Source organism: Andreesenia angusta, from assembly GCF_001855385.1.
GTDB lineage: Bacteria > Bacillota > Clostridia > Tissierellales > Gottschalkiaceae > Andreesenia > Andreesenia angusta.
Map to the genome: position 1 here is coordinate 285085 of NZ_MKIE01000002.1, position 57164 is coordinate 342248.

The 57164-nt window shown below is 45.6% G+C and carries 63 protein-coding genes and 1 other annotated feature (1 of these 64 running past the window's edge); of the genes, 1 reads left to right on the forward strand and 62 read right to left on the reverse strand.

Going from position 1 to position 57164, the window contains the following annotated elements; translation table 11 throughout:
- From EUAN_RS03640 to EUAN_RS03895, 52 genes are all read right to left on the reverse strand, one after another.
- On the reverse strand, positions 1-548 hold the 5' portion of the coding sequence (locus EUAN_RS03640) for a histidine phosphatase family protein (protein ID WP_071061825.1). It extends 61 nt beyond the left edge of the window; 548 of the gene's 609 nt are visible here — the first part of the coding sequence; the start codon lies at positions 546-548; its stop codon lies beyond the left edge, outside the window.
- An 11-nt stretch (positions 549-559) separates the two neighbouring features.
- Positions 560-883 (reverse strand): thioredoxin family protein, encoded by a 324-nt coding sequence (locus EUAN_RS03645; protein ID WP_071061827.1) that lies wholly within the window; start codon positions 881-883, stop codon positions 560-562.
- A gap of 126 nt (positions 884-1009) precedes the next feature.
- The gene (locus EUAN_RS03650; protein WP_071061829.1) at positions 1010-2185 is read right to left on the reverse strand and encodes a polysaccharide deacetylase family protein; all 1176 of its coding nucleotides are present in this window, start codon (positions 2183-2185) and stop codon (positions 1010-1012) included.
- Between the two features lie 94 nt (positions 2186-2279).
- Positions 2280-3152 carry a MurR/RpiR family transcriptional regulator gene (locus EUAN_RS03655; protein ID WP_071061832.1) on the reverse strand — a complete coding sequence of 291 codons (873 nt, stop codon included), beginning with the start codon at positions 3150-3152 and terminating at the stop codon, positions 2280-2282.
- A gap of 9 nt (positions 3153-3161) precedes the next feature.
- The gene (gene surE, locus EUAN_RS03660) at positions 3162-3923 is read right to left on the reverse strand and encodes a 5'/3'-nucleotidase SurE (protein ID WP_071061834.1); all 762 of its coding nucleotides are present in this window, start codon (positions 3921-3923) and stop codon (positions 3162-3164) included.
- Between the two features lie 20 nt (positions 3924-3943).
- Positions 3944-4648, reverse strand: coding sequence for a pseudouridine synthase (locus tag EUAN_RS03665; protein ID WP_097678051.1), 705 nt, complete (start codon positions 4646-4648; stop codon positions 3944-3946).
- 2 nt (positions 4649-4650) lie between these two features.
- Complete coding sequence (gene scpB, locus EUAN_RS03670; RefSeq protein ID WP_071061836.1) at positions 4651-5199, reverse strand: SMC-Scp complex subunit ScpB; 549 nt, start codon at positions 5197-5199, stop codon at positions 4651-4653.
- 1 nt (position 5200) lies between these two features.
- Positions 5201-5944 (reverse strand): segregation and condensation protein A, encoded by a 744-nt coding sequence (locus EUAN_RS03675; protein WP_071061838.1) that lies wholly within the window; start codon positions 5942-5944, stop codon positions 5201-5203.
- A gap of 9 nt (positions 5945-5953) precedes the next feature.
- Positions 5954-6592, reverse strand: coding sequence for a site-2 protease family protein (locus EUAN_RS03680; RefSeq protein WP_084655696.1), 639 nt, complete (start codon positions 6590-6592; stop codon positions 5954-5956).
- A 106-nt stretch (positions 6593-6698) separates the two neighbouring features.
- On the reverse strand, positions 6699-8024 hold the full coding sequence (locus EUAN_RS03685) for a pyrimidine-nucleoside phosphorylase (protein ID WP_071061841.1): 1326 nt from the start codon (positions 8022-8024) through the stop codon (positions 6699-6701).
- A gap of 12 nt (positions 8025-8036) precedes the next feature.
- A complete protein-coding gene (locus tag EUAN_RS03690) occupies positions 8037-8855 on the reverse strand; it encodes a purine-nucleoside phosphorylase (protein WP_071061843.1) in 819 nt (272 codons plus the stop codon).
- A gap of 90 nt (positions 8856-8945) precedes the next feature.
- Positions 8946-9827 carry a site-specific tyrosine recombinase/integron integrase gene (xerA, locus tag EUAN_RS03695; RefSeq protein ID WP_071061845.1) on the reverse strand — a complete coding sequence of 294 codons (882 nt, stop codon included), beginning with the start codon at positions 9825-9827 and terminating at the stop codon, positions 8946-8948.
- Positions 9817-10365, reverse strand: coding sequence for an NUDIX domain-containing protein (locus tag EUAN_RS03700; RefSeq protein WP_071061847.1), 549 nt, complete (start codon positions 10363-10365; stop codon positions 9817-9819). The genes xerA and EUAN_RS03700 overlap by 11 nt, the downstream gene beginning before the upstream one ends.
- Position 10366: 1 nt before the next feature.
- Positions 10367-11449: a DUF3866 family protein gene (locus EUAN_RS03705; protein WP_245674435.1), complete on the reverse strand. Its 1083-nt coding sequence runs from the start codon at positions 11447-11449 to the stop codon at positions 10367-10369.
- Positions 11450-12268 carry an MraY family glycosyltransferase gene (locus tag EUAN_RS03710; RefSeq protein ID WP_245674436.1) on the reverse strand — a complete coding sequence of 273 codons (819 nt, stop codon included), beginning with the start codon at positions 12266-12268 and terminating at the stop codon, positions 11450-11452. It abuts the gene before it with no gap.
- 12 nt (positions 12269-12280) lie between these two features.
- Positions 12281-12955 carry a glycosyltransferase family 2 protein gene (locus tag EUAN_RS03715; protein WP_071061849.1) on the reverse strand — a complete coding sequence of 225 codons (675 nt, stop codon included), beginning with the start codon at positions 12953-12955 and terminating at the stop codon, positions 12281-12283.
- Entirely contained in the window at positions 12955-13848 is an 894-nt protein-coding gene (locus EUAN_RS03720; protein WP_071061851.1) for a copper transporter, read from the reverse strand. Before EUAN_RS03720 ends, EUAN_RS03715 begins: the two co-directional genes overlap by 1 nt.
- A gap of 12 nt (positions 13849-13860) precedes the next feature.
- Positions 13861-14982 (reverse strand): putative cytokinetic ring protein SteA, encoded by a 1122-nt coding sequence (gene steA, locus EUAN_RS03725; protein WP_071061853.1) that lies wholly within the window; start codon positions 14980-14982, stop codon positions 13861-13863.
- Between the two features lie 163 nt (positions 14983-15145).
- Positions 15146-16834, reverse strand: a complete 1689-nt coding sequence (recN, locus tag EUAN_RS03730) for a DNA repair protein RecN (RefSeq protein ID WP_071061855.1) — start codon at positions 16832-16834, stop codon at positions 15146-15148.
- Positions 16835-16848: 14 nt separating this feature from the next.
- Complete coding sequence (locus tag EUAN_RS03735) at positions 16849-17301, reverse strand: arginine repressor (RefSeq protein ID WP_071061857.1); 453 nt, start codon at positions 17299-17301, stop codon at positions 16849-16851.
- Positions 17302-17375: 74 nt separating this feature from the next.
- Positions 17376-18179 (reverse strand): TlyA family RNA methyltransferase, encoded by an 804-nt coding sequence (locus EUAN_RS03740; RefSeq protein WP_071061859.1) that lies wholly within the window; start codon positions 18177-18179, stop codon positions 17376-17378.
- A 3-nt stretch (positions 18180-18182) separates the two neighbouring features.
- Positions 18183-20066 (reverse strand): 1-deoxy-D-xylulose-5-phosphate synthase, encoded by a 1884-nt coding sequence (dxs, locus tag EUAN_RS03745; protein ID WP_211266280.1) that lies wholly within the window; start codon positions 20064-20066, stop codon positions 18183-18185.
- Between the two features lie 8 nt (positions 20067-20074).
- The gene (locus EUAN_RS03750; protein ID WP_071061862.1) at positions 20075-20965 is read right to left on the reverse strand and encodes a polyprenyl synthetase family protein; all 891 of its coding nucleotides are present in this window, start codon (positions 20963-20965) and stop codon (positions 20075-20077) included.
- A gap of 11 nt (positions 20966-20976) precedes the next feature.
- Positions 20977-21201 carry an exodeoxyribonuclease VII small subunit gene (locus EUAN_RS03755; RefSeq protein WP_071061864.1) on the reverse strand — a complete coding sequence of 75 codons (225 nt, stop codon included), beginning with the start codon at positions 21199-21201 and terminating at the stop codon, positions 20977-20979.
- A gap of 10 nt (positions 21202-21211) precedes the next feature.
- On the reverse strand, positions 21212-22411 hold the full coding sequence (gene xseA / locus EUAN_RS03760; protein WP_071061867.1) for an exodeoxyribonuclease VII large subunit: 1200 nt from the start codon (positions 22409-22411) through the stop codon (positions 21212-21214).
- 1 nt (position 22412) lies between these two features.
- Positions 22413-23357: a tRNA (adenosine(37)-N6)-threonylcarbamoyltransferase complex transferase subunit TsaD gene (locus EUAN_RS03765; RefSeq protein ID WP_071061869.1), complete on the reverse strand. Its 945-nt coding sequence runs from the start codon at positions 23355-23357 to the stop codon at positions 22413-22415.
- Entirely contained in the window at positions 23350-23760 is a 411-nt protein-coding gene (gene nusB / locus EUAN_RS03770; protein WP_071061871.1) for a transcription antitermination factor NusB, read from the reverse strand. Before nusB ends, EUAN_RS03765 begins: the two co-directional genes overlap by 8 nt.
- 77 nt (positions 23761-23837) lie before the next feature.
- On the reverse strand, positions 23838-24230 hold the full coding sequence (locus EUAN_RS03775) for an Asp23/Gls24 family envelope stress response protein (protein WP_245674437.1): 393 nt from the start codon (positions 24228-24230) through the stop codon (positions 23838-23840).
- Positions 24231-24342: 112 nt separating this feature from the next.
- Positions 24343-24720: a CD1247 N-terminal domain-containing protein gene (locus EUAN_RS03780; RefSeq protein WP_071061873.1), complete on the reverse strand. Its 378-nt coding sequence runs from the start codon at positions 24718-24720 to the stop codon at positions 24343-24345.
- A 55-nt stretch (positions 24721-24775) separates the two neighbouring features.
- Complete coding sequence (gene efp, locus EUAN_RS03785) at positions 24776-25333, reverse strand: elongation factor P (RefSeq protein ID WP_071061875.1); 558 nt, start codon at positions 25331-25333, stop codon at positions 24776-24778.
- An 89-nt stretch (positions 25334-25422) separates the two neighbouring features.
- Positions 25423-25914: a type II secretion system protein gene (locus tag EUAN_RS03790; protein ID WP_071061877.1), complete on the reverse strand. Its 492-nt coding sequence runs from the start codon at positions 25912-25914 to the stop codon at positions 25423-25425.
- Entirely contained in the window at positions 25865-26431 is a 567-nt protein-coding gene (locus EUAN_RS03795; protein ID WP_071061879.1) for a PulJ/GspJ family protein, read from the reverse strand. The genes EUAN_RS03790 and EUAN_RS03795 overlap by 50 nt, the downstream gene beginning before the upstream one ends.
- 12 nt (positions 26432-26443) lie before the next feature.
- Positions 26444-27088, reverse strand: coding sequence for a hypothetical protein (locus EUAN_RS03800; RefSeq protein WP_071061881.1), 645 nt, complete (start codon positions 27086-27088; stop codon positions 26444-26446).
- The gene (locus EUAN_RS03805; protein ID WP_071061883.1) at positions 27078-27491 is read right to left on the reverse strand and encodes a pilus assembly FimT family protein; all 414 of its coding nucleotides are present in this window, start codon (positions 27489-27491) and stop codon (positions 27078-27080) included. The genes EUAN_RS03800 and EUAN_RS03805 overlap by 11 nt, the downstream gene beginning before the upstream one ends.
- A gap of 89 nt (positions 27492-27580) precedes the next feature.
- Positions 27581-28411, reverse strand: a complete 831-nt coding sequence (gene aroE / locus EUAN_RS03810) for a shikimate dehydrogenase (RefSeq protein WP_071061884.1) — start codon at positions 28409-28411, stop codon at positions 27581-27583.
- Complete coding sequence (locus EUAN_RS03815) at positions 28408-28932, reverse strand: FUSC family protein (protein ID WP_071061886.1); 525 nt, start codon at positions 28930-28932, stop codon at positions 28408-28410. The genes aroE and EUAN_RS03815 overlap by 4 nt, the downstream gene beginning before the upstream one ends.
- 37 nt (positions 28933-28969) lie before the next feature.
- A complete protein-coding gene (locus EUAN_RS03820; RefSeq protein ID WP_071061887.1) occupies positions 28970-29917 on the reverse strand; it encodes a 3'-5' exoribonuclease YhaM family protein in 948 nt (315 codons plus the stop codon).
- An 11-nt stretch (positions 29918-29928) separates the two neighbouring features.
- Positions 29929-31152, reverse strand: a complete 1224-nt coding sequence (locus EUAN_RS03825) for a peptidase U32 family protein (protein WP_071061889.1) — start codon at positions 31150-31152, stop codon at positions 29929-29931.
- Between the two features lie 3 nt (positions 31153-31155).
- The gene (locus EUAN_RS03830; protein WP_211266272.1) at positions 31156-31800 is read right to left on the reverse strand and encodes an O-methyltransferase; all 645 of its coding nucleotides are present in this window, start codon (positions 31798-31800) and stop codon (positions 31156-31158) included.
- A gap of 14 nt (positions 31801-31814) precedes the next feature.
- On the reverse strand, positions 31815-32840 hold the full coding sequence (gene mltG, locus EUAN_RS03835) for an endolytic transglycosylase MltG (protein WP_071061891.1): 1026 nt from the start codon (positions 32838-32840) through the stop codon (positions 31815-31817).
- Positions 32841-32894: 54 nt separating this feature from the next.
- Positions 32895-34559: a ribonuclease J gene (locus EUAN_RS03840; protein WP_071061892.1), complete on the reverse strand. Its 1665-nt coding sequence runs from the start codon at positions 34557-34559 to the stop codon at positions 32895-32897.
- A 60-nt stretch (positions 34560-34619) separates the two neighbouring features.
- Entirely contained in the window at positions 34620-35066 is a 447-nt protein-coding gene (locus EUAN_RS03845; protein ID WP_071061895.1) for a Fur family transcriptional regulator, read from the reverse strand.
- A 111-nt stretch (positions 35067-35177) separates the two neighbouring features.
- Positions 35178-35417 carry a DUF1292 domain-containing protein gene (locus EUAN_RS03850; RefSeq protein WP_084655698.1) on the reverse strand — a complete coding sequence of 80 codons (240 nt, stop codon included), beginning with the start codon at positions 35415-35417 and terminating at the stop codon, positions 35178-35180.
- Complete coding sequence (gene ruvX / locus EUAN_RS03855) at positions 35410-35871, reverse strand: Holliday junction resolvase RuvX (RefSeq protein ID WP_071061897.1); 462 nt, start codon at positions 35869-35871, stop codon at positions 35410-35412. The genes EUAN_RS03850 and ruvX overlap by 8 nt, the downstream gene beginning before the upstream one ends.
- Positions 35849-38044 (reverse strand): hypothetical protein, encoded by a 2196-nt coding sequence (locus EUAN_RS03860; RefSeq protein WP_071061899.1) that lies wholly within the window; start codon positions 38042-38044, stop codon positions 35849-35851. The genes ruvX and EUAN_RS03860 overlap by 23 nt, the downstream gene beginning before the upstream one ends.
- Positions 38045-38063: 19 nt before the next feature.
- A complete protein-coding gene (locus EUAN_RS03865; protein WP_071061901.1) occupies positions 38064-38315 on the reverse strand; it encodes an IreB family regulatory phosphoprotein in 252 nt (83 codons plus the stop codon).
- A gap of 71 nt (positions 38316-38386) precedes the next feature.
- Positions 38387-41023, reverse strand: a complete 2637-nt coding sequence (alaS, locus tag EUAN_RS03870; protein ID WP_071061903.1) for an alanine--tRNA ligase — start codon at positions 41021-41023, stop codon at positions 38387-38389.
- 140 nt (positions 41024-41163) lie between these two features.
- Positions 41164-42369, reverse strand: coding sequence for an AI-2E family transporter (locus EUAN_RS03875; protein ID WP_071061905.1), 1206 nt, complete (start codon positions 42367-42369; stop codon positions 41164-41166).
- A gap of 4 nt (positions 42370-42373) precedes the next feature.
- On the reverse strand, positions 42374-43468 hold the full coding sequence (gene mnmA / locus EUAN_RS03880) for a tRNA 2-thiouridine(34) synthase MnmA (RefSeq protein WP_071061906.1): 1095 nt from the start codon (positions 43466-43468) through the stop codon (positions 42374-42376).
- Between the two features lie 112 nt (positions 43469-43580).
- The gene (gene nifU / locus EUAN_RS03885) at positions 43581-44018 is read right to left on the reverse strand and encodes a Fe-S cluster assembly scaffold protein NifU (RefSeq protein WP_071061908.1); all 438 of its coding nucleotides are present in this window, start codon (positions 44016-44018) and stop codon (positions 43581-43583) included.
- Entirely contained in the window at positions 44019-45194 is a 1176-nt protein-coding gene (nifS, locus tag EUAN_RS03890) for a cysteine desulfurase NifS (protein ID WP_071061909.1), read from the reverse strand. It abuts the gene before it with no gap.
- Between the two features lie 18 nt (positions 45195-45212).
- Positions 45213-45662, reverse strand: coding sequence for an RrF2 family transcriptional regulator (locus EUAN_RS03895; RefSeq protein WP_071061911.1), 450 nt, complete (start codon positions 45660-45662; stop codon positions 45213-45215).
- 210 nt (positions 45663-45872) lie between these two features.
- On the opposite strand from EUAN_RS03895, the gene EUAN_RS03900 reads away from it, so the two are divergent.
- Positions 45873-46769, forward strand: coding sequence for a formate/nitrite transporter family protein (locus tag EUAN_RS03900; protein WP_071061912.1), 897 nt, complete (start codon positions 45873-45875; stop codon positions 46767-46769).
- Positions 46770-46798: 29 nt separating this feature from the next.
- Here EUAN_RS03900 and EUAN_RS03905 read toward each other — a convergent pair whose 3' ends face one another.
- The 10 genes from EUAN_RS03905 to ftsZ form a co-directional block, all read right to left on the reverse strand.
- A complete protein-coding gene (locus EUAN_RS03905) occupies positions 46799-48544 on the reverse strand; it encodes a Na+/H+ antiporter NhaC family protein (RefSeq protein WP_071062151.1) in 1746 nt (581 codons plus the stop codon).
- 57 nt (positions 48545-48601) lie between these two features.
- On the reverse strand, positions 48602-49096 hold the full coding sequence (locus EUAN_RS03910; protein WP_071061914.1) for an SEC-C metal-binding domain-containing protein: 495 nt from the start codon (positions 49094-49096) through the stop codon (positions 48602-48604).
- A 15-nt stretch (positions 49097-49111) separates the two neighbouring features.
- Complete coding sequence (gene asnS / locus EUAN_RS03915; protein WP_071061916.1) at positions 49112-50500, reverse strand: asparagine--tRNA ligase; 1389 nt, start codon at positions 50498-50500, stop codon at positions 49112-49114.
- Between the two features lie 43 nt (positions 50501-50543).
- Positions 50544-50773, reverse strand: a binding site (T-box leader).
- Positions 50774-50820: 47 nt separating this feature from the next.
- Positions 50821-52101: a replication-associated recombination protein A gene (locus tag EUAN_RS03920; protein WP_071061919.1), complete on the reverse strand. Its 1281-nt coding sequence runs from the start codon at positions 52099-52101 to the stop codon at positions 50821-50823.
- A gap of 10 nt (positions 52102-52111) precedes the next feature.
- Positions 52112-52444, reverse strand: coding sequence for a DUF4870 domain-containing protein (locus EUAN_RS03925; RefSeq protein ID WP_071061921.1), 333 nt, complete (start codon positions 52442-52444; stop codon positions 52112-52114).
- Between the two features lie 16 nt (positions 52445-52460).
- Complete coding sequence (pnpS, locus tag EUAN_RS03930) at positions 52461-53879, reverse strand: two-component system histidine kinase PnpS (protein WP_071062153.1); 1419 nt, start codon at positions 53877-53879, stop codon at positions 52461-52463.
- A gap of 8 nt (positions 53880-53887) precedes the next feature.
- A complete protein-coding gene (locus EUAN_RS03935) occupies positions 53888-54583 on the reverse strand; it encodes a response regulator (protein ID WP_071061923.1) in 696 nt (231 codons plus the stop codon).
- Between the two features lie 19 nt (positions 54584-54602).
- Positions 54603-55412, reverse strand: coding sequence for a peptidoglycan editing factor PgeF (gene pgeF, locus EUAN_RS03940; protein WP_169817333.1), 810 nt, complete (start codon positions 55410-55412; stop codon positions 54603-54605).
- Between the two features lie 12 nt (positions 55413-55424).
- Positions 55425-55880 (reverse strand): transcriptional regulator NrdR, encoded by a 456-nt coding sequence (gene nrdR, locus EUAN_RS03945; RefSeq protein WP_071061927.1) that lies wholly within the window; start codon positions 55878-55880, stop codon positions 55425-55427.
- A gap of 117 nt (positions 55881-55997) precedes the next feature.
- A complete protein-coding gene (ftsZ, locus tag EUAN_RS03950) occupies positions 55998-57110 on the reverse strand; it encodes a cell division protein FtsZ (RefSeq protein ID WP_071061929.1) in 1113 nt (370 codons plus the stop codon).
- Positions 57111-57164: the final 54 nt, after the last annotated feature.

The window sequence follows — 57164 nt, forward strand, 5'->3', positions numbered from 1 at the left end:
TCTATCATGGTTATGCCTGTGTTGCTTATGCTGAAGTTTCCGTACTTTGAAAGGTCTATGCCTAGAAGCCCGAGTATCATGGCCTTTATGGCCGTTCCATGTGACACAAGAAGCACGTTTTCAGAGCTGTCGCACTGCTTTATCCTGTCTATAGCTTTAAGCATCCTGTCCTGAACCTCTGAAAGCACCTCGGAGCCCTCTACCTTGAACTCATGAGGTCTTTTTTTCCAGAGCATATACTCTTCTCCGTTTTGCTCTGCCACTTCCGAAAGCAGCCTACCTTCCCAATGACCAAAGCACATCTCTTTGAAGTCTTCGTCCACTTTCGGACTAACTCCTAGCTCTGCTCCCACTACTTCTGCTGTAAGCTTAGCCCTCTTGAGTGGGCTTGCATATATGCTTCCTATTCTCTCGCCTTTAAGTCTGGCTCCGGCTAGTCTTGCCTGCTCAACGCCTTTTTCTGTAAGCTCTGAGTCTTTGCTTCCCTGCACCTTCCCCGTCAAGTTCCAGTCTGATTCTCCATGTCTAAGCAAGTAAAGTCTTCTCATCTTATCTCTCCTCATTCTAAAAATTCGCTGTATCTATCTAATTTCTGAACTATATCCTCTACAGATATAAACCTAGCTTCCCTTAAAAATTCCTTCCCGTCTATATAGCCTATTATGGCTGGGACAGTGTAGACTGAAAGCAGGCCCCTGAGCTCTGGGAATGCCGAATACTCTACCTTGAAAAACTCCAACTTGTCGTACTTAGCCATAACTTTCTCTATCTTGGGATAGAGGTCCACACATACAGAACAGGACTCTGCCCCTATATATATGACTCTGTTTGATTCGCTTTTTAAAAACTCGTCGAGTTCAACTTTTGAAACTATCTCTCTCAAATTGATCCCCTCTCTTTCAGTACAATTATACCATAGTTTTTTATAGTTTTTTTGTCTTTTATTATATCAATTATGATAAGATTTGTTTTGATATTTTATCGTAAAAAAAAGAAGCCCTGAGGCTTCCTATCTCTCCCACCAATTGTAGTTCCATGCGCTTGGCCCTATGGCCCTCGACTTGTAGCCGCTCTTTTTCAAGTAGTCCAGTATTCCCGGCAGCGCGTCTGCAGTCTGGCTTTTGTCGTGGAAGAGCACGACAGGCGCTATGCCCTGCCAAACCTTAGGGGCTATGTTTGGAACCACGTTTCTGTAGATTTGGCTGCTGCTGCTCTTGTAGTCCAAGCTGTCTATATGCCAGTCCCAGACCCTGTACCCTGCAGATCTGAGAGTCCAAAACTGCGAGGATGTCATAAGCGGCTTTGAGCCGTAAGGCACCCTTACAAGGTCTGTGGATACTCCGAATATGTTTTTAAGGTTGTTGTTTTGGGCGCTCATCTCGTTTAGAACGGAGTATGCGCTCCCTGTCAGGTAGAGCTTGTTCTTGTCGTGGCTTATGCTGTGAAGCCCCACGCTGTGGCCTTCCGATATTATCCTCCTGGTGTACTCAGGGTATCTCTTCATATTTCCGTCTAGCAGAAAGAAAGTCGCCTTCATATCGTACTTCTTGAGTATGTCGAGTATCCTGGGCGTGTTGGCGTTGGGCCCGTCATCGAAGGTAAGGTAAACAGTGGGGTATTTTGCCTCTTCGGCCTTTCTGGCTTCCTCTTCCTTGGCCTTCTTCTCCTCTAGGTATAGCTTGCGCTCGGCGTCTATAGTACCTTTTATCCTGTTGTAAAGCTCTTCCTCACTCTCTACAGCTTCATTTGAATTCGACACAAACCTGGCTATAGGCCCGTTCGCTATGTAGCTCACCTCGTAGTCGAAATGCTCCGCTATGGCCCTGAACTGCGCCATGGTCCTCTGGTTCTTGACGTAGACTTTGGCGGTGATTTCATCTCCGTTTGAGAACTTCAGCTTGTCGCTCCCCAGGTATATATCACACCATTTGCCGTCTTTCCTCAAGACCACCTTGTTCTCAGTTGCGTTCCACTCGACTTCCATGCCCATAAGCTCTGAAAGAGTCCGTACAGGCACAAAAGTCCTCCCCTCTATGACTTCTGGTTTTGCATCTGTGAAGTTAACATAGTCGTTGTCCTTTACAACCACTATAAAGTCGGGGTACGACGCTGAGAACGCGGTTCCTGACATAAACAGAGTCATCATAAAAAACATAGCCAAAACCATTCTGATTGATTTTCTCATCATAATCCTCCTCTAATTTCAGTATGAATTTATATACCCACAAAGTGAATCATTACCCGAGAAATCATCTAAAGTCTATGTTAGGTTTTGCTCCTTACCCTCTATATATATCGTCGTATACGTTGTACTCTTCCCATATTCCCTCTAGCTCCTTGAAGTACTCTGTTATCTCGGTCTTCATCTCCATGCCTATCCCGACTATAAGCGAGTTTATAAGGCTCATAGGCGCTACAAGCGAGTCCACAAAAGAGTGCATATTGCTGACAGCATAGAGTATATAGTCGGCCATGGCTGAAATAGGCGCCGTGTCGCTGTCTGTTATGGCCACTATCTTGGCTCCCTGTCCCTTGGCGTACCTCACGGCTTCAAGCGTCCGTTTCGAGTACCTCGGGTAGCTTATCCCTATCACCATATCGCCTTCCCCTATGCGGAGAAGCTGCTCGAATATGTCGCTTATGCCAAGGCTCACCACCTGCACGTCGTCTAGCATTACCCTGAGGTAGAAGCCTAGGTACTCCGCCAAGGCGTTTGAGCTTCTAAGCCCTATTATATACACCTTTCTGGCCTTCAGTATGCTGGCTACAGCCTGCTCGAACACCTCTACATCTATCTCGTCTATGGTGTTCCTTATATTGTCCATGTCTTTTTTCAGGACTTTCTTTATGGCCACTCCCTTGTTGGAGTAGTCGTCCATGCCTATCCTCTGGACCGTCGTCAGCTTGTTCTTTATGAGCTCCTGGAGTGCATCCTGGAGGTTCGGATATCCTGGGTAGCCCAGCGTATTTGCGAACCTTACAACTGTAGACTCGCTCACGCCGACTACCTCCCCTATCTTGGCCGCCGTCATAAAGGCCGCCTTGTCGTAGTTGTCTATTATATATCTCGCTATGAGTTTCTGCCCCTTGCTGAGGCTTTCAAACTCTTTTCTTATATTGCTGATTAAATCTTTTTTTTCCTCTTCTGTCATCTCGTATTCCTACTTTCGGAAGCCTAAGTTTATATTTTTCTCTAGAAGGCCGTAGTTAGTCAGGTCGAACTGCAGGGGAGTTACAGATATATGCTTGTTGGCTATAGCTATTACATCGCTCTCCTCCCTGTTTTCAAGCTGCTCTGGAACTCCTGACATCCAGTAGTAGTCTCTTCCCATAGGGTCTTCCCTCTTTACAAAGGAGTTCTTGTACCTCTGGACTCCCAGCTCAGTTATCTTTATCCCCTTTACGTCTTCTAATTCAACAGAGGGGATGTTTATATTCAGCAAGCTGCTTTTAAGCTCTTCATGGTTCAGTATCTCTTCAAAAAGCCTTGGGACGTAATGCGATGCCACGTCGTATTTTAGCTGGCCGCTTCCCGCAAGCGAAAGGGCCATCGAAGGTATCCTGTGAAGCGCTCCCTCCACAGCGGCCGACACGGTTCCCGAGTACAGCACGTCTGTGCCTAAATTCCCGCCGTTGTTTATGCCTGAAACCAGCATGTCCGGCCTTACCTCTAGCAGATGCTCGACACCTATCTTCACGCAGTCTGAAGGCGTTCCGGACACGCTCCAGGCCTTTACACCTTCGCTAAATCCCTCTATGCTTTTGACCCTGAGTGGCTGATGCATAGTTATGCCGTGCCCTACAGCGCTCTTCTCGCTGTCCGGGGCCACTACATATATATTCCCAAACGCCTTCAAGCTGTCTACTAGCGTCTTGATTCCAACAGCGTCTATTCCATCATCATTCGTAACTAGTATATTCATATATACTCCCCCTAATTTTTCTAGCGTTCTGCAAGTTTCTCGAGCTCGGAATCAGTCATATATCTCCACTCGCCTTCCTGTATGTCTCCAAGTCTTAAGCTGCCCACCTGCGTCCTCCTGAGCGACTTTACAGGATGGTTTATGGCCTCGCACATCTTTCTGACCTGGCGGTTCCTGCCTTCTCTGATCTCTATCTCCACAAGCGACTCGTCCGAAAACTGCCTAAGGAGCTTTATCCTAGCCTTTGCAGTTGTGTAGTCTTCTATCTTAAGTCCATCTCTGAACCTCTTCATCTCCTGCTCTGTCGGTATGCCCTTGACCTTGGCTATATACTTCTTGTTTATCCTATGGCTGGGATGTGTCATTTTATTGGTGAACTCCCCGTCATTTGTCAGTATGAGAAGCCCCGTGGTGTCGTAGTCCAGCCTTCCTACTGGGTATATCCTCTCTTCCACACCCTCTACAAGGTCTAGTACCGTCTTTCTCCCGAACTGGTCGTCTGCAGTTGTCACATATCCCGAAGGCTTGTTCAGCACTATATAGACCTTCTCCTCTTCCGGAACTATGCGCTTTCCGTCGTACTCGACTATGTCGCCATCCTCCACTTTAAAGCCAAGCTCTGTAACTGTATTGCCGTTCACTCTGACCTTGCCCTCTGCTATAAGCTCTTCCGACTTTCGCCTAGAAGCCACCCCGCAGCTGGCCATATACTTTTGCAACCTCATAATCAATCAGTTCCTTCCTCTTCTTGAATTTCCAAATTCTCATCGCTTTCCAGTATAGGCAGCTCCTTTATAGACCCCAGTCCGAAAGCCCTTAGAAACTCGTCTGTAGTTCCGTAGAGTATCGGCTTTCCTGGTTTGTCCAGCCTTCCCACTTCAGCTATGAGCTGTCTGTCTGCAAGTGTCTGAACCGCTTTGTCGCATTTTACGCCACGTATATCCTCTATCTCTGTCTTGGTTATAGGCTGCTTGTATGCAACTATTGTAAGCGTCTCAAGCGCAGCGTTCGATATGCCCTTGTTCTCTTTTCTGTTGTGCAGCTTCTTTACATACTCGAAATGCTCGAGCCTTGTGCTCAGCTGATAGGACTGCTCTGTCCTGACTATCTGGATGCCTCTTCTATTGTAGTTGAATTCGTCTCTCATCTCTTCTATTATCTTTACAAGCTCTTGTCTTGGGGTTTCAAGTATCTTCTCTATCTCTCTTATGTGGAGAGGCTCCCCCCATGTAAAGAGAAGTCCCTCTATAACGGCTTTTATCTCTTTTATGTCCATATTAAACTCTCCTACTCAATATCACGTCGCCAAAAGGCGTGTCCTGCCTAAATGCTACCTGACTTCTCTTTATCAGCTCCAGCAGAGCTATAAACACAGTGACTATCTTGTTTCTGCTGACAGGAGCGGCGTTTTCAAAGAGCTTTTCAAACGTAGTGTCTTTTCCTGTGTGCAGCGAACGCAAGATAAGCTCCACTCCCTGCTCTATCGTCAAATCGTCTCTCTGCACTCTTGTAAACACCTTCTCTTCCTCGTCTTCTTCCACCATGCGCTTCTGCTTTTCTTCGTACTTTAGGACCACTTTTCTGTAGGCCTCTAGCAGCATGTCCACTTTAAGCCCCTCTGTGCTAAACGGCTCCTCCTCCAGTATGACTTCCTCTTTGAGCCTGTAGTAAACCTTGCTGTATACTTCGTTTCTCTCCTTTAGCTCGCCCGACGCAAGCTTGTACTTCTTGTACTCTATGAGCTTTCTCACTAGCTCTTCCCTCGGGTCTTCCTCCTCCTCTTCCTTCTTGGGCTTTGGCAGAAGCATCCTCGACTTTATCTCTAGAAGTGTGGAGGCCATCAGTATAAATTCGCTTGTGACGTCTAAGTTAAGGTCCTCCATAGCCTCCACATAATCTATATACTGCTCCGTGACTTCCGATATAGGTATGTCGTATATATCTATCTTGTTTTTGTCTATAAGGTGGTACAGAAGGTCCATAGGTCCTTCAAACTTTTCAAGTACTATGCTGTATCCCATCTATTCCTCCTAAAATACCAGCGTCTGGGCTACTCTAAGCAGTATCCCCAGCGCCCAGTTGAGTGCAGGTGTCAGTATCCTTCCCAGTCCCCCAGTCAGCAGAAGTAGCACCAGCAGTAGATACATATATCTCTCGTACTGGTAGAACTTGATCTCGTACTTCATAGGCAGCAAGCTAGCAAGCACTTTGGATCCATCTAGCGGCGGAACCGGTATCATATTGAAAAGCCCCAGCACCAAATTGTACTGCATCGCATAGAAAATCACTTTTGAAACCATAGTGCTCGCTCCGAACTTAACTGTCAGAGCCATTATCAAGGCGAAAACGGCTGCAAGCACGAAGTTCATGGCAGATCCAGCTATAGATACTAGTATGACATCTCGCTTTCTTCGCTTCAGGTTTCTATAGTCCACTGGAACAGGCTTCGCCCATCCGAAGCCTACAAATATCAACATCAGAAATCCTATCGGATCTATATGAGCTAGCGGGTCTAGTGTGAGCCTCCCTCTCGCCTTGGCTGTATTGTCCCCCAGAATATAAGCCATATATCCATGAGCCAGCTCGTGAAAGCTTATGGCCACCAGGAGCCCCGGCATTATGGTCAATGTGTCTATAAGCCAGTTTATGATCCCGTTCATTTGAAACATTTAATCATCTCCATCTATTTTTATCTAATATTAAGTATACGTCAAAGTGGCCAAGTATTCAATACTTGGCCACTTTGACGATTCCTATATTTGATTTATTTGACTCTCAATAAGTCTTTATTCCATCTCTGTCTACTTTTCCAAGTATCAGCTTTCTCTTCGGAACGAAGTGCTTTGAAATAGAGTAGGCCAACTTCAGCTTTTCGCACGCCGCCTTTCCCACTTCCTCGTCGTTGCAGTGGATGTAACCTATTATATCTCCAGCCGCTACAGCATCGCCTATCTTTTTCGAGATGACTACACCAGCTGAAAGGTCTATTTCGCTCTCTTTTGTCTCTCTTCCGGCTCCCACCATAAGGGCCGTCTTTCCGACTTCCTCAGCCTCTATGGCTTCCACATGGCCGAATGCGTCGGATCTGACTTCCAGCACATGCTTGGCCTTTGGCAACTTGGATATATCCTCTATCTGCTCTATATTTCCTCCTTGAGACTCCACCATCTCTAAGAACTTCCTGTATGCAGCGCCCGACTCAAGCGTGTCTAAAAGCTTGGCTCTAGCCTCCTCTTTTGTCTTTGCGGCATTCCCAAGCAGTAGAAGCTCCTCTCCCAGCACAAGGCAAAGCTCTGTCAGATCTTTAGGCCCGTTGTTCTTCAGCGTCTCAACAGACTCTGCGACCTCTAACGCATTCCCCACTGTGTTTCCAAGTGGCTGGTCCATATCTGTAAGATAGCATACAGTCTCTCTGTCGAAGCTCTGTCCTATCCTGACCATCTCGTTTGAAAGCTCGTATGCGTCGTCTAAGTTTTTCATAAAAGCTCCACTTCCGACTTTTACATCTATGACTATGGCATCCGACTTAAGCGAAAGCTTCTTGCTCATAACGCTCGCAGCTATAAGCGATATATTGTCTACAGTGGCGGTTACGTCTCTAAGCGCATATATCTTCTTGTCCGCAGGGGCTATATTGCCGCTTTGACTGCAGATACAGAGCTTGGTCTTGTTTATTATAGCTAGAAACTCCTCTTCTGTAAGCTGAGTTCTGAACCCCTCTATAGAGTCCAGCTTGTCAAGCGTTCCTCCCGTATGGCCAAGTCCTCGTCCAGACATCTTGGAAAAAGGAAGTCCACAGGCTGCCACCATAGGCCCCAGTATGAGCGTCGTCTTGTCTCCGACTCCTCCGGTGCTGTGCTTATCCACTTTCCTTCCGTTTACCCCCGAGAGGTCCACTGTGTCTCCTGACTCAAGCATCGCCTTTGTGAGGTGCTCTGTCTCTTTTCTGCTCATCTTGTTTATATATATGGCCATCAGAAGCGCCGACGCCTGGTAGTCTGGAATTTCCCCTGAAGTATATCCCTCTATGAAATAGCTTATCTCCGCCTCTGAAAGCTCTTTTCTGTCACGCTTTTTCTGAATTATATCGTACATTCTCATATTCTCTTCCCCCTAGATTCTCTCCAGTATTCCAAGCACAAGAGCCACAAACTTCTCTCTTGCTATTTCGCTTGTCTCTATGACCTCGCTGTGGTCTAGAGGCTTGTCCAGTATCCCGGAGGCCATATTGGTTATGCACGATATCCCAAGCACCCTGATTCCACCGTGGTTTGCAACTATGACTTCCGGCACTGTAGACATTCCAACTGCGTCCACTCCCAGCGTCTGTAGCATCCTGACCTCTGCTGGTGTTTCGTAGCTAGGCCCTGTAACCCAAGCATATACACCGCTCTTCAAGTCAGTCCCCTGAGACTCTGCAACTGATTTAGCTATTTGCATCATATCTCTATCATAGGCCCTGGACATATCTGGAAAACGGTTGCCGAGTTCGTCGTAGTTTATGCCTATAAGCGGGTTTCTAAGCGAGAAGTTGATGTGATCCTCTATGAGCATCAAGTCCCCAGGCACGAAGTCCATGTTGCTTCCCCCTGCGGCATTTGTCACAACTATCTTCTTCACTCCCAAGCTCTTCATGACTCTCACCGGAAAAGTAACCGACTCCAGGTCATAGCCCTCGTAGTAGTGGAACCTGCCCTTCATGGCCATCACGGCTTTTCCCTTAAGCGTTCCGAACACAAGTGCTCCCTCGTGGCCTTCCACAGTGGAGACAGGGAAATGCGGTATGTCCTTGTACTCTATCTTTACTGCGTCTTCTATCTCATCCGCCAAGCTTCCAAGTCCTGACCCAAGTATAAGCCCTATCTCTGGCGATACTCCTGTTTTTGAACTTAGAAACTCTCTTGTTTGATCTATTTTTTCGATTATATTCATGCTATCCCTCCGTCTTTTATCTCTCGTATACGGATTTATACCCAGCTTTTAAGGCTTTCACCATTTTATCTGCGGTGAAACTTGCCATCTCTATTTCGACCTTGGATGGGTCTTTCTGTAGACTTCCTTCAGCTTCTGGTCGCATTTAAGCTGGTATATCTGGGTGGTGGATATATCCACATGTCCCAATAGGTCCTGTATCGACTTTATGTCGGCCCCGTTTTCAATCATGTGGACAGCAAAGGAATGCCTCATAGTCAGCGGATTTATGTTCTTGTCTATGTTTGCAACCTTGGCATAGTCTTTTATCATCTTCCAGAGGCCCTGCCTCGTAAGCTTATCGCCTCTCATATTCAGAAAAAGCGTTTCGCTGTCGGATTTCTCTAGCACATGTCTTCCGTACTTCAGATACTCCTGAAGCTCAGCTTTCGCTTTTTTGCTTATAGGCACATATCTCTCTCCGTCTGAGCTTTCGCTGCATTTGACGTACTCCAGCTCCAGATTTATGTCATCTAGCTTAAGCTCCACAATTTCGCTTACCTTTAGTCCACTTCCGTACATTATCTCGAGTATGGCCCTGTCCCTGATCCCCTTTATGCTGTTTGTGTCTGGAGCGCATAGCAGTCTCTCTACTTCGCTTATAGTTAGCGTCTCTGGAGTCTTCCGCTCCTGCTTGGGCGACTTTATATTTATAGTCGGGTCCTTGTCTACAGCTCCGGAGTTCATCAAAAACTGATAAAAGCATCTTATAGATGCTATTTTTCTAGATACAGTGGCCACAGAAACTCCTCGACTCTCTATGGCCATCTTATATGAAAGTATATCTGTCTTGTTGACTTCATTTAGGGGCTTTTTGCACCACTCCATATACTGCCTTATGTCCGCCATATAGCTAGAGACTGTGCTTTCAGAGCTCATCTTTTCATTTTCAAGAAAACCCTTAAAGCCATACAGGAGCTTTTCAGTTTCCATAGCTACAAACCTCTTTCTCTCTCATAAGGTGCATCACACCTATTATGCTCTTTGCGTCTTGAAGCTCAGATAAGAGGCTCCCTAGCTCTTCTATTCTGTACTTCTCGACCTCCAGAAACTCGCCTTCATCCAACGCTTCACCTACAAATTCAAGCTCTTTCGCAATATACACGTATACCTTTTCGCTACAAAATCCAGGCGCAGTGTAGAATTCAGAGAGCAGCTCTATACTCCCAGCTTTGTAGCCAGTCTCCTCCCTTAGCTCTCTTTCCGCACACTCTAGAGGGTCCTCCCCCGCTTCCAGTTTCCCAGCTGGAAGCTCGAGGAGCTCCTTTTCCATGGCCTTTCTGTACTGCCTGACCATCAGCAGTTCGCCCGAGTCTGTGACAGCTACAACTGCCACGCCACCGCTGTGCTCCACTATCTCTCTCTTAGAGCTGCTTCCGTCTGGAAGCTCCACCGTGTCAAGCCTCAGCTTGAGTATTTTTCCGTCGTATATATCCTTTGAATCTATGGTCTTTTCCTCGAATTTTGCCAACTTACTCGCCTCCAAGCTTTACTGCATAGTTTGCAACTGCGCCAAGTGTCTCGAAAAAGGCTCTGTCTTCGTCGTAGCCTCTTCCCATCGTCTTTATCCTAAGATTGTAGCTGTCCAGCGACTCTTTCAGATCGCTTCCGTCTTCAAAGCAGATGCTGTGAAGAGTTCCCAAGCCGCTCTGCTCTATCTGGGACTTTATAAAGCTGTCTTCCTCCTGCCCCAGCTTTGGAAATACAAGTTCAGTCGGCTTGTTCATTATCTCTCCGAATATGGTCAAGCTGTGATGGCTTATGCCCCTGTGCCTGATTCTCTTGTCTGCAAAGCTCAACCTAGGCACCGAGATAGACCTTCCTCCAAGGCTTTTCACGGCATCAGAGATATAGCCCTGCTCTATTCCGCTGAAACCGTACTTGGTGCCTGTTCCAGCTATTCCTGGTCCCATGGCCACTATCGTCACATCGCTCTTTAGCACTTCCTTGGCCACTACAAGCGCTGTATATATGTTCACAGTCTCGTAGTCTCCTCCAAATGCCTGTCCAGAAGTTATAGTATTGTCCACTATCCCCTTTGCCTTGAGGTCGGTGACCGTCTTGCTGAAGTCTATAGGAAGAGCCCCTCCATCTGTCATTATGTAGTTTATCTTTGTCTCAGGGCTCTTGCACTTTATATGCGAGGCTATAGGCGCCAGCATGCTGTGAAGCGTGCCTATTATAAATAAAGAGCCTTCAAGCGACTTAAAATTCTTTACAGTCTCGTAGTGAGGACTGTCCTCTTCTTCGCAGGCCATGCACTTAAGCTGCATAGGCGTATACCTAAGTTTCATTATATGCCCGCTGCCTGAAAGGTCCTGAGATTGAATACTCTCGTTTGCTATTACGAAGTGCTGCCCTCCAGTCCCAAGGTTCAGCTCTACAGCAGTTGTGTTTAAAACCAGCTCGTCTCCGAGCTTAGGCCTGCCTGTAAGCTCCACGTAGTTCACTGCGTTCTGGATTTCACCCTCTATATTGACTTTGAGCCAGTATATCTTTTCATTAGACTCAACTATCTCGGCCACCTGGCCTCTCTTAAACGATATCATTTCCATCTACCTTCTTCCAAATTTATCTATTGTCTTGAGCAGCTTGTTGGACTCTATTATCTTGGTAAAAGAATAGAACTCCGAAATCACATGAAGCGCCACCAGCACTCCAAGGTACACAAGCTTTGTAGCAAACGGGCTCGTCATAGCTGCAAAGACTCCAAGCGTAATGCCCATGGCGTTCGAACCTACGTCCCCCAGCATCGACTTGGCTCTTAGATCGTATCCTATATAGGCAAGCACCACACCTATGGCTGAAATCATCAAGAAGCTGTAGACGCTAAAAGCGGATGTCAGAATCGTCACAACCCCTAGAAATAGAAACGCTTTACAAGCCCTGCCCGGCCTTAAGTCGAACAGATTTATTATGTTGGTAAAAAGCGCTACAAGTAGCGTGTTCACGCCCAGCTCTATGATTCCACCTGAGATTGGAAGCGAGATAAGGAACCCTATCCCAAATCCAGATATGGCCTTAAGCCCTCCAGTCGTCAGCTTTCCGCCTAAAAGCGACTTTATATGGCCTTTGAAGCCCTTGGTGCCTTTGTCCCCTATGAGGTCGTCCATAAGGCCCACAAACCCCATAGACAGAACTCCTAGTACCAAACTATACACTACCTTGAAGTCCTGCTTAAAATAAAGGTTTGCAAGCATAACAGCTGTGACCTGAGACAGCACATAGGCTATGCCGAGCCCTACCGGTATCTTCTCACCTCTGTAGTTTTCAGCTGTAGAGTCAGCTTCTAAGAGCATTCTGTATATGAGCGTCTGAAATGCGAACATTATCACAAATCCCAGCATTAAGACCATGATTTTTTCTAATACCATGAAAATCTCCCCTTATCTCTTGAATGGTATGACTATTAGAGTCTTGAGTATGTCCCAAAACTGTCTTCCTCTGTGTACAAATCCGCTTATGTCTCTGCCTGTTTCTGCATGTGTCATGTCCACTTCCACCTCTACGAGTTTGTACCCCTGTCTCAATGCCTCTACAGTCATAGCCACTTCTATTCCAAACCTGTCCGGGATGTAGGAGATCGAGTCTATCACTTCTCTCCTGTAGACTCTCTGCCCAGAGAGAGTCGTGTCTATCTCCTGCTTTGTATAGAAGTACACACCTCTCTTCGCAAGCTGCTTTACCAGCCCAAAGCCTCCCTTTTTCTTCGCCTTGCCAAATTTGGCTATGGTGAAGTCTGCATCTCCCTCTATGACAGGAGCTATGAGCTTTGAAAGCTCGCCAGCGCTTGATCCTAAATCGCCGTCAAGCAGAGCCACAGCTTCGCTTTCAGAGAGCTTAAGCCCTTCTCTTATGGCCTTTCCTTTCCCGCCGTTCTGCTTCATCCTGACTAGCGTCACATCCAGCTTCTCGGCTATGTCTGCCGTTCCATCCCCAGATGCGTCGTCCACTACTATTATCCTCTCTACATATTCAAGGTTTTTCACTGCATTCACAGTGCTCTCTATCCTGTCTCGTTCGTTATAAGCTGGTATTATCACATCGACTCTGCTGTCCATTAAAGTCCTCCCTGATTTTCCATAAGGCTGTCCAGCTCAGGGTAGACTCCTGTAGCTGTATCTTTGACTCCGTAGTTTCCGCTAATTCCTCTGAGCACTAGGACTAGAGAAGTCTTCCCGAGAGCCGTCTCCACATTGTCCACTGAAGATATCCTGTAGCTCTTGTAGTCTTCTATCTGGCTTATCTGAACGTCCGATCTCTCTATGCCTGCCGCCATCTTGCCCATTTCCTTGATCTTGTCTACAAGGCTTTTGGAAAGCTTTGCGGACTGCTCGTTCTCAACTTTAGATCCTCCAGTCAAGACTATCGAGTCCACCGCTACTTCATATGACCCTGACATAGCTACATATCCTTCTTGTACAAGTCTATCTATAACTTGAGATTTCTCGCCTCTTGAAAGCGTCGACACCAGCTCAGAAGAGATCATATCATATAGCTCTCCTTCAAAGTCCACTCCGACTATCTCTTTGTATATGGCCCTTATAGCGTCTTCATCTTCTGAAATGCTTCCCTTTATATTCGTCACAGAGCCGACTTTAGCTCCTGCAAGCTCAAGTCCTTCGACTACATCCGAGTAGTTGTAGTCTCCATTAACCCCGACTATGGCTATGTTTCTCCCTGCAAGCGCATCTTTCACAAGCAGTGGATACGCGTCCTGAAGAAAAGCGTTTATCTGCTCATTCTTCGCCTTTATAAGCTCCATGTCTTGCTTTGTATTCTCGCTCTGCTGCTTCAGTTCGTCAAACTTGGCCTCTAGCTGATTGACTATATCGTCTTTCTGGCTTGAAACCAGCCCTTGAGCGTCAAGCATAAAGCCCATAAATATTCCTATCCCCAGCGCCAAAAATATGGACGCCACGGTAACTACGTAGTACTTTATATTTGGAACCATTCAATTTCCTCCTTAATAACCAAAAAGCAATTTTATTTTAATCTGTATAAGCTTCAGTATCTCAAACATAGGCGGATACATAAGGCTTATCATGACTATAGGTATGAGCGCCGTGACAGCCAAAAACACCAAGTATTTAGGCTTGAGGCTTGATCCGTATAGCTGGTTCACTCCCTTGGCGTCTACAAGTATGTCTCCGACCTTGAGCCTCACTAGAAAAGTGCTGGCCATTCCAGACCTTCCCTTCTCCAGAAACTCTATCATGCTGTTGTGGGTTCCAAGCGCCACTATAAGGCTCGCTCCATAGTGATGGGCCAGCAAGAAAGTTATATCCTCGCTCGTCCCCGGCGTGGAAAAGACAACTGGATCTATCCCAAGCGACTCCACCCTTTCAAGCCCCGGAGCCCTTCCATCGGGATATGCATGAACCACTATCTCGCCTGCTGCCTTAAGGCATCTGTCGCTTACACTGTCCATGTCACCAACTATCATGTCCGGGGTGTATCCAAACTCCATAAGCGCGTCCCCGCCCCCGTCTACTCCTATTAGTATTGGGTTTATCTCGTTTATATAGTTTCTCATAGCTGAAAGGTCCTTCTTGTAGTCTCTTCCCCTCACTACTACAAGCACGTGACGTTTTTTCATCTTGGTGCTTATCTCTGGAATATCTATCTTCCCAAGCACCAGCCCCTTCTCTCGCTTGGCATAGTCAAGAGTGTTCTCTATGAACTTGTCCAGCTCTTCCTCTATATTGTCATAGCCCACCTGTAGAAGTTCTTCTATCTTGTTTTTATCAAGGTGTATACACTCTCCTATAACTTCTCCATTGTATACTATATGGTCTCCTGTGACTTCTATAGAGTCTCCCTCTTGGAACTTCTCCATTATCTCGACTTCTTCCGACTCGAATATCGGTATTCCAGCTTCGTGCAGTATGCTTGGCCCCTGGTTAGGGTATTTTCCACTTATGGTCTTGTCCAGGTTTATGACGGCCTTTATCCTGGCTTCTGAAAGAGACATCGCCGCAACTTCATCTATGTCTTTATGCTTTATAATCGCTATTTCTCCTGGTTTTATTCTCTTTGCCAAATCTTTTGTTCGTCTGTCTTTTCTGGCAATGCCCTTTATATTCATTCTATATCCTCCAAACTTCTCTATAAAAGAAACACACTAATAGTATTCTACATTAAAGGTGCTTGTCTTATCAAGCAGATTAGAAATTCGTCAGAATTATTTAATCTTTACAGAAAAAAAGCCTTAAAGCTGCCCTTTAAGACTCTGTTCCCATTTTATCTATTCACTTAAGCTTGCTCGACAGCTCCAGCATCTCTGCAGCGTGCTTCCTGCTTGTATCTGTCAGGCTCACTCCCCCTATGAGCCTAGTTATTTCATCCACTTTCTCCTCGTGGTCCAGCTTCTTGACTTCCGCAGTCGTCAGCTCATGTGAAGACCCCTTTGTTATCCTGAAGTGCACGTCAGCCATAGCCGCTATCTGCGGAAGATGGGTTATGCATATTATCTGGTGGAGAGTGGACACAGACTTTATCTTCTCGCCTACAAGCTGCGCAGTTCTTCCGCTTATACCTGCGTCTATCTCGTCGAATACAAGAGTGGCTATATCGTCCTTTTCAGCCAGTATGTTCTTGAAAGCCAGCATTATCCTGGAGAGCTCTCCCCCTGATACCACTTTGGATATCGGCTTTATAGGCTGTCCCAGGTTGGTGGAGATCATAAAGTCGACTCTGTCTGTTCCAGTCTCTGAAAAGCCATCTCTCTCTGAAAACCTGACTTCAAATACAGAGTCTTCCATGTTGAGGGCTTTCAGCTCTCTCTCTATGTTCTCTTGAAACTGGACAGCGTGTGACTTTCTAAGCGCTGAAGCTTTTCCCGAGAGTTCAAGCAGGTTTTCTTCCAGCAAGACCTTCTTCGCCTTAAGCCTCTCTATCTCGTTGTCCAGGTCGTATAAAAGCTCAAGCTCTTTTGCCACCTCGTCTCTGTACTCCAGTATCTCTTCCACTGTATTTCCGTACTTTCTCTTTAAGCTGTTTATCTGGTCAAGCCTTCTTCCCAAGTCTTCCAAGCTGTTTTCAGGGTACTCAAGTCCCAAACTGTAGTCTTTTATGTCCCTGCCCAGCTCTTGCATCTGGTAGTATATGGCCAGCATCTCTTCCGAAAACGACTTCAGCTTCTCATCGTAGCTTTCAACTCTGCTAAAACCAGTGTGTAGCTGATAGACTCTCTCCATTATGCTCGCTCCGTCGATTCCGTCTGAGAGCTCTGATTTTGCCCTCTCGAGCGACTTCTCTATTTCCTCGTTGGCCTGAAGCTTCTTGTACTCAGAAGTCAGCTTTTCCTCTTCCTCGGCTTTTAAATCTGCACACTCTATCTCCTCTATCTGGAATTTTAGCAGGTCTATCTTTCTCTCTTTCTCCATTTCATCGCCTGAGAGCTTCTCTATTTTGCGGTCGACAGCTTTTAAGCTCATATAGTCTTCTTTAATCAGGGCCTTGAGCTCTGCAATTTCGGCTCCACAGATCACATCTATTATTTCAAGCTGGTTTTCTGAGTGCAATAGCTTCTGGTTCTCGTTCTGGCTCTGTATGTCCAGAAGCCTTGGGACAAGCTCTCTAAGCATAGTCAGAGTCGCAGCTCTTCCGTTTATCCTGGCCACGCTTCTGCCATTACTGTAGATCTCCCTAGACACAAGAAGCAGTCCGTCTTCTTCGCACTCTATTCCGTAAGACTCCAGAAGCCCTTTTAATTTCACGTCGTAAGAGTCTTCAAACACGGCTTCTATCCTGGCCTTCTCGTGGCCGTGCCTTATAAAGGACTTGTCTGATCGCTCCCCTAAGAGCAGGTTTATGGCGTCCACAACTATGGACTTGCCTGTACCGGTCTCCCCTGTTATTATGTTGAGTCCACTTTCGAAAGAAATGCTTATCCTGTCTATTATCGCAAAGTTTTCAATGTTTAAATCTGTAATCAAAGTCTACACCGCCTTTATTTCAAGAGGGCGTTAAAGTCTTTCATTATATCTGTTACCCTCTCGTAAGAGCTAACCGCTATGAATATTGTGTCGTCTCCTGCTATAGTTCCAACTATCTCGTCTATCCCCAGCGAGTCTATTGTGGATGCGCATATCTGCGCCGCCCCCGGTATCGTCTTTATGACCAAGAGATGTCCGGCGGTGTTTATGGAGACTATGGAGTTCTTGAATATCTTTATAAGCCTGTCGGCTGTCCCTTCGTTGTTCTGGGCCATTGTAGCGTACTTGTACTTGCCGCCTTTTGTGGACACTTTCACAAGCTTCAGCTCTCTTATATCTCTAGAAACAGTGGCCTGGGTTACATCTATACCTGAGCTTTTCAGAAACTCTGCCAACTCCTCCTGTGTCTCTATCTCGTTTGCCTCTATAAGTTCTAGTATCTTTGATTGTCTGGCATATTTTTTCAATTCAATTTCCCCTTTGCAGATGTTTTGGTGAAGATATAATATTTATACACCATCATGCCTGTTTTAATCTTTTTTTATAGATTTTCGTGCGAAGACTCTACTACTTTCTCGAGCAGCGAATCTATATCTATGCAGCCCTCTTCGTTTTTAGAGATGTATGCCAAGTACTCTATATTGCCTTCTGCACCCTTGACAGGCGAGTAAGTCATGCCTCTGAAGTAGAGTCCTATCCCCTTGCTGAATTCGTATATTGACCTCACCACTTCTTCATGCACTTTCCTGTCTCTTACAACGCCTTTCTTTCCAACCTTGTCTTTCCCGGCCTCGAACTGCGGCTTTATAAGCGCCACTATCTCTGCATCTTCCTTTGTAAGCTCCTTGGCCACTGGAAGCACCAGCTTAAGCGATATAAAGGACACGTCTATGCTTACGAAGTCCGCAAGCTCTCCTACATCTTCTTTTGTGACGTTTCTTATATTGGTCCTGTCCATGGCGACGACTCTTTCATCGCTTCTGATTTTCCAGTCCAGCTGACCGTAGCCTACGTCTATGGCGTAGACCTTCTCTACTCCGTTTTGAAGCATGCAGTCGCTGAATCCTCCTGTAGACGCCCCTATGTCGAGCGCCACCTTGCCCTTTAGCTCTATGTCAAAGCTCTCTATGGCCTTCTCGAGCTTTAGTCCACCTCTGCTTACATACTTCAGAGGGTTTCCACCTTTGAGCCTTATCTCGCTTTCCACGTCTATCTTTGTCCCCGGCTTGTCTACTCTTTCATTGTCCACAAGCACAACTCCTGCCATCACAAGCTTCTTGGCCTTTTCTCTACTGTCCACTATGCCCCTCTCTACGAGCAACACATCTATTCTCTCTTTCTTCATCCTCTACTCCTTAAAGAAACTTTTATCTATTAATCTATATACGCTGTCTTCATCTAGCCCCAGCTCTCTGTAGAGATCCTCGTTGTCTCCATGCTCTATGAACTCGTCTTTTATCCCCAGGTTCACAACTTCCCCGCTGTACCTGAGCTTTAAAAGCTCGGTGTTTACCATGCTTCCAAATCCACCCACAATCGAATTGTCCTCTATTGTCACTATAGCTCTATGTGTCCTAGATATATTCTCCACCATCTCAAGGTCTACAGGCTTTATAAACCTGGCGTTTACAAGCGTTATATTCCTGCCCTCTAGCTCAAGTCGCTTTGCCACCTTGTATCCGACTTCCACCATCCTGCCTACAGCTATTATGGCCACTTCCTCACCTTGGACTATAGTCTCGCTTACGCCGTACTCTATGTCTTTTTCAGGGTATTCCCCATAGTCTACAAAGTCGCAGCATACGCCTTTGCCGTATCTTATGGCAAGCGGCGCTTCAAACTCAGCTCCGAAAGCTATCATCGACTTGAACTCCTTCTCGCCTTTAGGCGATATTATCGTCATGTTCGGCATATGGGAGAGGTATGATATGTCGAATGACCCATGGTGAGTCTCTCCGTCATTTCCCACAAGTCCTGCCCTGTCTATTCCGAATACGACTGGGAGGTTCTGGATACATACGTCGTGGATGACCTGGTCGTAAGCTCTCTGAAGAAAAGTAGAGTACACTGCGAAGAATGGCTTGAGTCCATTTGCGGCCATCCCGGCAGCCAGAGTGACTCCATGCTGTTCAGCTATCCCCACGTCAAAGAAACGCTCGGGGAACCTGTCTTTGAACTTGTCAAGCCCTGTTCCGGAAGGCATAGCCGCAGTTATGGCCACTATGTTCTGCCTTTCTTCGCCCATGTCGAGTATTGTCTCTCCAAGCACATCTGAATACGTCTTAGAGCTTTTAGAAAGAGATTTCCCGGTCTCTATATCAAATGGCGATACACCATGGAATTTCTCTGGGTTTTGCTCAGCCGGAGCGTAGCCTTTCCCCTTCTTTGTGACTACATGGATAAGCTTAGGCCCCTTTACATGCTTGGCCTTTTCAAACACCTCTGCAAGCGACTCTATGTCGTGGCCATCTATGGGGCCGAAGTATTTGAATCCAAGCTCCTCGAAGAACATTCCCGGCACGAAGAAGTACTTTACGCTGTCCTTTGCCTTTTCCGCAGTTTTAAGCATCATCTTGCCTATACCCGGAATATTCCCGACTATGGTCTCCATGTCTTCCTTGACCTTCTGGTATACCTTCTCTGTCCTCACCTTATAGAGGTACCTGGAAAGCCCCCCCACGTTTTCGGATATAGACATCTCATTGTCATTTAGCACCACGGTGAAGTCTGTCTTCTTGTCGCCTGCGTGATTGAGGGCCTCGAAGGCCATGCCGGCAGTCATAGCCCCATCGCCTATGACGCTTATGACTTGGTAGTTTTCCGCCAGTATGTCTCTGGACATGGCGTAGCCAAGCCCGGCCGAGATGGAAGTGGAGCTGTGACCTGTGTCGAATACGTCGTGCGGGCTTTCCTTCCTCTTCGGAAATCCGCTTAAGCCCCTGTACTGCCTGAGTGTCGGGAACTCGTCTTTTCTGCCTGTAAGTATCTTGTGCACATAGGCCTGATGACCCACGTCCCAGACTATCTTGTCCTTCCCGCTGTTGTAGACCTTGTGGAGCGCAAGTGTAAGCTCCACCACCCCTAGATTCGAAGCCAAATGGCCGCCTGTCTTGGATATGCTCTCTATGAGAAACTGCCTTATCTCCTCTGCAAACTCGTCTAGCTCTGAAAATTTCATGCTCTTTATATCTTGAATATCCCTGTAATCAGAGAGTCTTTTCAATTCAATCACCTTCTCTTTTAAGCTTTCCTGCAAACTAGATAGTCTACAAGCCCCTCTAGAAACTCCGTGTCTTTGCCTTTCATCCTGCCAAGCGCTGCTCTAGCCGTTTCGCATAGCTCTGTAGCCTTCTCTAGCGACTTCTCTAGTCCATGCACTGTGACATAAGTCATCTTGTCATTTATCTCGTCTATTCCGGCAGTCTTTCCCAGCTCTTCGCTGCTGCCTATTCTGTCCAGTATGTCGTCCCTTATCTGGAACATAAGCCCTATGCTCTCTGCGTAGAGCTTAAGCGACTCCATCTCCTCACCTGAAGCTCCACCCAGTATAGCCCCCGAAATTATGGACGACTCTATAAGCCTCGAGGTCTTGTTTTTATGGATGTAGTCCAAAGTGCCAGAGTCCATGTCTTTCCTGTCGCTCAAGATGTCTACAACCTGGCCTCCTATCATTCCATTTACCCCTGAAGCGCTTGCGACTTCAAGCGATGCCGCTGTATACTTCTCTTTTTCCTCTGATCCGGCTATAAGCCCGAACATAGTCTCGTAGGCGAGGTTCAGCAGTCCGTCCCCTGCAAGTATGGCCATATCGTCCCCGTAGACTCTGTGGTTTGTGGGCTTTCCTCTTCTGTAGTCATCGTTGTCCATCGCCGGCAAGTCGTCGTGCACAAGCGAATATGTGTGTATCATCTCTATCGCCACAGCGAACTTAACTATATCTCTGTAGCTCTTTCCGCTGACTATTTCATAAGTCTTTAGAGCCAGTATAGGCCTTATCCTCTTGCCTCCTGCAGTCATGCTGTATCTCATAGATTCAAACACAACGCTCTGAGGCGAACTTGGCACTCTAAAGAGCTTCTCTATCTCTTCTTCTATAAAAGTCTTTATTTCCCCCATCTCTTCCTTAAACAAGTTTTTCACTCCTATTCCTGAATATCCTCTATATTAAGCTCTATCTCTTTCTCTTCAAGCACCGATATCTTTCCCTCTACCTCTTTCAGTATGTCGCTGCATTTTCTGTAAAGCTCTATTCCGTTTTGAAACTCCTCTAACGACTTCTCTAGCGAGACATTCCCGTTTTCAAGCTTCTCCACCACTTTCTCAAGCTCCTTGAGGTAGTCTTCGAATTTAGGATCTTTTTTCTTCAAATTATCACCTCTAATCTATTTTCTCAACTTTCACTTCTACCGCTCCGTCTTTGAACCTCAGCTTTAGCTTTTCGCCTTCTCCTACATCCGACTTAGAGGAGACTATACTTCCGGCTTCGCCCTCTACAAACACGTACCCTCTGTCAAGCGTCCTAAGGGGGCTCAAGCTGTCTAGCTTGGCACCCAAGTTCTGAAGAGAGCTCTCCTCTACACGAAATCGCTCTAGCACAGCGCTTCTAAGTTTCTCCATATTGAGGTCAAGCTCCGCTCTGCTGTACTTTAATGCGTCTTTTGGGCTGTTGTGGGAAAGCCTTGACTCAAGAGCTGAAAGCTCAAGCCCTGCATCTCTTAAGCGCTCCCTCTCTGCCGTCTGAAGCCTCGACTTAAATAGCTCTAGCTTCTCTGTCAACTCCTTTAGAGGCTGAACTGAAACCTCAGCTGCAACCGAAGGCGTAGACGCCCTTAGGTCGGCTACAAAGTCGGAGATGGTGTAGTCCGTCTCGTGCCCTACAGCGGATATTATCGGTATCCTAGAGCCGTATATGGCTCTAGCCACCGCTTCCTCGTTAAAAGACCAGAGCTCCTCTATTGATCCTCCGCCTCTTCCAACTATTATGGTGTCTATGTCTTCTCTGGCGTTGAGGGATTCAATGGCCTCGACCACTGACTGAGCCGAGTCTCTTCCCTGGACTATAGCGGGCTTTATGACTATGTCCACTGCTGGGTTTCTCCGCCTTATATTCACAACCATGTCCTTGAGTGTAGCTCCAGTTATAGAGGTGACTAACCCTATCTTTCTAGGGTACTTCGGTATCTGCTTTTTCCTGTCTTCGTCGAACAGCCCCTCTAGGTATAGCTTCTCTTTAAGAGCTTCAAAAGCTTCGTAGAGCTCTCCCCTGCCTTCATCTCTGGCTTTCCTGACGTTTATCTGGTAGCTTCCGTCTTTTTCGTATATGTTTATGCTCCCTGTTACAACTACTTTCATCCCGTCTTTAAGCTCTATACTCAGGCTAGAGGCATTCCCGGCAAACATCACACATCTTATCTTGCTCTTCTCGTCTTTCAAGCTGAAGTATATATGCCCGCTGCTGTGGTACTTGCAGTTTGAAACTTCTCCCTCCACGCTCATATTGTAGAGCAGTACGTCGTTTGAAAGTATCCTGTTTATATAGTGGTTGATCTCACTTACTCTAAGTGGTTTAAGCTCCATATCATCTCTCCATCTCTCTCTTACCCATATATGCGACCCCCACTCCGTTGTCTGTGGAGAGCTCTGCACCGGGAAAGAGTATCTCTATTCCGCTCCTGTCCCCGTAGTCTGTGATTCTGCTTCTGACCGTGGAATTTGAAGACACTCCGCCCACCATGTAGACCCTCTTTATGCCAGTCTTTTCAACGGCGTTTAGCAGAAGCTCCTCTAACACCTTGGAGACGTATTCAAAAATCGTCTTGGATATGTCCTCCACAGAGTGCTCTCCACTGTCTATGGCTCTGTAAAGCTCCGTCTCGACTCCTGATAAATTTATCCAGGTCCCGTCTATTGATTTTGAGAGCTTTATTCCTAAAACCTCTCCTTTGACAGAGTAGCTGTCCAGCTCTTTTCCGGCGGGAAACTTCAGTCCAAGCTTGACCCCTGCCCTGTCTACAAGTTGCCCTATGCTTATGTCTTTCGTTCCGCCTACTATGTCTATTTTTAGCTTTCCATCATTTTCTACTTTCAGTATCTCTGTAGTTCCTCCCGATATATGTACCGCCAAGAATGCTCCTGGCCTTTCGTCTGCAATCAGTATGCTGCCTATATGCCCTTCCTGATGCGAGCAGCTGCTGTACTTCACTCCTAGCAGCTTTGAAATAAGAACAGCCTGTCCTTCTCCAAATAAAAAAACAGGCATATAAGAGTCCTCCCTATCTCTGGGCTTTGTGCTTGCAGATACAGAGACTATCTTCTTCAAGTCCACCGCATTCGATATATTCTCCATAAGTTCCGGGAAGTTCAGCATATGCTGAAATATGGCCTCCTGCTGTCTAAGCCCTCTGTTTCCCCGCTTCACTTCAAGGAGCTTTCGCTCGTTGCAGACTATGTTGTTGTCTTGATCTACAATACCTATAGAAGTGGTATATGCGCTAGTGTCTATCCCAAGGTAGTACTTAGTCATCTGTACCGCTCATTTCCTTTGCATAGGCTCCAAGCAGTCCATTTATAAACTTACTTGAGTCAGCTGTGCTGTACTTTTTAGCTATCTCTATAGCTTCGTTTATCGAGACCTGCATAGGTATGTCCTCTATGTGCATCATCTCGTAGATCGCTATCCTTAAAATAGATAGATCGACTTTAGGAAGCCTGCTGAGCTTCCAAGACTTAGAGTACTTCTCTATAATTGCATCTATTTCCTCTAGTTTTTCCGAAACCCCTCTCACGAGCCCCTCGATATAGGCTGAATCCGCCTCACCTAACGACTCTTCTTCGTTTATATTCACGTTGTCTAAGTCATATTCTCCGTTCAGCTCCATCTGAAACAGTGTTTTCATTGCAGTCTCTCTCGCTGTCTTTCTGCTCATATATTTCCTCCACTTTAAGTATTTAACTGACATTTAATTAACCCCCTGAACATTTCAGAGGGTTTCTTTATTTAAGCTTATTGTTCTTGGCTCTCCTCTTTGGATTCCTTCTCTATATTGACGCCTTGCACGTTTATATTCACTTCGGCAACGTCTAGTCCTGTCATGGCTTCTACCTCACGTTTTACAGCTTCCTGTATGTTCCATGCAACTTCTGGTATCTTAGCACCGTATTCAACTATTATATAGAGGTCTATCGATGTCTCCACATCTCCAACTTGCACTTTAACTCCCTTTGAGAAGTTCTTTCTTCCAAGCATATCTCCTATCCCACCGGCTATTCCACCGCTCATGCCTGCAACCCCAGATACTTCCATAGCTGCAATCCCGGCTATCGTTCCTACGACTTCATCCGATATCTTTATCTGTCCGTAGTCTTCTGCATATTCTTCTCTATCTATATCTGACAATCTTAACACCTCCCAAACATAATACAATTATATCAAAATGCTATTGCTTTTACAATTCAGTTCGCGCAGTAAAAAACAAGCTTATACAGTTTCCTGTATAAGCCTATTTAAACTAAATCTCTATCTTCTCTTCGCAGTTAGGACAGAAAACCTCTCCGTCGTCTATAAGCTCGCGGTCTACAGATATCTCCTCTCCGCAGCTTGGACAAACAAGCTCAATATATTCGAAATCCTCGTCGTCATAGTAGTCGTCTTCATCGTCATCTTCGTCGTAGACTATGTCCTCCATCTCAGACAGATCTTCGTCTATGATTTCCACATAGCTGCTTATCTCCTCGATTTCCTCTGTGTTCTCGTTTATGGCATCAACCATATCCTCCATGACCACTATCATACTCTTTAAAAGCTTTCCTTCTTTGGTGCTGTCGTCTATCTCTAGACCCTCAGCTAGCCCTCTTAAATAGGCCACTTTTTCATATAAGTATTGCACGGACATCCACTCCTTTCGAATTTTATTGACTTCTCCGTCCATAGGTATCTATACCCTAAGCTCTAGAGAGATATTCATTACTTCTTGTATCTACTTTTATTATTTCCCCAACGTTTATGAAAAGAGGAACCTGAACTACAGCTCCAGTCTCAAGCTCTGCCGGCTTTGTAGCTCCTGTGGCAGTGTCTCCCTTTACTCCCGGCTCTGTGTGTACAACTTCAAGCTCTACAAAGTTAGGGGGCTGAACGTCGAATGCATCTCCTTTGAAGAATCTTATAACTGCCGAGTCGTTCTCCTTCAGATACTTTATAGCTTCTTCCACTTTAGAGTAGTCTAGTGGTATCTGGTCATAAGTCTCGTTGTCCATAAAGTAGTAAAGCTCTCCGTCTGAATATAAGTACTGCATCTCTTTAGTCTCTATATGAGCCTTAGGATATTTGTCGTTTGGATTGAAAGTGTTCTCTCTTGTAGTCCCTGTCTTTATGTTCTTTATCTTTGTTCTGACGAAAGCCGCTCCCTTTCCTGGCTTAACGTGTTGGAAGTCTATTATCTGATAAACTTCTCCATCCATTTCAAATGTAATTCCCTTTTTAAAATCACCTGCTGAAATCATTCTGCTTCCTCCTATTTCTTCGTTTATCTTTAGAAAAAGTTCTGTGAATATGATACCACAGTTTAGAGGCTTTGGACAGAAAAATTATCTTAAATGGGCTTGCTTGGACTCGCTGTGACTCGCACTCTGTTCGAAACTGGAACTATAGTTATATAGAGACTCTCTTTTTTCTTTCTGTCTAAGATCTTTATAGTCATATCTTCTTTCTTAAGCTTTAAATCCCCGTTCTTCTGAAAACTCATATTCGCAGGCACTCTTGCAAACTCTACACTTTCAGGGTATTTGACCTCTTTCTCAACCTCTATGTTCTCTTGTCTATTTCTGAGCACAGTGTAGCCGTCTCTTTCAAATGTGATCGAGTATGAGTTCGGACTGTAGTGAGTCATGGCCATGCAGGACTCCAAGTCTCCAGCCAACGATTCCGTAGAGCGCAGAAGCTCCTGTCTAGTGGGAGCGATCAAGGCCGACCCAACCATCCCCAGTATCCCCATTATGGCCAGCACTATGGCCAGTTCAAGCAGAGTATAGCCTCTACTGCTGTTTGACGCTTTTCTGGTTTTTAAAGTAGATGGTCTTTTCAAATTCCGCACCTCCAGTCTTAGATGTGTTCTCGAATGTAAACCTGAGTCCTGAAGCTTCTCTGAAATTACATCCCTCTGGCAGTGGTTCTAAGTACAGATTGTCTATACCACTTCCGCACTCCATCTTTCCCGAAACACTCTCAGATCCCTTTTCATACCTCATAACTCTCCTGCCATCTCGGTTTGGAGCACTCATGTAGATCGAAAATCTCTCTTTATTCTCTTCCAAACTCGCCATAATCATATAGAGCTCCACTTTGCAGCTCCTGTCTGTCACATCTTCGTATACAGCTGTGCCCCCTAACTTGCCTTTTACAACTTCCACCCCGGATTTACTCTCTAGATTCCGCTCTAGAAACAACATCACGCTTCTGTAGTGGCTACCCGAGTTCACAAGCTCTCTCGTCTCTCTGCTAAACCCGAGTCCAAAGCCTAGAAAGCCCGATATCATCAAAGTCACTATGCACAGTATCGCCATAGAGATTACAAGCTCCAAGAGTGTATAACCTTTCTCCATTTCCGCAGCCTCCTAAACGCTTTTCTTTTGGACTCTCACTTTTCCCGCAGCCGCATTTCCGCTTGCAGCCTCCCTGTACAGCGGGTACTCCAGCACTATGCAGACAGGCGACCCTAAGTGCCCGACCTCGTCTTTTTCATCTTTCAGATTATACTTCACTTCATAGGCTCTGCTGTACCTGGACTCAGATACATCTTCCAGGCTATTTTCTTTCCTTGTGACCTCCGCCGATAGGTGTTTGCTTTTTAACCTGTAGCTGTACTCTCTCTCAAACGGCTCTACAAACCCCTCTATATAGGCTATGTCTCTAGACTTTGCTCCCCCAGGCACGCTTATATTCCTGGACATGTAGTACTCAATTCTCTGCATATATACAGCCTCCAAATCCTCCGCCGACATAGACTCTCGCCCAGCCAAAGCCTCCACGTACCTCAAGGACTCCTCTATGGACTTTTCCATCAAAGCATATCCTATTAGCTTAACCTGCTCTTCTAGATCCTCTAGCTCCAGCTTTTTCTCTAAAAAACTGCATTCCTCTGAAGATATAGTGGCGTACTCATAGGCCTTTGTCCCTGCAAACAAGAGCAGTTCAAGCACCAACAGTATTGATACAACCCAGAACACAGATACAGAGCCTCTTTCGCATTCAATCTTCAACTGAATCCTCCTCCACTCTAGTCAAGCCGTACTCTCCTATCAAGTCCTCGCCTTCATATACCTCCACATAGACGTTCAGCTTTTCGTGAGGCAGTTCCACCCCGTCGCTTCTGCCTTTCGCCTCTCTGGCCTCCTTGAATTCAAGGTCGTACTCGGCCCAAGCTCTGACTTTCATCCCCTCCGCATGACTTTCTACTCCCTGAAGCAACTCCTCTGTGCTCTTGCGCTTTACCGTCTCTATCAGTTCGTATGATCTGTTGGCGACCTTCCTGCTGCGTGAAGCTTCCGTCCTAACTCTAGAGATGCTGGATATGTGAGAGTATCCCGGAACCATAAGCACTATCGAAACAGCCAGGAGTATTACGACCTCTAGAAGCGTAAAGCCGCTGTTGCTCTTTCTCATTTAAACCACCTCCAAAAAAACAAAGAGACGACCTTTTTAGTCGTCTCTGAAAACTGCCCTTAAGCTATATATTCTGGATTCTCTGTGTTTTACCTTTTTTTAAATTCCTCTAGCACTTTTTCTTTTTCAATATCTCTTTCTGTCCATATCTCTTCGCTCAGCAGAGCCTGGTTTATAAGCATACCAAGTCCCTCTACAATTTTAAGCCCTCTGGCCTCGGCCCTAGCCAAAAACTCAGTCCTGAGCGGCTTGTAGACTATGTCTGCAACTATGCAGTGTTCCGAGAGCAGCTCTACGTCAAAAGGAACTCTCGATACATCTGGGTGCATCCCAACTGAAGTGCAGTTTATAGCCAGGTCGTAGTTTTTTGGGTCGGAGAGCTTGTACACCGCCGACACGCCCTGTATCTTGGAGGATATCTCCTCTGCAAGTGCTTTCGACTTCTCCTCAGTCCTGTTGAATACGCATATTTCAGATACGCCTTCAAGCCCGAGTGAAATGGCTATGGCTCTAGAAGCCCCTCCGGCTCCTAGCATAAGTACACGTTTGCCCTTCAGCTCTACTCCGCTCGACCTTAGAAGCTCCACAAAGCCTCTTCCGTCTGTGTTGTAGCCCTTGAGCTTTCCGTCTACGTTTTTCACAGTGTTCACAGCGCCTAGCAGCTCCGCTTCCTCATCTAGCTCGTCAAGGTATTTTAGGATCTCCACTTTATGCGGTATCGTCACGTTTATCCCTTTTATCCCAAGAGCCCTTACTCCGCCTAAAGCCTCCCCTAAGTCCTGGGGCTTTACTCTTAGCGCTAAATAGGCTCCGTCTATTCCGTTCAACTTGAAACTCAAATTGTGTATCTCCGGAGACAAGCTCTTTTCCACCGGGTCTCCTATAAGGCAGTACAGCCCTGTGTTTGAATCTATTTTCAACTAGACCCCTCCTCTTTTTCTGGCAATTGCTTCAATGGAAAAAAGTACCTGTTCACAAGCAAGCTTATGACTATTCCCACAGTGGTATCCACTATTCTGTTAAAGGCATAGGCATAGGGTGCCACTGAGTCTGAATTTTTGAAGTTCATCAGTATCAGAAGGTAGACCACACAGGCAAGCGAAACAGATCCCTTCTCGTTTATAAGGTTGCAGAGGTATATCACCACAACTATCCCAAAAGAAGCTATAAACTCAAATGAAATTCCGGATCCTGTATTGGCAATTATCTTTAAGAAAAATGCGCCTATAACGCCTCCTACCAGAGTCCCTACAAGCCTATCTCTAGATATTTCAAATGAGTTTTGAAAAGTGTCTTTCGTACATATTACAGCCGCTATACAGGCATAGATAGGATAGTCTCTTCCTATAAGCCTGAACACAAGAAAGGAAAGCAAGACGGCTATAGACGTCTTTATATTTCTAAGTCCAACTCCTGGTATTTCCGTATTCTTGATCTTCATAGTATGCAAGCTAAATAGTCCGCTAGCTCTTCCCCCTTTAGTCTTTATTGACTTTGTAAAGCTGTCTATTGTCTAGAGTCCACACTCTGCTTGTAAACTCCCCTTCCTTCACTTCCGAAAGCGCCTTCTGCATATCGTATATTCTGGCATCTATTATATCTAGATAGTGCAGCAGCTCTCCCTCCGGTATCATAGGATACCTTGGGCTCCCATGCTCCGGATAGTAGTGATGCGAGAGTATCATATGCTGTATTACAAGAGAAATCTCTCCGTCTATCCCATTTTCTCTGGCGACTCTGTCTATCTCTTTTATACCCTGAATTATATGGCCTAAAAGCTTTCCTTCTTTTGTATAGTCGCTTACGATTCCAAGCTCGTTCGCTTCCATCTCCTCTATCTTGGCAAGGTCGTGTAGTATCACCCCAGCATATACAAGGTCAGAGTTCATCCCGTCGTATACTTCAAGCAGCTTCGCTCCAGCTCTCAGCATTCTGAGCATATGGTAGAGTAGCCCGCTTCTTATGGCGTGGTGGTTGCCCTTAGCTGCCGGATAGTACATCAGCTTGTCCTTCTTTTCAAGAAGTATAGTCTCTACTAGCTTCTTTATGTCCTCGGAGCTCATGGCTTCCGTATACTCCATTATCTCGGAATACATCTTGATCGCCTCTATCGGAGCAGACTGCACGTAGTCCTCTATCTTCACGTCGTCCGACTCCACGACTTTTCTGGCCTTGAATATCTTCATCTGCTTTACATCTTTCCAGGAGATGACTTCTCCACGCACTTTCACAAAGTCGCCCTCTGATATGTCCTCGCCCTTTTCAATTTCCCATATCTTAGCATTTATGATCCCCGTGTCGTCTAGGAGGTCTAAATCATAGTACTCCCTGCCTGAAGCCGCCGTCTTTTTTTCAAAGCTCTTTATAACGAAAAATCCGTCTATCCTGTCTTCAACCTCTAGTTCGCTTATCTTCTTGACTTCCATGGCTGCCCCCTCTAAGCTTTTTTCCTCATTATATAACCCTCTTTTACAGGGTAGTCTACTCTTATCTTCACAAGCTCTTTAGCTCTAGGCGCCACGTCCATAGGCTCCATATTCTTGTTCCAAAGCTCTTCTATAGTCTGGGTGTGAAACTCCGCCTCAGGCCCGAAGAACTCCACTTCGTCCCCTACAAAGAATCTGTTTCGCTGCTCTACTGTGGCTATCTTGTTTTCCTCGTTATAGTCCAGCACAAGCCCCATAAACTCGTAAGTCCTTATATATGAAGTCGAAGCGTAGAGCTGGTCCTCCTCGTCAGGCTTGTCGTAGTAGAACCCTGTCGTAAAGTCCCTGTAGCTGGACTTCTTTATCTCGTCTAGGTAGTAGTCGTTCGGCTCGTAGTTCTCAGGGTCCTTTAGATACTCGTCTATTGCAAGCCTGTACGACCTTATGACTGTGGCCACGTAGTAAGGGCTCTTCATTCTGCCCTCTATCTTAAAGCTGTAGACTCCTGCTTCCACTAGGTCTTTTATATGGTTTACCATGCAGAGGTCCTTGGAGTTGAATATATATGTTCCCCTGTCGCCTTCCTCTATAGGGTAGTACTCTCCTGGCCTCTTCTCCTCCACCAAGCTGTACTTCCACCTGCAAGACTGAGCGCACTCTCCTCTGTTCGCGTCCCTATGCGTCATGTAGTTGCTGAGGAGACATCTTCCCGAATAGGATATACACATCGCTCCATGCACAAAGGCTTCAATTTCCAGGTCTTCCGGCGTGTTGTCCTTTATGCCCTTTATCTCTGCAAGACTCAGCTCTCTGGCCACTACAACTCTGCTGACACCTTGGTCATACCAGAACTTAGCAGTCAGGTGGTTTGTGGTGTTGGCCTGCGTGCTCAAGTGTATCTCCATATCAGGCACAGTGCTCTTGACTATCCCAAATACTCCAGGGTCCGAGACTATCACTGCATCCACCTCTGCGTCTTGAAGCTTTAGTAGGTACTCTTCAAGCCCGTTTAGATCGTCGTTGTGGGGAATTATGTTGAGTGTCACATATACTTTCTTGTCTCTTTCGTGCGCATACACCACTCCCGCTTTTATCTCCTCTATGTCGAAGTTCTTGGCAAAAGCTCTAAGCCCGAACTCCTCTCCGCCAAGGTATACTGCATCGGCGCCGTACTGTATCGCCATCTTCAATTTTTCCAAGTCGCCAGCTGGCGCTAGTAATTCTGGTTTTCTCATTTCTTACCTCCTGTTATATGATATGGCCACTCCGTCTCCTATCGGAATTATGCTCGTTTCAAATCTCTCATCTTCCGATATATGCTCGAGGTAGCTCCTCATTCTCTTCACTATCGTCTTCTTTCGTCTCACAACCAAGTCGTCACTCGCTATCATGCCTTTAAAGAGCACGTTGTCCGCCACTATTATGCCTTCAGGCTTGAGATTTCTGAGTATATACTCTAGAAAATCCTGATACCTGCCTTTGGCCCCATCCAAGAAGACCATGTCTATCTCTTCGTCAAACTCTGCAAGTATCTCCTCTGCTTCGCCTTCTCTTATCTCTATCATGTCTGAAAAGCCTTTTCTCTCTATATTGCTCTTGGCCTGGTCTATCATCTCTTGATTTCTCTCTATAGTTATTATCTTCCCGCCTTCCGGCATAACCCCTGCCATCACCATAGCCGAGTACCCGATGGCAGTTCCGACTTCTAGAATCGCCTTCGGCTTTTTTATCTGCACAAGCACTTTCAGCAGCTGCTTTACTTCAGGGTGGATTATAGGCACATTGTTTTTCTCTCCATACTCCCTTATATCAGTCAAGTGCTCGTCTTCTTTTACGAGCATTCTTATATAGTCCTCTATATACGATTTATTTATGTTTCCCAAGCTGACATCTCCTCTTAGTTTTGATTTTTGTTTTGAGCCTTCAAATGCTCCTCATATGTCATGGAGAAAGTATGCGATCCATCTCCCTTTGCCACAAAGAAGAGGTAGTCCACTTTCTCAGGGTCTAGCGCCGCTTCTATGGAGGCTTTCCCCGGGGAAGCTATAGGAGCTGGCGGAAGTCCTGCATGTATATACGTGTTGTATGGAGATTCTATCGCTATGTCGTCATAGGAGAGGTTGGGTTTTCTCTCCTCCAGTATATACTGAACTGTAGCGCAGGACTGCAGGTTCATCTGCTCTCTTATCCTGTTGTGAAAGACTGCCGAAATAGTCTTTCTCTCGCTCTCTACCTGTGCCTCCCTCTCCACTATAGAAGCAAGAGTTATGGCCTCATTTGTGTCAAGCCCAAGCAACTCGGCCTTGGCTTCAAGCTCTTTCGTGTAGACGCTTCCGAATTCGTCGAGCATCATCTTCACTATTGCCTCTTCCTTGTTCTCTTCCTGCTCACTCACCTGATAAGTGCTAGGGTAGAGATAACCCTCTAGCCCCATGCCAGCAGGAACAGAGTCCAGAAAACTGTAGCTCTCCTTGTATGCAGAAGCGTCTCTTGTAAGAGATACAAACTTCTCTCTGTCCACCAGGCCTTTCTCGCTTAAAAGGTCTGCTATCTGCCTGACTTCGTACCCTTCAGGAACGGTGAAAGTCTCTACTCCAATGTCCATTCCACCCTCGGTGAGGCTTGAAAGGATTTCCTCTAGGCTCATGCTCTTGCTCAGGCTGTATACTCCAGCCTTGAAGCCCGAATCTTTGCCCTCGACTCTAGATACAAGCCTGAAGACCTTCTCGTCGCTTATAAGTCCCTTCTCCGAGAGAAGCGACGCAATCTGAGGCGTGGCATACCCGCTTGGTATCTCTACTTCTACAACTTTGTCAGAGCTTGGATCTACAGGCCCCTTGGCCTGAGACACATACCCCTTAAATCCAAAGTACCCAGCCGCCAAAGCTCCTGCAACTATAAAAACCACCACTGTTTTCTTCATGATTTCCCCCCTAGGTAAATTTGAAAAAGAGTGCCCGAAATCAGGCACTCTCTGCTACACTTCCATTATTATAGGTAATATCATAGGGTTTCTCTTGATCTTCTCGTATAGGAAGTTTCTAAGTGAGTCTCTGACACTTGACTTCAGCGTAGCCCAGTCTTTTATATTCTTGCTTTCACATTCCATAAGAGCTCTCTTGACCACGTTTCTAGCCTCTCCCATAAGGTCTTCAGACTCTCTTACGTAGACGAATCCTCTAGAGACTATGTCTGGTCCAGCAACTATGCTTCCGTTTTCTCTGCTTATAGTCACCACAACTACAATAAGACCGTCTTCCGAAAGGTGCTTTCTGTCTCTCAGGACTATGTTTCCTACGTCTCCTACTCCGAGTCCGTCTACCATTACATGTCCTGTAGGCACAGTTCCCACGATTTTGGCTCTGTCTTTTGAAAACTCAGCTACATCTCCATTCTCCATAAGGAGTATGTTCTCTCTATTCATTCCCATGCTCTGTGCTAGCTCCACGTGCTGCTTCAGATGCCTGTACTCCCCGTGCACCGGAATAAAGAACTTAGGCTTTAGCAGCGAGTGCATAAGCTTTAACTCTTCCTGGCAGGCATGTCCTGAAACGTGTACATCCGCAAGGGCTTCGTATATAACTTCTGCACCTCTCTTGAAGAGCTGGTTTATTACCTTTGAAATAGTCTTCTCGTTCCCAGGTATAGGGCTTGCAGATATGACTACAAGGTCCCCAGGCATAAGGCTTATCTTCCTGTGGTCAGATGAAGCTATTCTAGCCAGCGCCGACATAGGCTCTCCCTGGCTACCAGTAGTTATTATAACCACTTTGTCATCGCTGTAGTTGTCTATGTCGTTTATCTCTATAAGCGTTCCCTCTGGCACGTCTAGATAGCCTAAATCCCTAGCTATGCTCACTACGTTCACCATGCTTCGCCCTGAAACAGCCACTTTTCTTCCGAATTCCACGGCAGCGTCTATTACCTGCTGGATTCTGTCTACGTTGGACGCAAAAGTCGCAACCAGTATCCTCTGCTTAGCATTCATGAATATGTCGTGGAACGTGCTTCTCACCATGCTCTCCGACATAGTGTAGCCTGGCCTTTCCACATTCGTACTATCCGCCATAAGCGCAAGCACGCCGTTTTTTCCTATTTCAGCTAATTTGTGTAGATCCATTATTTCACCCTTTATAGGCGTGAAATCTATCTTGAAGTCTCCCGTGTGCACTATCGTCCCTGCAGGAGTGTGGATAGCTATAGCCACCGAATCCGGTATGCTGTGTGTAGTCTTTATAAACTCGATCTCGAAAGACCCTAGCTTTAGCTTCTGCGAAGGAGAGACTACATTCAAGTTTTCATTTCCGATATTGTGTTCCTTCATCTTGCTTTCAACTAGTCCAAGCGTAAGCTTAGTTCCGTACACTGGTACCGATATTTTTTTCAAGAAATAAGGAAGCGCACCTATGTGATCCTCATGTCCGTGTGTGAGCAGCACTCCTTTTATCTTGTCCTTGTTCTTCAGTAGATAGGTTATGTCCGGTATTACCACGTCTATCCCTAACATTTCGTCTTCTGGAAAAGTGAGACCACAGTCCAATATGATGATCTCGTTTTCATATTCTATTGCGTTTATATTCTTTCCTATCTCACCTAGTCCGCCTAAAGGTATTATCCTGACTTTAGGTATTTTTTTACTCATATTTTTACCTCCTTTTTTATTGCCGTTGTTTATTTTTATTTATTAAAAAAAATAAACCCCTTACTGGGATTTATCTTTGCAATCTTTACAGTAGCCGAAAAACTTAAGATTATGATCCACTATTTTAAACTCTTTAGTCTTCTCTATTTCCGACTCCAAACTCTCCAAGAGATCTATATTGACTTCCTGAACTGATCCGCAACTAAGACAGATCAAATGATGATGCTGATGGCCCTCTTCCCCAGTGTTAAGCTCATATCTGCTGCAACCATCGTCAAAGTTTAGCTTGTACAGTATTCCCAGTTCCTCAAAAAGCTGAAGTGTTCTGTACACCGTAGCTAGACCTATGTTGGGATACTTGTCTCTTACGCAATCGTATATTTCCTCCGGACTTAAGTGAACAGCATTTTGCTCAGAAAACACCTCTATTATGGCCTTCCTCTGAATGGTAAGCTTGTATCCACTCTTTTTCAGTTCCTCTTTTATATTCTCCATTATATCTTTCATAGCCTGTCCACCCATATTCCGCTCACAGTCTCCAATTCAATAAAAAAGTTCGTCCTCGATCTCGTCTTCTACATTATACCATAAATATAGCTCTATAGCGAGCAAAATTTGCTACTCGGAAAGCAGTGATTCGTAAGCTTCGGCAGCTTCATTCAATTCCTCTTCATCTTCTACAAAGGAAAACAGTGGATTTCCGTCTTCATCGTAGTCGACTCTCATAAGGAGCCCTTCTTCTTCACCCTCTTTTACAAGCACAGTATACTTCGTGTCTTCAAGGTCGAAATAAGCTTCAACCATGAACACCTCCACTTCTCCGTCTTCATTTAAAAGCTCTATAGTGTTTTTATTCAACTCTCTCACCTCTTTCTTTGTCAAGATACGACTGTAGTATATAGGTAGCCGCCACTTTGTCTATAAGGTCTTTTCTCTTTTCACGCCTGACGTCGCCTCCGATCAAGGCCCTCTCAGCCGAAACCGTGGAAAGCCTCTCGTCCACCATCACAACTTCCATCTCCGGGAACTTCTCCTTAAACTTCTCTACAAACTTAAGGACCTTTTCACCTTGAGGCCCTAGCGTGTTATTCATGTTTTTAGGAAGTCCCACTATTGTCTTTTCCACTCCATATTCGCTCATTATATCCTCAAGCTCTTTTAAGTCTGTCTTTATTCCCTTTCTCTTCACAGTGGTGATGCCTTGAGCCGTAAGCAACAAAAGGTCTGAAACGGCCACTCCTATAGTCTTGTTCCCCACATCTAGTCCCATATATCTTTTATGCAAAAAATCAACTCTCTTTCTCTTTTTCATTCATTCCAGCCTGTAGCAAGAACGAAGCTGTATATATATTTGCAAAAGCCGCCAGGAGAACTCCTGAGTCGTTCACCAAGAGTCCCACTAGACTTCCTGCAATCAGTGCCAAAACTGAATTCAGCATATAGCTGTGCTTTTGAAATCGCTCTCTGTAGATATCCTTAAGTGACAGTACAGCTATTCCAGAAACCACTGTAGTCACCATCAGAACCCTGCTCCAAACCGATCCACTCAAGAGGCTTATATTCATGCTCAGTTTTCTCACTACCACTTCTAAAAGGCTTGAAACGCCTTCTGCCTTTATACTTAAAAATAGCTTCCCAAGGTGGGTAGGGCTGTCGCTCAGACTTGCGTCGGCTATTCCAGCCACTGCTATTCCAGCAGCTATAATGGCTCCAACCGCCACAAGAGACTTAAACTTAAGCTTTCGCTTTCCTGAGAGCAGTACTAGCATGATGGCAGCAGTTGCAAAAGCTATGCTTCCACCTACATTGGCCCCAAGCTTTGAAAGCGCCATCACCAGAAGTCCTGCAAACGGTATAGATGCATAGAGCTTTTTCCCGCTTTTTTGTATAAGCAAGCCTGTTGTAATCATCACAGCTGAAAGCAGCAAGCCTGAAAGTTCGTTTCCTATTCCGAAGTACCTAGCTCCTATCACAGGGCTGTACCCCATGACCGAGTTTCTGGCGAGATAGCTCCCAAGAGCCACATCTAACACTATCACCGCAGCCGTCAGTGAAAATATGACTGCCAATCTGTTTCTGATAGCTCGTGTCAAAATTGTAATAGCTCCTGAAGTCAATATCGAGGCGATCGCAAGAAGCGCAAGATTGTCTAGCTTCAACAAGGCGGTCAGCATAAACGAAAGCGGGGCCGAAGCCACGAATACAATCATCTCGTATGATATCTGCTTGCCTTTCTTCCAGAAGCCCATATTTCTAGAGACAAACGATTTCTCCTTTAAGAACGAATTCCCGGAAGCTACGACGAATATTCCTGCTATGACCATCACAACCATGGATATTACAGCGTAGTAGCTGAGAATAGGCCCCCTTGCCTCTAGCGTGAAGTTGCTCTGGGTAGACATCTCCAAGAGGTACTCAAGCCTTGTGTCCACTTCGCTCCCTGTGCTCTTGTAAGATATATTCCGCCCCACATAGTTATCCTGAGGAGCACTTAGGTATTCACTTACAGTCGGAGCGATATCCATATTGGTCACAAGCCCTTCCACCCTTGTGCTACCCGAGGTCAAAAGGCTTGGCTCCATGTCGTCTGTCCATATGACCAGCGGTGAGAGCTTCTTCTCCGTCTCCATAGTACCACCCTCGTTAGGACTTATAACAACTATCATCGAATCCTTCCCCACAGACTCTTTCAGGTCTCTTATAAAGCCATCTAGGTGTCCGAGCGCTTTAAGTCTGTGATGCATAAACATCTCTTCATCCAAGTATATCTCGTACTCTTTAAGCCTGTCTAAATCTCCTATATCTATAACAGTGAAGTCCACTTCGTCTTTAAGCTTTTCTATGTTTCCAAGCACTTTGCCGTAGTCGATTCTGACTCCGAAAGGGGCCAGCTTGTCCTCCATGTTTACGTTTTCTACGTCTCCATATTCCACAAGGCCCCTTTGGTCCATGGCTATCAATCCGCCCAGTCTGAGCGGCTCCTCTCCGTCGGAGTTTCCATATACAGCCCTCTTTTTCCCAGACAGCTTGAGATTTTCTCCAAGTGCTCCTATCGAAGGCTTGTAGGTTCTATCCTCGTTAAAGAGCTTCAGTCTGTTGAACTCTACATTCCCGACTTCGTAGTCTCCATCTAGACTCCCCATCCTCGTCTCATAGAGCAACTTTGTATCTTCATTTAAGTTCACCATGCTCGCCATCTCTTGAATTCCATATGACTTAGAAGATGAGTTTATGGTTAAAAAGCCTTCTATGTTGCTGTAAGAGCTTGCACCTCTTACGTTCATAAGTCCAACACCAGACTCGCCTATCATATCTTTCAAGTTTTCCATATGCTCTATATCTTCAATCATAAGCCTGTTGGCCACCACCATGTAGACCTTCTTGCTCTCGCTTTCGCCACTAGATTCGTGTGAAGATGCCATAAAAACCAGCATAAACGCCATCGCAGCTGAAAGAACTCTTGTAAAACTCTTTTTAAGCCTCATAACAGATAGATCTTCCTTTCTACTTTTCCATATAAGCTTTGAGTATCTCCTCTAGAAGCTCGTCTCTCTCAAGCTTTCTTATCACAGTTCTAGCATTTTTATGGCTAGTTATATAGGTAGGGTCACCTGAAAGTATATATCCCACTATCTGACTTACAGGGTTATATCCTTTCTCCTCTAGTGCCTCATACACCAAAGCCATTATCTCCTTGGCCTCAGCCTTGTTGTCTTTTGCTATGTCAAACTTCATAGTCTCATTGAAATCAGTCATCTCGTATCCCCTCCACTCTTCTGCTTTCTATGTACATCATGCCCAGCAGACGCGTCCGCTGGGCAGTTATTTTAAGACAGCTGAGATTCCACTATTGCTGAAACAGCCGCCATGGCCTCGTCAAGCTTTTCCGGATCTTTTCCTCCAGCCTGAGCCATATCAGGGCGACCGCCTCCGCCTCCGCCTGTCATCTTGGCAATCTCTTTTAGTATGTTTCCGGCGTGGACTCCTCGCTTCACCAAGTCCTTAGTCGCCATAGCGGTGAACACTATCTTTCCGTCGTTCACAGCTGAAAGCACCACGACTACAGAACCCAGCTTGCTCTTGATCTCGTCGGCTATATCCCTGAGTCCATCAGCATCTACAGACTCCAGCCTTTTAGCTACAAGCGCCACATCCCCTAAACTTGTCTTTTCCTTGATTATATCATCTACGTTTCCTAGTGCCAACTCGCTTTTGAGCTTGTTTAACTCCTTTTCAAGCGACCTGACTTCTTCGCTCAAGTTCTGGGCCTTTGTCACTATGTCTTTCTTGTTGGCCTTCAGCACTTGGGCAACGCTGTCTACAGTTTCGCTCTGCTCTTTAAAGTACTTGTAAGCCTCGCTTCCAGTCACAGCCTCTATCCTTCTAGTTCCAGACGCTATTCCGCCTTCTGAAACCACCTTGAACATGCCTATCTGGCTTGAGTTGCCTATGTGAGTTCCACCGCACAGCTCCTTGCTGTAGTCTCCTATCTCCACAAGCCTTACAGTCTCTCCGTACTTCTCTCCGAAGAGAGCTTGAGCTCCTCTTGCTCTGGCTTCATCTATGGAAGTCTCCTCTACCACGACATCAAGTGCCGAAAGTATCTGCTCGTTGACTATGTCCTCTATCTTCTCAAGCTCTTCTTTCTTTACAGGCTCGAAGTGGGTGAAGTCGAATCTCATCCTCTCAGGCATTACAAGCGATCCCGCCTGATTTACATGCTCACCTAGCACATCTTTAAGCGCCTGATGCAGTATATGCGTAACAGAGTGGTTTCTGGCAGTGTCCATTCTGCTCTTCTTGTTTACCTCTGCTGAGACCATGTCCCTTATAGCGACTGTGCCCTCTAGCACTTTCACTATGTGGAATATTACGTCTCCCTCTTTTCTGGTGTCTAGAACCTTTACAGTCGTACCCTCGGAAGTCATAAAGCCCTTGTCTCCGACCTGGCCTCCACCCTCTGGATAGAACGGAGTCTGCTCTAACACTATTATGCCTTCCTGCCCTTCCGATATGGACTCGACTTTCTTGGAGTCTACGTATACAGCAAGCACCCTAGACTCGATTGAAAGGCTGTCGTAGCCTTTGAACTCCACTTCTGTGTCCAGGCTGAAGTCTGCCTTGCCTTCCTTATTCCATCCGGCTGTATCGGCTTCTTCTCTGGCCTTTCTAGCTCTGTCTCTCTGAGCTTCCATTTCGCTGCTGAATCCAGCTTCGTCTACAGAATACCCTTTCTCCTCTAGTATCTCTTTTGTAAGGTCTAGAGGGAATCCGTAGGTGTCGTAGAGCTTGAACGATTTCTCTCCTGAAAGCTCTGTTTGACCATTCGACACCATGTCTTCCATATAGCCATCTAGAATGTCTATACCCTGGTCTATCGTCTCCTGGAACTTCTCTTCCTCGATTTCAACTATCTTGACTATCTGGCTCTGCTTTTCTACAAGCTCGTCGTACTCGACTTTCCAAGACTCTATAACTTCTGCCACTAGGTCCTTTAGGAAGTTCTCGTTTATGCCGAGCAGCTTTCCATGTCTTGAAGCCCTTCTTATAAGCCTTCTAAGCACATAGCCTCTTCCCTCGTTGCTAGGGATGACTCCGTCTCCTACTAGGAAAGTCACAGCTCTTATATGGTCTGCTATTACCCTGAAAGAAAGTCCCTCTTTCTCATCTCTCTTGTATGTCTTTCCGCTTCTAGATTCAACCCAAGATATAAGCGACTTCATTACATCTATCTCAAATATATTGTCTGTCTTTTGAAGCACTGCTGCAATTCTTTCAAGCCCCATGCCTGTATCTATATTGGGCTTTTCAAGAAGGTTGTAGTTTCCGTTCTCGTCTTTGTCGTACTGTGAAAACACGAGGTTCCAAACCTCTATATACCTGTCGCAGTCGCAGCCAGGCTTGCAGTCTGGATTAGAGCATCCGTACTCGGCTCCCCTGTCTATGTATATCTCTGAACAAGGTCCGCAAGGTCCCACTTCCAGCTCCCAGAAGTTATCTTCTTTTCCAAGTCTCACTATTCTATGGCTTGAAACCCCTACATCCCTGTTCCAGATGTTGAAGGCCTCGTCATCTTCCAAGTAAACTGAAACCCATAGGTCTTCCACAGGAATTCCCATCTTCTCAGTCATAAATTCCCATGCCCACGCTATGGCTTCCTTCTTAAAGTAATCTCCAAAAGAGAAGCTCCCTAGCATTTCAAAGAAAGTGGCGTGTCTGGCTGTCTTTCCTACATTTTCAATGTCCCCAGTCCTCACACATTTCTGAGAAGTGGCCATTCTCTTCGATGGCGGCTCCTCTGTCCCCAAGAAATAAGGCTTGAGCGGTGCCATTCCAGCATTTATAAGCAGCAAGCTCTTGTCGTTCTTCGGAACTAGCGGGTAGCTCTTTTGAACGAAGTGCTCCTTCTCTCTGAAAAATTCCAGAAATCTTGATCTAATTTCATGTAGTCCTATGTTTTCCACAAACTCATCTCCTCTATTTATATAGTAAACGTAAAAAAACTCGCCCCAACGGTGGACGAGTTTTAAAAACTCCTGATTCAAGGCAACCTTAGACATAGAATATTATACTCTAAATCCACTCCATTATCAAGAATAAGCCTTTAGTCTAGCGGAATTATATCTTCGTCTTTCATCTTGGAAATCTTCTCTGACATAAACCTGTAGAGCACTCTGAAGGTAGCTATAGTAGGAACTGCCAAGAGCATTCCCACCAGTCCGAAGTAGCCACCTCCTATGAGTACTCCCACCATTACAACTGTCGGGTGAAGCCCTACGCTCTTTCCAACTATCTTAGGCGTTACAAAATTGCTTTCCACTTGCTGTATAATCGTTATTGCAGCTATCACCCATATGACTTTCGTAGGGTCCTCCAGCACCGCAAATATCAGGGCCGGAATAAGCCCTATTATAGGGCCTAGATAAGGTATTATGTTGAATATCCCCGCAAACATGCCTATTATTATGGCGAAGTCCACCCCTATAAAGAGCAGCGCCAACGCTGTGGCCACACCTATGAAGAGACAGACTATAAGCTGCCCTCTTATATACTGTCCAAGCACCTCGTCTATATCTCTTCCAAGCCCCATTATATCTCTTCTATATCTTTTAGGAAGAGACTTTACTATGGCAGCCTTGTACTTGGCCTTGTCCTTCAGGAAATAGAAGGAGAAAACAGGTATAAGCACCAGGTTTATGGCTCTCGAAACAAATCTCACAGAAGAGTTTATGACTTTGACTATAGAGCTCCCCAGCACGTCCTTCAAGTTGTCGAATCCGCTGGCTATGCTTTCCTCTATGCTGGCTATGTCTATCGGCATATTCTCTATCTGCGGTCCAAGCTTCTCGTATAGGCCTACAGAGAGATCGTATATTTCATTTATATACCTCGGGAGATTGCGCGCCAAACTGCTGATCTCGTCCCCTATCCTAGGGCCTATAGTCTTAAACAGAATGAAGAACATCAGTATTATTCCCAAGTATATTATAAGTATCCCTAGCCCTCTTCCTATCTTCTTCTTCTCGAGCATGTTCACAAGCGGATTCAGAAAATAGGACAGCACTATCGCCACGGCTATGGTGAAAAGCAGCGTATTTATAAAGCCTCCGGCTGCAAGTACCCTGTAGAGGAAAATCGCTATCACAAAGCTTAGAAACACTTTCACTGCCGTCCTCTTTTTGATCTTCAGCTTTCTTCTGTCCCCTAGAAAAAAGTTGCCTGCAACTATGGCGTAGTAGACTCCTAGCGCCAGCAAAAGCGTTATAAAGATAGACTTCATGTAATCAAGCATATTTAAAAAAGTTTCCATAGTATCAGCCCTCTTTTCTGACTATTGTACCGCCGCCCACAACTACATCTCCGTCATAGAACACCACAGACTGCCCAGGAGTTATGGCTCTGACAGGCTCTTTGAATACAACTCTTATATCCCCGTTTCCTGCCGGAGATATCAAGGCGTCTGTCTCTTTTGCAGAATACCTTACCTTCGCCTTGACTTCCATAGGCTTTTCCAGCGTCTCTATAGAGATGAGGTTTATATCTGTGGCCAAAAGCTCTTTTCCAAATACGTCTTCGCCTTTCCCTATCACGACTTCGTTTCTGTCTATGTCTATGTCCACCACATAGGCCGGGTATCCCAGAGCCAGCCCCAGACCTTTTCTCTGCCCCACTGTGTACTTGGATATGCCCTCGTGAGTCCCTAGCACTTTGCCATCTAAGTCTACAAACTTGCCTTTTGTAGTTTTTTTATCAGAATTCTCCTCTATAAACTTGCCGTAGTCGTTGTCTGGAACAAAGCATATCTCCTGCGAATCCGGCTTCTCTGAAACGACCAGGTCAAGCTTCTTGGCTATCTCCCTTATCTTGTCTTTGCTCTCATATTCCCCAAGCGGCATGAGCGTATGCTCTAGCTGCTCCTGAGTCATGTTGTAAAGAGCATAAGTCTGGTCTTTCCCTACAGCATTTGACTTCTTAAGCAGGTATCTTCCCGACTCCTCGTCTTTTTCTATTATGGCGTAATGCCCAGTAGAGACGTAGTATGCGTCAAGCGCAAATGCCCTTCTCATAAGCTCTTCAAACTTAACATACCTGTTGCACGCTATGCAGGGATTTGGAGTTCTCCCCCTGTGGTACTCCTCTATAAAGTAGTCTATGACCTTTTCTCTGAATATATCCTTGAAATTCATCACATAGAACGGTATCCCCAGCTTTTCTGCCACCATTCTGGCATCGTCCACAGCTGAAAGCGAACAGCATCCGCCCTCTCTCTCTACTGCGTCAGGGTTCTTGTCCTGCCATATCTGCATAGTCACGCCTATGACTTCATAGCCCTGTTCTTTCAAGAGATATGCAGCAACGGAGCTGTCTACTCCACCGCTCATTCCCAGCACGACTTTTTTCTTGTCCATAACTCCACCTCACTCTTTCTGTCTAAGAGAATTATACATCATTCCACAAAAATATAAAATCCTCCAGCTTTTAATCGTAAAATCAAAAGTGCAGGACTCTATATTCTATATGCTATTCTTCATGCTCTTCGTGATCGTGAACATCCTCGTCCGGCTCAAAGCCTTCAAGCTCCGGTATAGCCACACCGCTTCTCTTCGAGTAGTCTAAAAGCGCAGACTTCACTGCCTGCTCCGCCAGCACCGAACAGTGCATCTTCACAGGTGGCAGCCCGTCTAGAGCCTCTGCAACCGCCTTATTAGTAAGGGCCAACACCTCTTTTATAGTCTTTCCCTTTATCATCTCTGTAGCCATGCTTGAAGATGCTATCGCCGATCCGCATCCAAAAGTCTTGAACTTAACGTCTACAACTACTCCGTCTTCTATCTTGAGGTACATCTTCATTATGTCCCCGCATTTTGCATTCCCCACTTCACCTATTCCGTCTGCATCTGGAATCTCTCCTACATTCCTAGGATTTGTAAAGTGGTCCATTACTTTTTCTGTATACATTTATTTCTCCCCCTTAACTTTTTCGTATAGTGGAGACATGTTCCTGAGCCTCTGTACGATTTCAGCTAAATTGTCTACCACATAATCAAGCTCTTCTTCTGAATTGAAATCTCCTATAGAGAGTCTAAGCGATCCATGGGCTATTTCATGAGGAAGCCCTATCGCAAGCAGCACGTGGGATGGATCTAGCGATCCCGAAGTGCAAGCCGATCCACTTGAGCCAGCTATTCCGACCATGTCAAGGCTTAAAAGCAGCGCCTCGCCCTCTATGAACTCAAATGAGAAGTTGACATTCCCAGGGAGCCTTTTCTCTGGATGCCCATTCAACTTGACGTAGTCTATTTTATCATTTATCCTCTGTATCAGTCCATCTCTAAGTGCCATAATCTCTTTGTTATGCCCATCTATATCCGCTGTAGCCATCTCAATGGCCTTTCCAAGCCCTACCATATAGGCTATATTCTCAGTTCCAGCTCTTCTATTTTTCTCCTGGGATCCCCCGTGTATAAACGGATGTATCTTGGTGCCCTGTTTGATGTAAAGAGCTCCTATGCCTTTAGGACCGTATATCTTGTGGCCCGAAAGAGACAGCATGTCTATGTCCGAGTTCTCAAGGTCTATCTCTACGCTTCCCACAGCCTGAACTGCATCTGTATGGAAGTAAACGCCTTTGGCTTTAGCTATCTTTCCTATTTCCGCTATAGGCTGTACAGTCCCTATCTCGTTGTTGGCATACATTATGCTTATGAGTATCGTCTCGTCTTTTATGGCTTTCTCAAGCTCAGTCAAGTCTATAAGCCCGTGCTCGTCGACTCCTAGATAGGTAACTTCAAACCCTTGCTTTTCAAGGTACTTGCAAGTGTGAAGAACTGCATGATGCTCTATCACTGTGGTTATTATGTGGTTTCCCTTGTCTTTATTTGCATAGGCCACACCTTTTACAGCCCAGTTGTCAGACTCAGTTCCCCCGCTGGTGAAGTATATCTCTTTGGCCTTAGCTCCTAGCGCTTTGGCCACCTTTTCTCTAGCTTCCTCTACCGCCTTTTTAGACTCTCTTCCAACCCTGTATATGCTCGACGGATTGCCGTACTGCTCCGTGAAATAAGGCATCATCTCGTCTAGAACTTCTTTTTTCATCTTAGTTGTAGCTGCATTGTCCATGTAAACCTGTTTCATATTCTTCCGCCTCCAATACTATATATAGTACATAAAATCGCTGTTGCTGTTTATCCTGTTATGCTCTTCAATCATGTCCTCCAGCGTTATAGAGTCTATGACGCTGTTTATGCTGTCGTTTATCTTCTCCCAGACCATTCTAGTCACGCACCTGTTTTCCTTGCTGCACTTGTTCCCGGCTGTGTCGTTTATGCAGTCCACAGGAGCCAAGTCTCCCTCCAGGGCCCTTATGACGTTGCCTACCGTGATTTTCCTAGGGGAGTCTATGAGCATATACCCACCTTGAGCCCCTCTCACACTGCTTACAAGCCCGTTCTTCTTGAGCACGGCTATAAGCTGCTCCAAGTAGTGTTCCGATATTTCCTGTACTTCCGCTATATTTTTAAGTGGTATAGGTCCCTCGCCGTAGTGAAGCGCTAGTTCGAACATGGCCTTCAATCCATACCTGCCTTTTGTAGATAATTTCACTTCAAATCACCTCTTTGAATTCCAAGCATTTCACTTGGTTTTATATTTAAAGTATATTACAGCTTTTTATCTTTGTCAACTCTTATGCTCAATTCGCTCTATGTTTTAAATAAAATTAAATTGACTTTGTATGCAATATAATGTATAACAGATTATAGTGAACTTTTTATCAATTTGTAATCAAATGCACAGAAGGAGGTATTTATAATTATGGAAAAAATGATGTTAAGCCCCGCTGAAATATACGAAGAAACTATAAACGTGGGGATAAAAAAAGCCAAGAAATCTACTCTAAAGCAGACTTTCGTATCTGGAATCTTGGCTGGAGCTTTTATAGCTTTCGGAGCTTTCGCGGCTGTTATAGCCTCTCATAGCGTAGAGAACTACGGCTTGTCCAAACTTGTAGCTGGCTCTGTTTTCCCCGTGGGTCTGATACTTGTCTTAATCTGCGGTGCCGAACTCTTTACCGGAAACAGTCTTCTCGTAGTTGCCTATGCCGAGAAGAAAATCACTCCATTTGAGCTTGTAAAGAACTTGACAACAGTGTACTTCGGGAATATGGTCGGAGCGGTTCTAGTGGCTCTACTGCTCTACGGCTCACATTCTTTTGCAGGCAACGACAATGCAATAGGCGCGTATCTCCTAGGAGCTGCCTACAAGAAATCTCACTTAGGCATCTGGACTGCGCTTTTTAGCGGAGTGCTCTGCAACTTTCTAGTTTCAATGGCAGTCTGGGGGTCTTACGGGGCCAGAGACATAATAGGCAAGATATTCATGGCCTGGTTCCCAGTAATGGCCTTTATAATTTCTGGATTCGAACACTCTGTAGCGAATATGTACTACTTCGCAGCTGGGCTTCTCATAAAGCTAAATCCAGAGATAGTTTCAAGCTCAGGACTTACGGCAGAGCAAGTGGCCGGCATAAATGCCACTAGCATCGTAAATAACTTGATCTCTGTGACGGCAGGAAATCTGATCAGCGGAATGGTCTTTGTAGGCATAGCTTACTGGAGTATATACAAGCCTACACATGAAATTGACGACAACGACGACAATAAAAAAAATCCACTCTCCAACAACCTGCTTTTCGACTGGAAGCACGACTAAAAGAGACGAAGCCAATAGGCTTCGTCTCTTTATTTTATATCTACAGTTTTTCCAAATATCCTGAGTATCAAAAGCAGTGTTGCAAATCCAAGCGCCAGTGCTATCCAAACACTCACACCTAGCCCCACCAGTATATATCCAACTACTACAGAAATAGCTGCGACTACAAGCGAGTAGAAAAGCTGTGTCCTTGTATGGTCTATATGGTCACAAGCCGCTCCCATGGAAGATAGTATAGTGGTGTCCGATATAGGGCAACAGTGATCTCCGAATATAGCACCTGTCAGCACTGCTCCTACGCTCATAACCACATATCCCTGGTCTGGATTTATAGAGAATGCAAGCGGTATGGCAAGCGGCATAAGTATGCCCATAGTTCCATATGAAGTTCCAGTCGCAAAAGATATCACAGATCCAAGTATAAAGATTATCGCCGGAAGCAGGAAATTAAGCGACTGAAGTACAGATTCCGGAGCATCCTGAAGTATATTTATGAGGTATACAGCTGTACCAAGTTCTTTTATAGTCCCGCTTAAAGACCAAGCCAAAAGCAGTATTACACCTGTTATTATAAGCGACTTCATTCCAGATATCCACACATCTATCGCCTCTCCTAGCACAAATATCTTCTGTGAAACTCCCATGATCATAGCCACTATAGATGCGATTAAAGCCGACTGGAAGAGCACTATGCTGGCATCTGCAGCCCCAAAAGTCTCTCTTACAGCAAAAAACGAAACTGGACTCTGCCTTATGGCCTCCAGAAGAGCCATGTCACCTCCAGAAGATATCGCCTGATACCCGTCGTAGTAGAAGCCAAGCAAAGACCCTATCATCAGCACGCCTATAGGTATTATGGCGTTCCACACACTCAGCTTTATGCCCTCTTTAGGCTCCAGCGCCTCTATTTCAGATGAAACCATAGGGTTTGCGTCGTCCCTTAAAAGCTTCCCCTCTGTCCTAGCCCTTTTTTCAGCTTTGTACATAGGTCCAAATTCCCTTAGGAGCACTATTCCCATAAATATAAAGGCCAGCATAAATATATTGTAGAACCTGTATGGTATTGTACTTATAAACACGCCATATGGGTTTACAGTCTGCCCTATAAGCTCGTATCCGTCTCTTATAAGGCTAAGCTCGTATCCTATCCAGGTAGACACAAGCGCTATTCCCGCTATAGGGGCCGCAGTTCCATCTATTATAAAGGACAGCTTTTCCCTTGAAACATTCATCTTATCTGTTACAGGCCTCATTATAGGCCCAACTATAAGTGCATTTGCGTAGTCGTCAAAGAATACCACAAGCCCAAGCAGCCAAGTTATGATCTGGGCGCTTCTAGGAGTCTTGGCTCTCTTAGCAAGGCTCTCAGCTATGGCCCTAGCGCCTCCCATCCTCGAGACAAGACCTATAAGGCCTCCAATAGTCAAAACCTGAAGCACTATTCCGGCATTCCAAGGGTCAGCCAGAGAATCTAGAAGCTTCTGTATAAGGTTCATAATACCCCTAAAAAGGGCCATCAGCACATTTGCTCCGCTTAGCTCAAGCATAAACGTGCCTGAAAGCACTCCTACAAATAGGGATAGTACCACATTTTTAGATATAAAAGCCAGCGTTATTGCCACAACTGGCGGTATAAGCGTAAATATTCCGAACTTTATGGCGTTTACAGAGGATTCATCCGCACCTTCTGCAAATGCCGACACAGGGATCAGCAGCGCCAGAGACAAACTCAGAGCGAGCACCTTTGAAAAATCAAGTCGAATTCTATCTTTCATATTCTCCTCCTCTTGAAATATAAAAGTCTTGAGCAATATACCCAAGACCTCTATTTATTATTTTCCGCAACACTTTTTGTACTTCTTGCCGCTTCCGCAAGGGCAGCTTTCGTTTCTGCCTACTTTCTCAACTCTGACTATCTTAGACTGCTTGAATTCCTTCTTTATCTCTTCTCTCTTCTCTTCGTCTATGATTCCGTTCCACTCTTCTAGTTCGTAAAGCCAAGGCGCTTTAGCTTCAAGCATGTTCCAGTAAAGCTTCTCGTAGTTTATCTCAAGTGAAACCTCGCTGTCCTCAGTCAAGCTGTCCATATCCTGCTCGTTCACAAGGCTTGTGTTTATTCCGTCTATAAAGCCGCAGAACACTACAGGCTCTATGCTGTACTTAGCGCCAAGCTCTTTAAGGCTTCCCTTGACTGGATTTTCCTTTTTCCCAAGTATGTCTTTGTATATCAGTCTCTCCTGCTCTAGATACTCTTTCCAGAAAGCGTCGTACTCCTCCTGAGTCTCTAGATTGTATGCCATGTCTTCCCAATTCTTGAATAATGTCATTTATATCACCTCTCCTTAAAATTCTGCAGATTTAACCGTTCTAGGGAACGGTATTACATCTCTTATATTGCTTATACCTGTAAGGTACATTATAGCCCTCTCGAATCCAAGCCCGAATCCGGCGTGGTCAGCCCCGCCGTACTTTCTGAGGTCAAGGTACCACCAGTACTCCTTCTCGTCAAGCCCGCTCTCTTTCATTCTCTCTTTTAGAAGCTCTAGGTTAACCTCTCTCTGGCTTCCGCCTATTATCTCGCCTATTCCAGGCACTAGAAGGTCCATAGCGGCAACTGTCTTATTGTCGTCGTTTAGCTTCATGTAGAAGGCCTTTATCTCTTTAGGGTAGTCGGTTACAAATACAGGCTTCTTGTAGACTTCCTCTGTAAGGTATCTCTCATGCTCTGTCTGAAGGTCGCATCCCCACTCTACAGGGAATTCGAATTCAGCCTTAGCCTCTTTCAGTATCTCTACAGCCTTTGTATATGTTATCCTCTCGAAGTCCGAGCTGACTATGTTGTTCAGTCTGTCCAGCAGCCCCTTGTCCACGAAGGAGTTGAAAAACTCCATCTCTTCAGGAGCATTTTCAAGCACGTAGCTTATGATGTACTTGAGCATGTCCTCTGCAAGCTCCATGTCGTCTTCTAGATCTGCAAAAGCTATCTCAGGCTCTATCATCCAGAACTCCGCCGCATGTCTTGTAGTATTCGAGTTCTCGGCTCTAAAAGTAGGTCCAAAAGTGTAGATGTTCTTGAACGCCATGGCAAAAGTCTCGCCCTCTAGCTGTCCGCTGACTGTGAGGTTAGTCTCTTTTCCAAAGAAGTCCTTGCTGTAGTCCAGTTTCCCGTCTGCCATAGGCGGATTGATCGGGTCCATAGTGGTTACCCTGAACATCTCTCCGGCTCCCTCGGCGTCGCTTCCTGTTATTACAGGCGTATGCACATATATAAAGTCTCTCTCCTGGAAGAACTTATGTATGGCATATGCAGCTAGCGATCTGACTCTGAAAACTGCCGAGAAAGTGTTGCTTCTAGGTCTCAGGTGAGCTATAGTTCTCAAGTACTCAAGCGAGTGCCTCTTCTTCTGAAGCGGGAAGTCCCCTTCCGATTCTGCCGCCACCGCTATATCAGTGGCCTTTATTTCAAACGGCTGCTTTGCGCCCGGTGTAGCCACAAGCTTTCCCTTTACCTCTATCGCCGAGCTTATCGAGAGCTTGGATATCTTTTCAAAGTTCCCAAGTTCTTCGTCGAAAACTATCTGAATATTTTTAAAGAAAGTACCGTCGTTTAGCTCTATGAATCCAAATGACTTTGAATTTCTCAGAGTTCTTATCCATCCCTTTACAAACACTTCGCTGTCTATGAAGCTGTCTTGCCCTCTATAGAGTTCTCTTACAGATTGGCTCTTCATCTAATCTCCTCCTGTCAAAATAAAATAAAGCCCCGTCCACAGTTGAAGGGACGAAAGGCTTTTTTCCGCGATACCACCCTAGTTACCCCTCTGCTAGAGGGATCTCTCGTGAATTGCATATAACGGTGCAGCCGTCTAAGCCTACTCTTTCCGCAGAAATTTCGGTTAGAAACTCCAAGATGTTCTTCGCTAAAGATCCGTTGCAAACCTCTCACCACCGCCTGCTCGCTGAATCCGGTTCCCCCTAGCTACTCTTCTCTTCACAGTCTTTCTATCATGTAAACACTAATTCAAAATTATAATGTCAAATCTCCTTTTTGTCAATAGAGCAGCTTGAGCCTTTCAAGTATCTCTTTCTCGTATCCGATTTGCTTGGGCTCGTAGTACTTCCTGCCCTTGAGCTCAGGCGGCAAGTACTCCTGCGCCACATATCCGCCCTCGTAGCTATGCGGATAGAGATACCCTTCCGCCTTGTCGCCTATATGGGGCGGCACGCCGTATATCTTCTTGTCTGCAAGGTCTTTCATTACCGCATTTATGGCCGTGTAGCTTGCATTGCTCTTAGGTGCACTCGCCAAGTACGCCGTGGCCTGTGCAAGTATTATCCTGCCTTCAGGCATCCCCACCACGTTTACGGCATTGAAGGCAGAGACTGCTACGCTCAGCGCATTCGGATCCGCATTTCCTACGTCCTCTGAAGCCGAAATTATGAGCCTTCTGGCTATGAACTTGGGATCCTCTCCGCCGTATATCATCTTGCCAAGCCAGTAGAGTGATGCATCTGGATCCGAGCCTCTGATGCTCTTTATAAAGGCCGATATATTGTCATAGTGCTCGTCTCCCTGCTTCTCGTACCTTATGGCTTTTCTCTGAACCGACTCCTGAATAGTCCCTAGGTCTATCACTATATTTCCGTCGTCGTCCATATTGGAAGTGATCACCGCTATCTCGAGTGCGTTCAGGGCAATTCTGGCATCTCCATTAGAGACCATTACAAGATGCTCAAGCGCCTCTCTCTCAAGCTCTATATCCATTCCGCCGTAGCCCGAGGGATCCTTAAGCGCCCGCTTCACTACCACCTCTATATCATCGTCTGAAAGAGGCTTGAGTTCGAAGACCATAGCCCTGGATATAAGGGCCTTGTTGACTTCAAAATACGGATTCTCGGTGGTAGCCCCTACTAGAACCACTGTTCCATTTTCGACATAGGGGAGTAGAGCATCTTGCTGAGACTTGTTGAACCTGTGTATTTCATCTATAAAGAGTATAGTCCTCTTGCCCTCAACTCGCTTTCTCTCAATAGCTCCAGAGACCACTTCCCTTATCTCCTTGACTCCTGAAGTCACAGCGTTTATCTGCTCGAAGTGAAGCGACGTCTCTTTGGAAATGACCTTGGCAAGTGTGGTCTTTCCAGTCCCTGGTGGGCCGTATAGTATTATCGAGCTCAGCTTGTCAGCCTTTATAGCCCTGTAGAGCAGCTTGTTTTTCCCCACTATCTCCTCCTGGCCTATGAATTCCTCTAGGCTTTTGGGTCTCATGCGCTCAGCAAGAGGCGCTGAACTTCTTTCACTTTCCCTATTGCTGTATTCAAATAAGTCCATCGCTCTTCACCTATATCCTTCCGTCTTTGATAAGCCCTCCTGTAACAGGGTAAGAGTAGCTTATGCCGTCCATGTTTCTTATAGTCGCTATTATAGGGAATACAAGCCCCATTATGACAGCAGCTATAGCTATGAATATCCCGATTATAAATATGAAAGTCAGAGCACCTATTATTCCCATCACTGCCAGACCTGCCTGAAATACAATTGCCTGTTTGGCCTGCTCTTTTACAAACCCATCTTCCGAGACAACCATGACTATAAGCGGCGCTATTATTGGAATCCCCAGGAAAATACCTAGATGAGACACTGCGCAGAGTATCTTCTGTTCTGTTGTAATCATCTCAATCACCTCCAGCTTATTTGTTTTTATAAGGTATCTGAACTATAAACTCAGAACCCCTGTCCACCTTGCTGTTTACTTTTATATTACCCTTAAAAGAAAGGACTATATGCTTTACTATTGCAAGCCCCAGCCCTGTTCCTCCTACCTGCCTAGACCTTGCCTTGTCCACTCTGTAAAACCTTTCAAAGAGCCTGTCTATATGCTCAGGCGGTATCCCTATCCCCGTGTCTTTCACCACTATGTTCAGGTTGACTTCGTCTTTGAATATCTTGACAACTACTTCCCCACCCTCTGACGTGTACTTTATGGCGTTGTCCACAAGGTTTATCATCATCTGCTGAAGTAGCGACTTGCTTCCCTTCAGCACTTCCACATCGCCTTCTATTTCCAGCTTGACAGATATGTTCTTTTTCTTTGCAGCTTCGTTTAAAAGAGAGAGAATCTCTCTTGTTGTAGACTCCACTTCTAGCGCCTCTGCTCCCTCTTCCTCTATCCCGCTCTCTATTTCAGACAGCGTCAGAAGGTCCTTTATCAGAAAACTCAGCCTGTCCGCCTCTATATCTATTATGTTCAGAAATCTGTTTCTGGTCTCTACATTCTCTATGGCCCCGTCTTTGAGCGTCTCCACAAACCCCTTTATAGATGTAAGCGGCGTCTTGAGTTCATGGGACACATTTGCCACAAAATCTCTTCTCATGTTTTCGAGCTTTCTTATCTCTGTTATATCCTGAACTATGACCACTACTCCTGTGATTCTGTTTGGATCTGTGCTGTGCTTCATAAACCCGCAGTTCACAGAGCAGATTTTATGGCTTGGGCTATTCAGCTCTACCTCTGTCCTGACGCTGTCGTTCTGAGGTGAAAGTTGTTCTATTGCAGAGTTCAGATCTTCGTTTCTGAAGACCTCCTTTATATGCTTTCCTATTGGATCCACAGCGCTTATCCCGAAGATTTCCCTGACTTTAGGGTTCGCTATCAGCAGCCTTCTGCTGTTGTCTATAGCTATAACTCCATTGGACATACTCCTGAGCACGGCCTCCATTTTAGAGCTATTCTCCCTGAGTTCATTTATCGTAGTCTCCAGCCTTTCGCTCATCAGATTGAAGTTCTGGGAGAGCTCGTCTAGCTCATCTTCGGTCTTTGGATAGATCCTCTGTCCGAAGTAGTCGCCTCTCGATATCTTCTTGGTGATCTGCGAAAGCTGTCTTATGGGATCAGTCACTTTTCTTATATACCTGTAGCCAAGCAGCAGAGACACTGTGAGCCCTATACCCATGGACATGATTTGGTACTTTATCAAATCCTCTTTTATCTTGTCTGCCCCATTTATCTCTGGCACGAGGACTTTTGTAAGCGTTATCGAGATAGTTCCTGTCATAAGCACACCTATAATTATGAGGGTTACGAAAACTAGAAATATCTTTTTCTGCATGCTCTTTCTCATCTCAGCTTATACCCTACGCCCCGTATGGTCTCTATATGCTTGGGGTTCTTGTCGTCGTCTTCTATCTTCTTTCTGAGATGCCTTATGTGCACATCTACAGTCCTTGTCTCTCCAAAGTAGTCATACCCCCAAATTTCATCAAGCAGGTAATTTCTAGAGAGCACCTTGCCTCTGTTCTTGGCCAAGATATTCAGAAGTTCAAACTCCTTCAGTGTAAGATCTAGCTTTTCTCCATTCTTCAGGACTTCATGCTTTTCCTCGTCTATTACCAAGTCCTCTACTCTCACTACCTTGTCTATCTCTTTTATCTTTATATCTGTGCGCCTTCTGAGCACCGCCTTGATCCTAGCAAGCAGCTCTCTCAGGCTAAAGGGCTTTGTTATATAGTCGTCGGCTCCTATTTCAAGCCCTATTATCTTGTCCATCTCGTCGCTCTTGGCTGTCAGCATTATTATAGGTATCGACTCCGTACTCACGTCGTTTTTCAGCTTCTTGCACACCTCTGTTCCGTCTATTATAGGAAGCATCAAGTCTAAGAGTATAAGGTCTGGTGACTCCTCCTTTGCTTTCGCAAGTGCCTCCTTGCCGTCTGAAGCTTCTACTACTGAATACCCGTTGCTCTCTAAGTTGAACCTCACGAGTTCAACTATATGACTTTCATCGTCTACTACTAGTATTTTCCCATAGCTCATTTCTCCAACTCCCGCTTAATTACTTTAGTTTTATCATGGCAGCCATCCTACCTGTCTTTCCCTGATCTCTACGATAAGAATAGAAAAGCTCCTCGTTGCAGCTCGTGCAGTGGCTGTCCAGCTCTATATTGGACTCAGGTACTCCCGACTCCATAACAGAGGCCTTGTTGGCTTCCCAGAGATTCAACCTGTATTGACCTTCCCCAAGTTGCTCCAGTATCTTGGAGCAGTCCAGGAACGCTTTCTTGAACTGCGATGCCACATCCTCTTTGACCGTATAGCAGCAAGATCCTATTGTAGGGCCTATCCCAACCAATATGTCTTTTCTGTCTGACCCATATCTTGAAGCCATAATCTCCACCATTTTAGAGCCTATCTTGCCGACTGTCCCTCTCCAGCCTGCATGAGCCACTCCGACCACCTTCTTTTCTGGGTCCACGAAAAACAGTGGCGTGCAGTCGGCATATACCGTCGAAAGGACTACTTCTCTTTCGTCTGTTACGAGACCGTCTATCTCCTCGTACTTTTGGCTCTTTGTCACTCCGTTCCCCATGTCCTCTTTCGACACTACGGCTATCTCTGTCTTGTGCACCTGCTTAGATAGTACGCACTGAGTGACATCTGCACAGAATACATCTCTTGAAACTCTTCTGTAGTTTTCCACCACGTTCTCCAGCTTGTCGTCTGTATACATGCCCATGTTGAGAGACTCGAACTCCCCGTCCGAGCACCCTCCAGACCTAGCTGTAAAGCAGTGCTCTACACATATTTCTTTCTCAAAAGATTCAAATTTCAAAACCGTGACTTCTCCGGCTCTCAATACCTTCAAGCCCATCCCCCCTTACTTTTCCTCTAGCAGCTTCTGAAGTTCTTCCATAAAAGTCTCCAGATCGTTGAACTCTCTGTACACCGAGGCAAATCTCACATAGGCAACTTCGTCTATGTCTTTTAGCTTGTTCAGCACCATCTCGCCTATCTTGTCTGTCTTTATCTCTTTCTCCATGTCGTTGGCCAAACTCTTCTCTATGCTGTCCACTATTTCCTCCATTTGGCTTATGGACACCGGCCTCTTCTGGCAAGCTCTTATTATTCCATTCATGAGCTTGTTCCTTATATAGGTCTCTCTTGTGCCGTCCTTCTTTATAACCATTATAGGAATATCCTCTATCTTTTCATAGGTAGTGAATCTCTTCTGACAGTTCATGCACTCTCTTCTTCTCCTTATAACCTGTCCTTCATCGGTCGGTCTGGAGTCTACAACTTTAGACTCTTGGTAATCGCAATATGGGCATCTCAATTTGGAAGCCTCCTTCACTTATTTCTAATTAAATTATATTATATTTGGCTTTCATTGTCTAATCTTCCTTGCCCAACAAAAATAGAGCCTCTTCGCAAATGGAAAAGGCTCTAATATTTACTTTCTTCTCTTGAGGAAGACTGGAATGTCTAGTTCCATCTCATCCTTTTTTTTCTCTGATTCAGCTTCACTTGAAGTTTCAGCAACATCCGCTTCTGCTTTGATTTCTTTTGCCGGCTCTTCTTTTTGCACCTTTGCTGAAGGCCTGCTCTCTTCTGCTTCTTCAAACCCAGTCGCTATAACAGTTATCATTATCTCGTCTTTAAGATCTTCGTCTATTCTAGCTCCGAATATTATATTTGCGTCCTCGTCGGCAGACTGTCTTATAAGATCTGCGGCTTCGTTGACTTCAAATATTCCAAGGTTCGTACCGCCAGTTATGTTAAGCAGCACTCCTTTCGCCCCCTCTATAGAAGTCTCTAGAAGTGGACTCTGTATCGCCTGCTTCGCTGCATCTACAGCTCTGTTCTCTCCGCTTGCTCTTCCTATACCCATATGTGCAAGACCCTGATCTAACATTATAGTCTTTACGTCTGCGAAATCCAGGTTTATAAGGGCTGGCATAGCTATAAGATCCGATATCCCCTGAATACCCTGTCTAAGTACATCGTCAGCCATCTTAAAGGCGTCCATTATAGAAGTCTTCTTCTCTACTACCTGAAGAAGCCTGTCGTTAGGTATAGTTACAAGAGTGTCTACTCTCTTCTTAAGCTCGCCTACGCCAAGCTCGGCCTGCTTCTTTCTCTTCATCCCCTCAAACATGAAAGGCTTTGTGACAACACCTACCGTAAGTATTCCCATCTCTTTAGCCACTTCAGCAACTATAGGTGCAGCTCCTGTTCCAGTTCCGCCTCCCATACCCGCAGTTATGAACACCATGTCGGCGTCTTGAAGCGCTTCCTCTATTTCGTTTCTGCTCTCCTCAGCCGCTTTCATGCCTATATCAGGGTTCGCACCCGCTCCTAGCCCTTTAGTCAGCTTTTCACCAATCTGAAGCTTGACGTTGGCCTTTGACGAATGAAGAGCCTGTCTGTCTGTATTCACAGCTATATATTCTATACCTTGAACTTCGTTCTCTATCATCCTGTTGACAGCGTTGTTACCTCCACCACCAACTCCTACAACTTTAATTTTTGCAAACTTTTCCATTTCTAGATCAAAATCAAACAAAACACTACCCCCTTATACTCATTGAGTTTTTTAACTGTTTTTTCACATAGTCTC

Bases quoted from the DNA above. Each gene is read 5' to 3' on its own strand.
- EUAN_RS03650 (WP_071061829.1), bottom strand. From the start codon at position 2,185: ATGAGAAAATCAATCAGAATGGTTTTGGCTATGTTTTTTATGATGACT.
- EUAN_RS03655 (WP_071061832.1), bottom strand. From the start codon at position 3,152: ATGACAGAAGAGGAAAAAAAAGATTTAATCAGCAATATAAGAAAAGAG.
- surE (WP_071061834.1), bottom strand. From the start codon at position 3,923: ATGAATATACTAGTTACGAATGATGATGGAATAGACGCTGTTGGAATC.
- EUAN_RS03665 (WP_097678051.1), bottom strand. From the start codon at position 4,648: ATGAGGTTGCAAAAGTATATGGCCAGCTGCGGGGTGGCTTCTAGGCGA.
- scpB (WP_071061836.1), bottom strand. From the start codon at position 5,199: ATGGACATAAAAGAGATAAAAGCCGTTATAGAGGGACTTCTCTTTACA.
- EUAN_RS03675 (WP_071061838.1), bottom strand. From the start codon at position 5,944: ATGGGATACAGCATAGTACTTGAAAAGTTTGAAGGACCTATGGACCTT.
- EUAN_RS03680 (WP_084655696.1), bottom strand. From the start codon at position 6,592: ATGTTTCAAATGAACGGGATCATAAACTGGCTTATAGACACATTGACC.
- EUAN_RS03685 (WP_071061841.1), bottom strand. From the start codon at position 8,024: ATGAGAATGTACGATATAATTCAGAAAAAGCGTGACAGAAAAGAGCTT.
- EUAN_RS03690 (WP_071061843.1), bottom strand. From the start codon at position 8,855: ATGAATATAATCGAAAAAATAGATCAAACAAGAGAGTTTCTAAGTTCA.
- xerA (WP_071061845.1), bottom strand. From the start codon at position 9,827: ATGGAAACTGAAAAGCTCCTGTATGGCTTTAAGGGTTTTCTTGAAAAT.
- EUAN_RS03705 (WP_245674435.1), bottom strand. From the start codon at position 11,449: ATGGAAATGATATCGTTTAAGAGAGGCCAGGTGGCCGAGATAGTTGAG.
- EUAN_RS03710 (WP_245674436.1), bottom strand. From the start codon at position 12,268: ATGGTATTAGAAAAAATCATGGTCTTAATGCTGGGATTTGTGATAATG.
- EUAN_RS03715 (WP_071061849.1), bottom strand. From the start codon at position 12,955: ATGGACAGCAGAGTCGATGTGATAATACCAGCTTATAACGAACGAGAC.
- EUAN_RS03720 (WP_071061851.1), bottom strand. From the start codon at position 13,848: ATGGTTCCAAATATAAAGTACTACGTAGTTACCGTGGCGTCCATATTT.
- steA (WP_071061853.1), bottom strand. From the start codon at position 14,982: ATGAATATAAAGGGCATTGCCAGAAAAGACAGACGAACAAAAGATTTG.
- EUAN_RS03740 (WP_071061859.1), bottom strand. From the start codon at position 18,179: ATGAAGAAAGAGAGAATAGATGTGTTGCTCGTAGAGAGGGGCATAGTG.
- xseA (WP_071061867.1), bottom strand. From the start codon at position 22,411: ATGGAGCTTAAACCACTTAGAGTAAGTGAGATCAACCACTATATAAAC.
- EUAN_RS03765 (WP_071061869.1), bottom strand. From the start codon at position 23,357: ATGACTAAGTACTACCTTGGGATAGACACTAGCGCATATACCACTTCT.
- nusB (WP_071061871.1), bottom strand. From the start codon at position 23,760: ATGAGCAGAAAGACAGCGAGAGAGACTGCAATGAAAACACTGTTTCAG.
- efp (WP_071061875.1), bottom strand. From the start codon at position 25,333: ATGATTTCAGCAGGTGATTTTAAAAAGGGAATTACATTTGAAATGGAT.
- EUAN_RS03795 (WP_071061879.1), bottom strand. From the start codon at position 26,431: ATGGAGAAAGGTTATACACTCTTGGAGCTTGTAATCTCTATGGCGATA.
- EUAN_RS03805 (WP_071061883.1), bottom strand. From the start codon at position 27,491: ATGAGAAAGAGCAACAGCGGCTTTACGCTTCTAGAGGTCGTAATACTC.
- EUAN_RS03815 (WP_071061886.1), bottom strand. From the start codon at position 28,932: ATGAAGATCAAGAATACGGAAATACCAGGAGTTGGACTTAGAAATATA.
- EUAN_RS03820 (WP_071061887.1), bottom strand. From the start codon at position 29,917: ATGGAAGTCAAGAAGATAAGCGAACTAGAGGTTGAAGACAGGATAGAC.
- EUAN_RS03825 (WP_071061889.1), bottom strand. From the start codon at position 31,152: ATGAGAAAACCAGAATTACTAGCGCCAGCTGGCGACTTGGAAAAATTG.
- mltG (WP_071061891.1), bottom strand. From the start codon at position 32,840: ATGAAGAAAACAGTGGTGGTTTTTATAGTTGCAGGAGCTTTGGCGGCT.
- EUAN_RS03840 (WP_071061892.1), bottom strand. From the start codon at position 34,559: ATGAGTAAAAAAATACCTAAAGTCAGGATAATACCTTTAGGCGGACTA.
- EUAN_RS03845 (WP_071061895.1), bottom strand. From the start codon at position 35,066: ATGAAAGATATAATGGAGAATATAAAAGAGGAACTGAAAAAGAGTGGA.
- ruvX (WP_071061897.1), bottom strand. From the start codon at position 35,871: ATGAAAAAGAGAAAGAGAGTTGATTTTTTGCATAAAAGATATATGGGA.
- EUAN_RS03860 (WP_071061899.1), bottom strand. From the start codon at position 38,044: ATGAGGCTTAAAAAGAGTTTTACAAGAGTTCTTTCAGCTGCGATGGCG.
- EUAN_RS03865 (WP_071061901.1), bottom strand. From the start codon at position 38,315: ATGACTGATTTCAATGAGACTATGAAGTTTGACATAGCAAAAGACAAC.
- EUAN_RS03875 (WP_071061905.1), bottom strand. From the start codon at position 42,369: ATGGAAACTTTTTTAAATATGCTTGATTACATGAAGTCTATCTTTATA.
- mnmA (WP_071061906.1), bottom strand. From the start codon at position 43,468: ATGGACAAGAAAAAAGTCGTGCTGGGAATGAGCGGTGGAGTAGACAGC.
- nifU (WP_071061908.1), bottom strand. From the start codon at position 44,018: ATGTATACAGAAAAAGTAATGGACCACTTTACAAATCCTAGGAATGTA.
- nifS (WP_071061909.1), bottom strand. From the start codon at position 45,194: ATGAAACAGGTTTACATGGACAATGCAGCTACAACTAAGATGAAAAAA.
- EUAN_RS03900 (WP_071061912.1), top strand. From the start codon at position 45,873: ATGGAAAAAATGATGTTAAGCCCCGCTGAAATATACGAAGAAACTATA.
- EUAN_RS03905 (WP_071062151.1), bottom strand. From the start codon at position 48,544: ATGAAAGATAGAATTCGACTTGATTTTTCAAAGGTGCTCGCTCTGAGT.
- EUAN_RS03910 (WP_071061914.1), bottom strand. From the start codon at position 49,096: ATGACATTATTCAAGAATTGGGAAGACATGGCATACAATCTAGAGACT.
- asnS (WP_071061916.1), bottom strand. From the start codon at position 50,500: ATGAAGAGCCAATCTGTAAGAGAACTCTATAGAGGGCAAGACAGCTTC.
- EUAN_RS03920 (WP_071061919.1), bottom strand. From the start codon at position 52,101: ATGGACTTATTTGAATACAGCAATAGGGAAAGTGAAAGAAGTTCAGCG.
- EUAN_RS03925 (WP_071061921.1), bottom strand. From the start codon at position 52,444: ATGATTACAACAGAACAGAAGATACTCTGCGCAGTGTCTCATCTAGGT.
- pnpS (WP_071062153.1), bottom strand. From the start codon at position 53,879: ATGCAGAAAAAGATATTTCTAGTTTTCGTAACCCTCATAATTATAGGT.
- EUAN_RS03935 (WP_071061923.1), bottom strand. From the start codon at position 54,583: ATGAGCTATGGGAAAATACTAGTAGTAGACGATGAAAGTCATATAGTT.